The 49,914-nt window shown below is 67.1% G+C and carries 43 protein-coding genes, 4 pseudogenes and 1 riboswitch (1 of these 48 only partly in view); of the genes and pseudogenes, 23 read left to right on the top strand and 24 right to left on the bottom strand.

The genetic code is table 11. From position 1 onward, the window contains the following. The first annotated feature begins 48 nt into the window (after positions 1-48). Positions 49-486 carry a TIR domain-containing protein gene (locus BJF87_RS19850; protein ID WP_084813237.1) on the top strand — a complete coding sequence of 146 codons (438 nt, stop codon included), beginning with the start codon at positions 49-51 and terminating at the stop codon, positions 484-486. Here the strand turns inward: BJF87_RS19850 and BJF87_RS19845 are convergent. From BJF87_RS19845 to BJF87_RS26165, 10 genes are all read right to left on the bottom strand, one after another. Further along, the gene (locus tag BJF87_RS19845; protein ID WP_075863767.1) at positions 483-1,925 is read right to left on the bottom strand and encodes a tyrosine-type recombinase/integrase; all 1,443 of its coding nucleotides are present in this window, start codon (positions 1,923-1,925) and stop codon (positions 483-485) included. The genes BJF87_RS19850 and BJF87_RS19845 overlap by 4 nt on opposite strands. 1 nt (position 1,926) lies before the next feature. Continuing rightward, positions 1,927-2,538: a recombinase family protein gene (locus tag BJF87_RS19840; RefSeq protein ID WP_262339059.1), complete on the bottom strand. Its 612-nt coding sequence runs from the start codon at positions 2,536-2,538 to the stop codon at positions 1,927-1,929. A 227-nt stretch (positions 2,539-2,765) separates the two neighbouring features. After that, positions 2,766-3,557, bottom strand: coding sequence for a hypothetical protein (locus tag BJF87_RS19835; protein WP_075863765.1), 792 nt, complete (start codon positions 3,555-3,557; stop codon positions 2,766-2,768). Positions 3,558-3,841: 284 nt separating this feature from the next. Further along, entirely contained in the window at positions 3,842-4,855 is a 1,014-nt protein-coding gene (locus BJF87_RS19830; protein ID WP_075863764.1) for an AAA family ATPase, read from the bottom strand. Continuing rightward, positions 4,855-5,859: a bifunctional DNA primase/polymerase gene (locus tag BJF87_RS19825; RefSeq protein ID WP_158037551.1), complete on the bottom strand. Its 1,005-nt coding sequence runs from the start codon at positions 5,857-5,859 to the stop codon at positions 4,855-4,857. Before BJF87_RS19825 ends, BJF87_RS19830 begins: the two co-directional genes overlap by 1 nt. 708 nt (positions 5,860-6,567) lie before the next feature. Then, a complete protein-coding gene (locus BJF87_RS19820; protein WP_075863762.1) occupies positions 6,568-7,368 on the bottom strand; it encodes a hypothetical protein in 801 nt (266 codons plus the stop codon). Further along, the gene (locus BJF87_RS19815; protein WP_075863761.1) at positions 7,365-7,670 is read right to left on the bottom strand and encodes a hypothetical protein; all 306 of its coding nucleotides are present in this window, start codon (positions 7,668-7,670) and stop codon (positions 7,365-7,367) included. The genes BJF87_RS19820 and BJF87_RS19815 overlap by 4 nt, the downstream gene beginning before the upstream one ends. Positions 7,671-8,422: 752 nt before the next feature. Beyond that, complete coding sequence (locus BJF87_RS25950; protein ID WP_139319556.1) at positions 8,423-8,782, bottom strand: hypothetical protein; 360 nt, start codon at positions 8,780-8,782, stop codon at positions 8,423-8,425. 202 nt (positions 8,783-8,984) lie between these two features. Next, entirely contained in the window at positions 8,985-10,166 is a 1,182-nt protein-coding gene (locus BJF87_RS19810) for a hypothetical protein (RefSeq protein WP_075863760.1), read from the bottom strand. A 506-nt stretch (positions 10,167-10,672) separates the two neighbouring features. After that, entirely contained in the window at positions 10,673-10,846 is a 174-nt protein-coding gene (locus tag BJF87_RS26165; protein WP_158037549.1) for a hypothetical protein, read from the bottom strand. Between the two features lie 543 nt (positions 10,847-11,389). Between BJF87_RS26165 and BJF87_RS26935 the strand changes: the two genes are divergently transcribed. From BJF87_RS26935 to BJF87_RS19800, 3 genes and pseudogenes are all read left to right on the top strand, one after another. After that, positions 11,390-11,521: a hypothetical protein gene (locus BJF87_RS26935; protein WP_006357179.1), complete on the top strand. Its 132-nt coding sequence runs from the start codon at positions 11,390-11,392 to the stop codon at positions 11,519-11,521. Then, positions 11,518-12,981, top strand: a complete 1,464-nt coding sequence (locus BJF87_RS19805; RefSeq protein ID WP_006357178.1) for a sodium:solute symporter family protein — start codon at positions 11,518-11,520, stop codon at positions 12,979-12,981. The genes BJF87_RS26935 and BJF87_RS19805 overlap by 4 nt, the downstream gene beginning before the upstream one ends. 145 nt (positions 12,982-13,126) lie before the next feature. Continuing rightward, positions 13,127-13,810 (top strand): annotated as a pseudogene (locus BJF87_RS19800) (NADPH-dependent F420 reductase); the annotation flags it as partial. Between the two features lie 15 nt (positions 13,811-13,825). Here the strand turns inward: BJF87_RS19800 and BJF87_RS19795 are convergent. After that, the gene (locus BJF87_RS19795) at positions 13,826-14,608 is read right to left on the bottom strand and encodes a LysR family substrate-binding domain-containing protein (RefSeq protein ID WP_075863758.1); all 783 of its coding nucleotides are present in this window, start codon (positions 14,606-14,608) and stop codon (positions 13,826-13,828) included. 41 nt (positions 14,609-14,649) lie between these two features. Between BJF87_RS19795 and BJF87_RS19790 the strand changes: the two genes are divergently transcribed. After that, positions 14,650-15,036: a DUF5997 family protein gene (locus BJF87_RS19790; protein WP_006357175.1), complete on the top strand. Its 387-nt coding sequence runs from the start codon at positions 14,650-14,652 to the stop codon at positions 15,034-15,036. Between the two features lie 20 nt (positions 15,037-15,056). Here the strand turns inward: BJF87_RS19790 and BJF87_RS19785 are convergent, their stop codons facing one another. Then, entirely contained in the window at positions 15,057-15,737 is a 681-nt protein-coding gene (locus BJF87_RS19785) for a response regulator transcription factor (RefSeq protein WP_006357174.1), read from the bottom strand. Next, the gene (locus BJF87_RS19780; protein ID WP_075863757.1) at positions 15,670-16,959 is read right to left on the bottom strand and encodes a sensor histidine kinase; all 1,290 of its coding nucleotides are present in this window, start codon (positions 16,957-16,959) and stop codon (positions 15,670-15,672) included. The genes BJF87_RS19785 and BJF87_RS19780 overlap by 68 nt, the downstream gene beginning before the upstream one ends. Positions 16,960-17,254: 295 nt before the next feature. Between BJF87_RS19780 and BJF87_RS19775 the strand changes: the two genes are divergently transcribed. The 11 genes and pseudogenes from BJF87_RS19775 to BJF87_RS27130 form a co-directional block, all read left to right on the top strand. Next, positions 17,255-19,159, top strand: coding sequence for a hypothetical protein (locus tag BJF87_RS19775; RefSeq protein WP_262339058.1), 1,905 nt, complete (start codon positions 17,255-17,257; stop codon positions 19,157-19,159). Between the two features lie 294 nt (positions 19,160-19,453). Further along, positions 19,454-21,669: pseudogene (locus tag BJF87_RS19770) on the top strand (MMPL family transporter). A 2-nt stretch (positions 21,670-21,671) separates the two neighbouring features. Next, positions 21,672-22,307, top strand: coding sequence for a TetR family transcriptional regulator (locus tag BJF87_RS19765; RefSeq protein WP_075863755.1), 636 nt, complete (start codon positions 21,672-21,674; stop codon positions 22,305-22,307). 149 nt (positions 22,308-22,456) lie between these two features. After that, on the top strand, positions 22,457-23,743 hold the full coding sequence (locus tag BJF87_RS19760) for a hypothetical protein (RefSeq protein WP_006357169.1): 1,287 nt from the start codon (positions 22,457-22,459) through the stop codon (positions 23,741-23,743). A 130-nt stretch (positions 23,744-23,873) separates the two neighbouring features. Then, a complete protein-coding gene (locus BJF87_RS19755) occupies positions 23,874-25,049 on the top strand; it encodes a phosphatase PAP2 family protein (protein WP_035752963.1) in 1,176 nt (391 codons plus the stop codon). A 343-nt stretch (positions 25,050-25,392) separates the two neighbouring features. Continuing rightward, positions 25,393-26,649, top strand: a pseudogene (locus BJF87_RS19750) (ABC transporter substrate-binding protein); the annotation flags it as partial. A 157-nt stretch (positions 26,650-26,806) separates the two neighbouring features. After that, positions 26,807-28,816: an ABC transporter permease gene (locus BJF87_RS19745; RefSeq protein ID WP_006357166.1), complete on the top strand. Its 2,010-nt coding sequence runs from the start codon at positions 26,807-26,809 to the stop codon at positions 28,814-28,816. Beyond that, the gene (locus tag BJF87_RS19740) at positions 28,809-29,687 is read left to right on the top strand and encodes an ABC transporter ATP-binding protein (protein WP_006357165.1); all 879 of its coding nucleotides are present in this window, start codon (positions 28,809-28,811) and stop codon (positions 29,685-29,687) included. The genes BJF87_RS19745 and BJF87_RS19740 overlap by 8 nt, the downstream gene beginning before the upstream one ends. After that, entirely contained in the window at positions 29,684-30,430 is a 747-nt protein-coding gene (locus tag BJF87_RS19735; protein ID WP_035752968.1) for an ABC transporter ATP-binding protein, read from the top strand. Before BJF87_RS19740 ends, BJF87_RS19735 begins: the two co-directional genes overlap by 4 nt. A gap of 42 nt (positions 30,431-30,472) precedes the next feature. Further along, on the top strand, positions 30,473-31,216 hold the full coding sequence (locus tag BJF87_RS19730) for a TetR/AcrR family transcriptional regulator (protein ID WP_006357163.1): 744 nt from the start codon (positions 30,473-30,475) through the stop codon (positions 31,214-31,216). Positions 31,217-31,379: 163 nt separating this feature from the next. After that, a pseudogene (locus BJF87_RS27130) lies at positions 31,380-32,033 on the top strand (hypothetical protein); the annotation flags it as partial. Here BJF87_RS27130 and BJF87_RS19720 read toward each other — a convergent pair. The 4 genes from BJF87_RS19720 to BJF87_RS19705 all read right to left on the bottom strand — a co-directional run bounded on the left by BJF87_RS19720 (position 31,988) and on the right by BJF87_RS19705 (position 36,532). Next, positions 31,988-33,250 carry an oxygenase MpaB family protein gene (locus BJF87_RS19720; protein WP_035752970.1) on the bottom strand — a complete coding sequence of 421 codons (1,263 nt, stop codon included), beginning with the start codon at positions 33,248-33,250 and terminating at the stop codon, positions 31,988-31,990. The pseudogene BJF87_RS27130 and the gene BJF87_RS19720 sit on opposite strands and share 46 nt — an antisense overlap. Positions 33,251-33,315: 65 nt before the next feature. Next, on the bottom strand, positions 33,316-34,896 hold the full coding sequence (locus BJF87_RS19715) for an MFS transporter (protein ID WP_035752973.1): 1,581 nt from the start codon (positions 34,894-34,896) through the stop codon (positions 33,316-33,318). Positions 34,897-35,006: 110 nt separating this feature from the next. Next, positions 35,007-35,195: a hypothetical protein gene (locus BJF87_RS19710; RefSeq protein WP_006357159.1), complete on the bottom strand. Its 189-nt coding sequence runs from the start codon at positions 35,193-35,195 to the stop codon at positions 35,007-35,009. A gap of 152 nt (positions 35,196-35,347) precedes the next feature. Beyond that, positions 35,348-36,532, bottom strand: a complete 1,185-nt coding sequence (locus tag BJF87_RS19705; RefSeq protein ID WP_075863754.1) for an ATP-grasp domain-containing protein — start codon at positions 36,530-36,532, stop codon at positions 35,348-35,350. Between the two features lie 231 nt (positions 36,533-36,763). On the opposite strand from BJF87_RS19705, the gene BJF87_RS19700 reads away from it, so the two are divergent. From BJF87_RS19700 to BJF87_RS19685, 4 genes are all read left to right on the top strand, one after another. After that, the gene (locus tag BJF87_RS19700; protein WP_035752976.1) at positions 36,764-37,879 is read left to right on the top strand and encodes a DMT family transporter; all 1,116 of its coding nucleotides are present in this window, start codon (positions 36,764-36,766) and stop codon (positions 37,877-37,879) included. Between the two features lie 63 nt (positions 37,880-37,942). Continuing rightward, a complete protein-coding gene (locus BJF87_RS19695) occupies positions 37,943-38,809 on the top strand; it encodes an SCO6745 family protein (RefSeq protein ID WP_035752978.1) in 867 nt (288 codons plus the stop codon). Then, positions 38,806-39,267: a nuclear transport factor 2 family protein gene (locus BJF87_RS19690; RefSeq protein ID WP_006357155.1), complete on the top strand. Its 462-nt coding sequence runs from the start codon at positions 38,806-38,808 to the stop codon at positions 39,265-39,267. Before BJF87_RS19695 ends, BJF87_RS19690 begins: the two co-directional genes overlap by 4 nt. Positions 39,268-39,278: 11 nt before the next feature. Continuing rightward, positions 39,279-39,947 (top strand): phosphoribosyltransferase, encoded by a 669-nt coding sequence (locus BJF87_RS19685; RefSeq protein WP_035752980.1) that lies wholly within the window; start codon positions 39,279-39,281, stop codon positions 39,945-39,947. On the opposite strand, the gene BJF87_RS19680 is transcribed toward BJF87_RS19685, so the two are convergent. The 6 genes from BJF87_RS19680 to thiO all read right to left on the bottom strand — a co-directional run bounded on the left by BJF87_RS19680 (position 39,889) and on the right by thiO (position 46,588). Continuing rightward, positions 39,889-42,528 carry a LuxR C-terminal-related transcriptional regulator gene (locus BJF87_RS19680; RefSeq protein ID WP_035752981.1) on the bottom strand — a complete coding sequence of 880 codons (2,640 nt, stop codon included), beginning with the start codon at positions 42,526-42,528 and terminating at the stop codon, positions 39,889-39,891. The two genes, BJF87_RS19685 and BJF87_RS19680, sit on opposite strands and share 59 nt — an antisense overlap. 129 nt (positions 42,529-42,657) lie before the next feature. Then, positions 42,658-43,416, bottom strand: a complete 759-nt coding sequence (locus BJF87_RS19675; RefSeq protein ID WP_035753818.1) for an ABC transporter permease — start codon at positions 43,414-43,416, stop codon at positions 42,658-42,660. Further along, complete coding sequence (locus tag BJF87_RS19670; RefSeq protein ID WP_035753816.1) at positions 43,413-44,381, bottom strand: ABC transporter ATP-binding protein; 969 nt, start codon at positions 44,379-44,381, stop codon at positions 43,413-43,415. The genes BJF87_RS19675 and BJF87_RS19670 overlap by 4 nt, the downstream gene beginning before the upstream one ends. 131 nt (positions 44,382-44,512) lie before the next feature. Next, complete coding sequence (locus tag BJF87_RS19665; RefSeq protein WP_035753813.1) at positions 44,513-45,334, bottom strand: thiazole synthase; 822 nt, start codon at positions 45,332-45,334, stop codon at positions 44,513-44,515. Next, positions 45,327-45,527 (bottom strand): sulfur carrier protein ThiS, encoded by a 201-nt coding sequence (gene thiS / locus BJF87_RS19660; RefSeq protein WP_035753810.1) that lies wholly within the window; start codon positions 45,525-45,527, stop codon positions 45,327-45,329. Before thiS ends, BJF87_RS19665 begins: the two co-directional genes overlap by 8 nt. Then, positions 45,524-46,588, bottom strand: a complete 1,065-nt coding sequence (thiO, locus tag BJF87_RS19655; protein ID WP_035753808.1) for a glycine oxidase ThiO — start codon at positions 46,586-46,588, stop codon at positions 45,524-45,526. Before thiO ends, thiS begins: the two co-directional genes overlap by 4 nt. Beyond that, a riboswitch (TPP riboswitch) is annotated at positions 46,582-46,691 on the bottom strand. (Overlaps the previous gene by 7 nt.) A 47-nt stretch (positions 46,692-46,738) precedes the next feature. Between thiO and thiE the strand changes: the two genes are divergently transcribed. Both thiE and BJF87_RS19645 read left to right on the top strand, forming a co-directional pair. Then, on the top strand, positions 46,739-47,410 hold the full coding sequence (gene thiE, locus BJF87_RS19650) for a thiamine phosphate synthase (protein WP_042375129.1): 672 nt from the start codon (positions 46,739-46,741) through the stop codon (positions 47,408-47,410). Positions 47,411-47,760: 350 nt separating this feature from the next. Further along, positions 47,761-48,129, top strand: a complete 369-nt coding sequence (locus BJF87_RS19645) for a hypothetical protein (protein WP_006357146.1) — start codon at positions 47,761-47,763, stop codon at positions 48,127-48,129. Here BJF87_RS19645 and BJF87_RS19640 read toward each other — a convergent pair. Further along, complete coding sequence (locus tag BJF87_RS19640; RefSeq protein WP_006357145.1) at positions 48,126-48,608, bottom strand: NUDIX hydrolase; 483 nt, start codon at positions 48,606-48,608, stop codon at positions 48,126-48,128. The two genes, BJF87_RS19645 and BJF87_RS19640, sit on opposite strands and share 4 nt — an antisense overlap. 275 nt (positions 48,609-48,883) lie before the next feature. On the opposite strand from BJF87_RS19640, the gene BJF87_RS19635 reads away from it, so the two are divergent. Continuing rightward, on the top strand, positions 48,884-49,914 hold the 5' portion of the coding sequence (locus tag BJF87_RS19635) for a hypothetical protein (protein WP_006357144.1). The gene runs 415 nt beyond the window's last position; only the first 1,031 of its 1,446 coding nucleotides appear in the window; the start codon lies at positions 48,884-48,886; its stop codon lies beyond the right edge, outside the window.

Here is a 49,914-nt window from a genome sequence, read left to right as displayed (position 1 = left end):
TTCTGGGCGACGCGGACAACGTCGTCGCGGAACTCCTGGGGATAGGGCTTGGGCACAGCTGGCATCCTTCCAGGCCGCCCGGCAGGGCAAGCCAGATCAGATGTCACCTACTCGTGCACCAGCCCCGACTTCGTTCAGGATCGCCTTGGTTTGCAAGTTGACGAGTTCAACCGCGTACCCGTAGCGGGACTGACTAACGTCGCTCGTCTCTCCGAGATGTTGGACAACGCTGCATTCGCGTTACTGATCATGACCGCGGAAGATGAAACATCAGAAGGTAAACACGTTGCACGTGCGAACGTCATCCACGAAGTGGGTCTGTTCCAGGGTCGTTTGGGTTTTGCCAACGCGATCGTGCTTCTTGAGGACGGCTGTGAGGAGTTCTCGAACATCCACGGCCTAGGGCAGATTAGGTACCCGGCAGGCCGAATCAAAGCTGCCTTCGAAGAGATCCGTCAGGTCCTTGAGCGCGCCGAACTGGTCTAGCCCCTTAGCTGCACCACATTCTCGGTGCTGCTTGGCTGACCCATCGCTGCCAAGGCGGACATCGCCTCGGTGTGGTCGTCCTCAAAGAGGTGCGCGTACACGCTGAGCGTGGTGGTGACTTTGGCGTGCCCCATGAACCGCGCGATCTCCAGCGGAGGAATACCTGCCGCCACGCACAGGCTGGCGTAGGTGTGACGCAGCGCGTGGAACTTCAGGCCGGATGGGGCGGTGCCTGCGCGCAGCACCGCCGGACGGAACACCGCCTTGTAGAAGTTCTGGTGTCGTACAGGGCTGCACCAGTCCAGGTCCAGGCGCTGCTCGGCTACGTCCACCGTGAGAGCCGCCAAGGCGTCGGCCTGGCGGGTGGCCTTGGCCTGAGCGGTCTCGGGTTCGTCGGCGGCGCGCACCCCGGTCCGCTTCGGCGGTGTAAGCCGGAACGCCGGGAACAACGGCGCAGTCGATTCGTCAGCGCGGGGGTGCAGGGCCAGGTAGTCGCGCAGCACGTCTACGGTCGCCGGGGTCAGGGGTACTCGTCGCCGGCTCCCTCGCGTCTTGGGGGTGTCGTACCCGCCCGTGGGACGAGGACTCAGGGTGCGGTCCACTCGCAGTGTTCCGGGTTTGGGCCGCGCGTTGGGGTTGACCTGCCGCGCAGGCAGTTCCACGTCGCCCACCTGCAACCCGCCCAGCTCGGCGGCTCTCAGGCCACTCCACGCGGCCACATGTGTAAGTACGTTGTACGGCCAGGGCGTAGCCGCCACGAGTGCCGACACTTGGTCTGCAGTCAAGAACATGTCCGGGTCGTCCACGACGCCTGGCGTCCCGCTGTCGGCTGTGCGCTCGCTCGGCAACCTGACGTGGTCCGCAGGGTTGTCGCGCAGGAGACCGTCCACCACCGCCTGTTCCAGCACCATCTTCACGACGAAGTAGGCGTGCCGCACCGTGCTCGGCTTCTTCCCGGCGTCGATGAGGGCCTGCACCCACTCGGCGATCTGCTGCCGGGTGATACTGCCCACCGCTTTGCCGCCGAACGTCGCGATGATGGACAGGTGACCGGTGCTGTTGCCGTTGGCGTCTTTGCGGGCGCGCTTCTTCGGACTGAGGAGGTTCTCGTACTCACCTCGGGTGCGCGGCTTCAGGTCAGTGCGGCTGGCGAGCCACGCTTCCGCCGCGTGTGCGAACAACTGGTCCCGCGGGACGACCACCCCACCCGGTTGATGCTTGGCTGCGTTCAGCTCATCGCGAAACTGCTCGGCCGCTTCGCGATCCGCGAATGTGCGCTGCCGGTTGGTGCTGCGCTTCCGTCCGGTTGGGTTGGCCTCGCTAGCGGGGATGGGTAGACCCCGCTCGTCTCGCCGCGTCTCCTTCCAGATCACCCGATAGGTCTTCACGGGCTTGCCGCGCTTGCGGTCCTTGGTCTCGTACGTCTTGATCCAAGCCATGTCAGGCCACCTCCTGTGAGAGGCGGGTGAGTACACGCCGCACGGTGCTGTAGCTCCACGTGTCGCCACCTGTGGCTGTCGGTACGCCCTCAGCGGTGAGCCGGGAGGCGATGGCTTTCGCTCCGAGGCCCTGATGCGCGAGCACCTGGATACGGCGCTGTGTGCTGGTGGGGATCAGTCCGGGTTCGCCCTTGCGGCGTTTGGCGTCCAAGGCTTCACGAGTGCGGGTGCCGATCTTGCGGCGCTCCTCGGCTGCCACGGCCAGCCGCACGTCCGCCACGAGGCGCTGGCTCGGGTCGCCGCTGTCGGCACCTTCGGTGTCCAGCAACCGCCATCCATAGTCGTTCGCGCGCTTCATGATCTGGGCGGCGTCCAGCTGATCGCGCGTAACACGGTCTAGTGCGCGCACCAGCAAGCCCTGAGCCACGCCCGATTCCACAGCGGCCACAGCCACCTGCCGCCCGAACATCGCGTCGCTCTTGGCTCCGCTGACCACGTCCGTAGTGACCGTGAGCAGTTCGTGATCGTGCGCGGCGCACCACTGTTCCAGGCTCTCCCGCTGCGCTTCCAGGCCCAGCCCGCTGTCCCCTTGATCCCTCGTGCTGACCCGCACATACCCTATGACTCTCACTTGTCCTGTCCCCCTTGCTAGGTGGTCCGAGGGGTGCGGCCCTGCCCGCGCCCCCTGCACCCCATACTACGCCAGTGTGATGCACGTCACTACACGACTTACGTTGACTCCCTTACGGTTTGACGCCGCTTGTGCCGTTGACGTGTAGTGCGGGGTGCCCGTAGGCGCGCCGGGTGCCGTACCCGCGCCCTGGTGGCTGTGGGGCCGGTCTAATGGCCGGTCCTGCGGCGGGGTGCGGGCTGCTGTGCGGGTGGTGGCGTGTTGTGCAGCCGGTCCAGAGCTTCTTCAAACGGCAGCAGTCCCGATCCGTTTGCCGGGGCTGGTGACTGTGTGGGCCGGGGCGTGGTGGACGGTCTGTGCGACGGAGCCGGCGAATAACCCGCTTCGTCGTCGACGATCTGCGCATCCAGAATCTCGCTGGCGGTCCAGTCGTCGGGGTTGGCGCTGAAGGCGTCGTCGGTGAGTCCTCGGCGCGCGCGACTCTCCGCCCGCGACCCGCCAGTCACCATCGCCTCCAAGACTTGCTCAAATCCCTTGGGGGGACCGACTTCTACCTCTACCGCTGTCTTGGCGCTGAGGCCCGCGCGGTCCAGGGCGTCGCGGATGGCGGCGAGCTTCACGTTGCCGGGCGCGGCGTCACTGACGGCAATCTTCAACAGCTCCTTGGCCATCCGGTCGGCAGCAGACTGAAGACGAGCTCTCGCTTTGGCCTGGATGTGTGGAGCGAGGCCCCCGTGCGCGGGGCAAACGTTGCCGCCCGCAATGGCGATACGCGTACACGGCTGGCCGTTGGTCCTACGCGCGGTGCACACCCGATCCGGACTGGGTCGGCGTCCGTCGCCCCACACCACTTCCTTCGGTTTCCGGTTAGCGTCGAACCCTCTGGTCGCGACGATCGGCTCGGTCTCGACCGTCTGCTCGGTCCCGGTCGTCTGCTCGCTCTCAGTAGAGTCCTGGACCTCGTCCAAACCCTCAGCGTTCGAATCGTTCTCGTTCATCATTTCTTCCTCTTTTCTCCGATCTACCGACTACCCACAGCGCCCAACGGGGCGGACGATGCCCGCCTATATGCATAGGCGGGCGGGCATCGCCCTTGGCCGTTGCTCCGATACCCGGCCCCGTACCTGGTGCGGGTATCGCCCGCTACCTGCAGTTTTGCGTAACCCGGCTGCGGGGGGGGGCATCGCCGGGCATCGTGCCGGGCATCGGAGTACGTCCGATACCCGCGCGGGTAACGTGCTGCCACAACGCTTTTGGCAACCGCCTCCGATGCCCGCTCCTGCGTTCACCGCTGCGCGACAACCCACGTTGCTGGCCTCCCTCCGCCTCCAGAGCCACCTTTCGCACCTGCCGCATAGGTGAACTGTCCCTCTCGGGTGAACCTGTCCAAGCGGCGGCGGATGCGCTTCTTGGCCGGGACGTAGTCCGTGTCGTGTTCTTCCAGCTGGAACACACCGGCCACCGCATCCCTCTCGGTGATGCCAGCCGCCCCGGCTTCCACCGCGAGCTGCATCAGCATCACGTCGGGGTCGTTGGCGCTCGACAAGCCCGACCCATGAGAGTGATTGACGATCAGCGTGCCGACCGGGGCCGCAGGTTGCTTCAAGTGCGACAGCTCGACCGTGGGCGCTCCGGCTTCACCCCACACCAAGAGAACCGATCCCATGCCCGACGTCAGCCATGTGCTGCCGTACACGTCGGTCAGTTTGTCGGGCTTGCGGTTGTCGGCGGTGGCCTTGCGCTGATGGTGCAAGTCAATGAACTCAGTGCCGTTCGCGAGGACGGTCTGCATGGCGGCGTTGATGCCCGACCCCACCGCGTCTTCGCTCAGGCCACCGGCAAGGTCCTTCAGCGAATCCACGATCACCAAACCCGGCTCTCGTCCGTGCATGGCCACCCACTTAGCGAACACTCCCGGCGCTTCGGCGGCGTTGACCGGCGGCGGCCCCTTCCACACGACCAGCTGCCGCTTAAGCACAGCGGCGACGTTTTCGTCGGCGGTGTTCACCATCCGGTTGATAGATCGACGAATCTGCGGTGGGCGGTCCATCGCTAAGTAGAGGACCGGCCGGTCATCCACGACCACCGGCAACCCACAGAACTGCGGGTCGGTCAGGCCCAGTCGCGCCAGCATGAGCTGCTGGACGATAGTCGACTTGCCCACCCCCTGCGGCCCACAAATCATCAAGCCCTCACCAGGAGCCCACAGCACGCGGTCGCCTTCGCCCCACAGAGGGGTTTCGTCAGTCGCCTCGGTGAGAAACGCCAAACCGTCCATGGCACGGTCGGCGTTGACCATCAGTCGGTCTCGGGCCTTCTCCTCGGCATAAGCCGCCTTGGCGCGGTCACGAACCCGCAGCCTGCCGAGTTCGCGCTCACGTCCGCGTCCAGGTCTCCGGTGAGTGTGTCCCGATCCACGCGCGCTCGCGTCTCGTCCGGGTCGGCAAGCTGCGCCTGCGCTGCGGCCCAGACCGCCGTTCGTAGGAACTCGTTGGACGCAGGCCGATCTCGACCGTCAAGGTTGCGACCTATCCACCCAAACGAGTCCAAGAACGCATCCTGCAGCCTGGCAATGACCTCGGTGGCGGGATACAACCCGGCGCGCACCTCGCGGAAGGCCCACGGCAACGCCCTCACCAACGCTTCGTGACTGCTGCCGCCGTCGCACACTTCGTTCTCAAACGCGGTCAGCACACCGTCCAACGCAGCAGGGCGGTCGTTGCGGTTGTGCTCGTGCGCACTGACGAACGCATCGAATTCAGCATCTGTCAGCGGTGGCGCTTCGTGCTCGGACGCTTGCGACAGGCACGCCCGCAACGCGTCAGACAGTTCGGGTACGTCGCCGGTCTGTGTCCAGCGGTAGTGTCCGTCGTCTTCGGCGTGAGGCGTTGGGGCCGCGATGATGACGCCGTTCTTGCCGCGCACGTCTCCGAATGAAGCAAACGCGCCCCGACCGTTTCCGTAGCCGCCGTCATTGAGGAACAAGTAGTGCCCGCGATCCGGACTGTCTCGCCGGCTCAGCTGACACACGCCTTGGCGGAGTCCATTCGCCAGGTCACGCGGAAGGTCGACCAGCGCAGCGTTATCAAGGTCGAAGATCACTGCGCCACTCCGGCCCGCGTGCAGGGCGATTCCGTAGCTGGGGTTGTCGTTCCACCATTCCCGAACCTGAGCAGGATCGCGGCTGGACAGGTGCTGCCACCCGGCACCCACCACGCTGCCGGGGTTCTTGCTTCTGGGTGCGACCGGCAACACGAACCATCCCGCTCGCACATACGCCAGGGCCGCTTCGCGCAAGCTCAACCCAGACACATCAGGTATTCGCGGCGCGAACATCCGCCACACCGTGCAACCGTCACTGTCTAGCGAGTGAGTCACGTGGATTCGTCTGTGGCCCTGTGTTTTACGCGGTGGCTTCGGTTTGGTGGGTGAGGTATTGTGGGTCATAAGAGGCCCTTCCCAAGCTTCTTGTCGATCAGAGGACGCCGGAACCGATCTCCCAGATACTCGGTTCCGGCGTTCTCTTTTGTGCGAGGTAACCCGTTGCGCTGCAACGGTTTAAGGTGAAGTGCGTCAGCTACCGGCTGACGTTGGCAGGAGAGCTCAGCTCACCGCGTGTGGAAAAGAGGGGCGTGTCGGCGGTGTCGGCGCGTCCCTCAACCGTTGTCGACGTAGGCACAGCAGCCGCCACACGCGTTGACGTTGCACCGCCCACGCCAGCGCACCCACTAGGGGCCGCACGTCCGACGTGGCGACGCTCAGGCACCAGCGAATGCCCCTGTAGCGGTTGCACAGCCAGGTACGTCACGCCCGCATGGCAGTTCTGAACCACACGGAACCGCCCCGGCGAGACCAACCGCACGTGCGACCATTCCCACCCGCGCTCGTCGACGACGAACCTGCGGAACCACCGACGACGAGCACGCACCGCGTACCCCAACAACAGATCGCCGGGGAGGCCGTCGGAGCTTTGGGCCAGGATCGCCGAGCCCGGCACAACCTGGCCCCGCATCAGCGGAACCTGTCGTCGGGCCAACCGGTCGCTTGATCCCAGTCGTCACAGGCAAATTCCACGTCAATCGTCAGGTCGTGATGCCCGCCGCGGACGGGATCGAAGCCACGACAGATGCGCGGTTCGCACGCGTAGCACATCGGGAAGACGCGCAGCACCGCACCGCAGTCAACTTTCACGAAGATGGACATCACGCCGACACGCGGACAGAAGAAGCAGTCCGGCACGCGATGGGAACGCGTCGCGAGACGAACCACCCGGGCGGACGTCCATCCCTGCGAGACCAGATACTCCTTGTTGCCGATCCCACGTGGGCTGTAAAGGATCACCGTCTTGATGGGACTGCCGCCATACTCGGCGACCTCGACGGCCATGTCGTAATCACGCTCGTGGCGAGCGAGTTCCAGTCGAGCCTGCGGCCCGTACTCTTCAACCCACTGCTCAATCGTGATGGCTTTCAGGCGGTCGTCGTAAGACAGCGCCGGACCTGCGGGGTTGCGATCCTTCTGGATTCGTCGACCACAGTTCGAATACCAGAACGAGCCCACCACCCCACAGCATTCGGTAGGCAGGTCGCGCGCCCGGTCGATGGCGTCGCTTAGTTCGGGGAGCAACCGCGCATCTGGACTGTAAGGACGTGCAGTGCCATCCAGCAGGAAGCGATCCGCACTCGTTGCCTCGGCAGTCTGTGCCACCATCGGATGCCCCGTGGTCGCGGCCGTCATCGCCGCGTGGTCGTCGTCACGAAGATGACGCAAGGCGGAGAACTGATCGAACTCGTCCCGCCACCGCGCGTTCACGCGGCACCGCCACGACCACCAGAGGCCAACGACTGCAACCAATCCCACAGATCACGGTCAGCGTACCAGTTGTGACCCGCGATGCGGAACTTCCGGAGCGAGGCGTCCTCGCTCGCGGTTCTGATCCGAGTGTCCGTTATGCCGTGGACGCCGATCTCGGCGAAGAACGCCTTGGCTCCGGGACGACCCTTGCGCGTGGGGAGGTTGGACAGCTCGTCCCGATTGATGGGGTGCCGCCGCTGTCCGCGATTCTGCGGAGCGGGAGCGAAGGCTGGCGCGGTTCGCGCTACTGCCTGAGACATACGAGTTCCTCTCTGTGAGAGAGGGGTGGAGCGGAACAGCACTGCGCCGACCGCAAACACACCCCTCGTAAGGGTTGTTGTGTTCACAGGTCGGCCCAGCCAAGGGACGCGGGGCTGGCATGAAAGCAGCGCCTTGCTCGAAGGAGCGCCTTGTCCGCGTCGGTACCGATACATCACGAACCACTTGACCGGTCCGGCAACCTTGCCCAGCTTGCCGCTGTGGCTGTTGCACCACCCACCCTGCCACGGCAGGCCGTTAGTACGCAACCCCTGGCACGTTGGGAGTTGGTGTTAGCCAATGGATTACGTGTCCGACTAGATGAGAATGCTCGTTAACTCAATCGGTGGGTGCCAGAGCGACCCTTTCCGATAGTCTCCCTGGCGCGCTGCATCGTTGGATTCCCACGCCAGTACCGGGCTACCACTCGCCGTGATCCGTTCGTTATCCGCCACCACATAGACCGACCCCGCCGAGCTGGCCAGGGCAGGTCGGCTCGACGGGGGCGGGGATGAGCGAGGCGTCCTCGGGCCAGAGAGTTAGATCCTCGCTCGGCGCTCGCCGGTGCGTCCACCGCGCGAACTTGGAGACGGACACGTCGACGTCTCCTGATTGACGATGGGCTACGGCTGAACCCATCAGGTTTAAGTAATGCGGTTGTTGGTGCAGGCCCAGGACGGCTGTCGCCGGGGTCTGACCTTTGCCAGGGCCGACGGCGCAGTGCCGTAGGGGCACAGGCGACCGGCCTGCCAAGTCAACGGCGCACGCGAGTACCGGCGGCGGCTCGGCGGCTGGCTGTCGCCGTGCCCGCCGCCTTACCGAACTTGTATCCGGCAGCCGTACTCGCGACTGCGTAGGTTGTCGCTCGCGCGGCGGTCACTTTTACCGCTGCGGGTGCAGGTACCACCGCACCGAGGGCGGCTCCGGTCAGCGCGGCTCTGCGGACCGTCTTCCGGCGTTGCCGAGCCTGCGCGCGGCGAGGTGCGGCGAGTTCCTGCACGCCCGCCTCGGCCCGTTGCAACGCGGCCTCAGCCTCGTCGAGCGCGCTGGTTACCTTGCTGCCCGGACTGGCCGAGAACCGACCCTTACGGTCGCGCCGGTACGCCCGGCTCACCGTCGACTCCGATGCCGTTGTTCCAGCTCGTCGGCCAGGGCGCGTAGTCCTTCATTGTCGGCAGCTTTCGGCGTCTTGCCTCGGTAGGTTCCGCCCTCGCTGGGAGGGGCGTCTTCGAGACCGGGCGGGACGTTACCCGGCCCCCACGAGAACTCGCCGGCCTCAGGACCAAAGTCGCGCGGCCCGGTTACTGCACTCACGGCTACGTCCACGCCCATTCAGGAGCTTCATAAGGGCCGCTGGCCTTGACCTGGACGACAGCAGCAGCGCCGCGATAGCGCGTTCCAACACCGAACGACCTCTGCATAAAGCTCGAAACGAGCGGATAGCGAGAATCGCTGCCCGGCAGCAGGCGAAGCCCCTGGTACGCGGGATTCTGATGCTGCCTGAAACCGATCGGATTTATTGTGCTGTTCGGCCCACCGGTCGCAACTACAGCGACGTAGCCGACCGGCAAGTAGCGCGATTCAACCAACCAAGCCGGTCCATACGATCCCGAAATAGGGAGATTCGACCACTCCCCTGGAGCCTGTTCTCCCACGATCTCATTCGGCGTCAAGTAGGCGGGCGCATTCCTCGCAGGAATGAAGTCGAACTGGCTCTCCACCCCGTTAGTCTCCACACCGGCGCGGAAAGAGGCGATGATCTCGCCCTGAAGCGGGTTTGCGAGAATCAACAGCTTGCTGTTTGGTGTCGTCCCGAACCCCTTAGAACGAACCTGCTTGATCAAGTCCGTAATGTCGCCAGGATCAATCCCGTTTGCGTTCCCACTAATCAAGTAATGTGAGCTCGATCCGGAAAATGTCTGTCCTGCGAAACTAGGCGGAACCGTCCCGTCTCCGTTATAGAGGCCGTAGCAACGGTGCCCTACCTCGTTAATTTTCTCGGCCGGGTCGAATAGACGCCGGAGGATTGCGCCCGTAACCAAACGATTATCAGCTTCGAGCGCGCGATCAATTACCGATTTAACCTGTTGCGCCGTTGCAGATCTCAAGAAACGCCATGAAAACCGCGAAGCGAGATCGAAATCGGAAAGCGAATAACCCAGAATAAGCGCATCGGGTTCAGCACGCAGGCCGGTCGGCTCACCGAATTCTGAAGCCTCCTCGAAATGATCACCACCGATGGACTGGGCGATCGCATCTCCGACATTCGTTGTCGGATAGGAGAGGATCGCTGCAAGCGAGGTTCGGCTTTTATTCCAAGCCTGCATCGCGGTGGCCGCTTCATCCCAAATTCGGTTGAGGTCGACGCCGTCAGCTGTTTGATTGACAAGCACATCGCCTTGTGTGCTAGTGCCGACCGCGTTGGGATCGCCGCCGAAGATGAACAACTTCTTGCGCGCCGGAAGCGAGCGGGTCAGGGATGAATGTGTGGTGGTCATTGTGAATTCCAATTCGGGCAGATTGCGGACGGGACGTAGGTTCGCGGGCGCTGCCCAGACGAACGTCGGTCCTCTGAACCGAACTCGGATATTCACTTAGACACCAGGCACAACCCGATAGAGAACTGGGGACTGCTGGTCGCCCGCTGAGCGACTGCACACCGGCTGCGGGCGCTGCCCTGCGGTGCACGGTACAGCCGCCAGCGTATGCCCAATCCGAAGCCGCGCCAAGGCGTACCGCCGCCGTCCCACCTCGGTCAGCGAATCGCTACCGTGCCACCCCCGTGCTACCCACCGGCGCTGACTTGGCGGTGGTCAGCCGGTGGCCGCTAGTGCGCAGTAGGTGGCGAAAGTACGCCTCTCACCTGGTCTTATGACAGGCGTGACTTCACGTTGCCGCAGGTAGCTCGCACGCCCGTTCGGACGCCGAAACACCTTCCCAAGCTGAATACGCGGGTTCGATTCCCGTCATCGGCTCCACGAAAACCGCAGGTGAGAGTCGGTTCCTACCAACTCCCCAGAACGAAGACGAGCCACGTCACGATGCCGGCCACTACTCCGGTCGCCAGGTTCGCCGCGAACACTGCGCAGAACACTCCCCACGCAGTGAGTCCGTTCTCGACGGTGACGATGCCAGCGGCACGCTTGTAGTCCAGGCCGGCCAGCTCCGCGTCGATCATTTCTTTCGTGATCTGAGTTATTGCCACGGTTGCCGGGCCACATCGGCCCCCGAGTTCCGCTGTTTCCCGTTGGCGCTCGTCGGACTATCGGTTCAGGTCATGGAGCATTCTCAGTGAATCCCACTGGCGCCCTTTGGGCCTGAGTTTCGACTACCGAAACCGATTACGCGGGTTCGATTCCCGTCATCGGCTCCGCCATAACGTCGACCCGCTCCGCGCGCACTAGACGCGGCACAACACCCCAACAGTCCAGCACGCCGCCGTTCTGAATCTCTCGCCGTTCCCGTTCATTGGAACACCGTTGGACCGCTTGGCGAATCGCCTCCAACCGTTGCAGGAATGTATACAACCCGCTACGGTTAACTCGTCAGAGTGTTGCGCGTCACATGACCGTTACATAAGCTAACTATGCTCACACCTCGTGAAACCGGGCTTCCCCGTACGGCTTAGCGTTGAATTGCGAAGTCGCCAGCTGGGAATCCTTCCTTGCATAAATCTGCACGTGTACACAATCATCCCAACATCTAGGAAGAAGGCCTCCGGATGGATTCAGTATCCGTTCCCGCAGTCGCCGCTTCGATCGCCGTAATGGTGCTCGGCGGCGGTGCGCCGCTGGCGGCAGCGCTCATCCTCAACTGGCGCGACCGGGTCAAGGCGAAGGGTGTCGACCAGTGAGTCTGCAGACAGCCTTCACCATTCTGGTCGCGATCTACTTCGTTCTGATCCTCATCGTGGGGCTCCGCAGCAACAAGAAGATCACCACGTCGTCGGATTACAGTGTCGCCGGACGCAACATGGGTCCGGTACTGGGCACGATGACCTTCACCGCCACATACGTTTCGGCCCTGACGGTGATCGGTCTGGTCGGCTCCGCGAACGGCATGGGCCTCGCCCTCGTCCCGTACACATTCCTCGGCCTCGGCTGCGGACTGTTGTTCCTCGTCCTCATGTCCAGTCGCGTTCACCGGGCCGGCCGCACCTCGGAGAGCGTTCCCGAACTCCTCGGAAAACGCTACGGCGACAGCTCAGTTCGCGTCACTTCCGCAGGCACCATCGTGATCGCCTACTTCGTCTACCTCATCGCTCAGCTCTTCGCGGTCGGCATCCTGCTCTCCACCACGATCGGCTTCGAGGTGTGGGCGGTGATCCTGGTGGTCGGCACCATCTTCGTGCTGTACACCCTCACCGGTGGTATGCAAGCAGTCGCCCGCACCGACGCCTACCAACTCGTGGTACTCGTGGCGGCGGTTCTGATCACGCTCGTCCTGGTCATCACCAAAGTCGGAAGCGACGGCCTGAGTTGGAGCGATGGCCCCGGGTTGTCGCAGTTCCTCGGCGGCCCGGTGCCGACCTGGATGCTCGCCTTCGGTTGGGGCCTCTCGTGGGGACTCGGCGTCGCGTGCATGCCGAACTATCTGCAGCGCATCCTGTCCTGCCCGGATGTCCGGACCACCCGACTCGTGCTCGGCTGGGGATCGGCGATCTCCTTCTGGCTCGTGAACGCACCCATCCTCGTCATCGGTATCGGCATCGCGATCATCGACCCGTCCATGACGGGCGACTCGGCACTGCCGTCATTCCTGCTCACCCACGGCGGCACCATCATCGCGGCTATTGCGCTGACAGGTCTGATCTCCGCGGTGATGTCGACGACCGACTCACTTCTCCACGTGATGGGTGTGTACTTCGGTCGCGACATCGTGTGCACGCTGCGCAAGACCGCGGACGACGCGACAGCGTTGAAGCTCTCGCGAATCTCGACCGGCGTCATCGGTGCACTGGCGGTGGCCACCGCCACGTTCATGTCGTTCAGCCCGCTACCGCTGATCCTCACGTTCGCCTCGTACGCGGTCTCACTCCTCGCCGCAGGCCTGTTCGTGCCGCTGTTCATCGGACTGCTCTGGCAGGGGGCATCGAAGACCGGTGCGGTGGCGTCGATGGTTGTCGGCGTGATCGTGCTGATCGTGTTCGAGGTCCTGCGCAAGCAGGGGGTGATCGAACTCCACGGCATCGTCCCCACGCTGGTGTGCGCGATCATCGCGATGGTGGTCGGATCCTGGTGGGACGGTCGACGGGTGGAAGCGACAGCCACCGAGCCCACCACTGCTGAACAGCCGGTGGCTTCCACAGTGTGACCACCACGCGACCGGGCGCTTCGCAGAGATGCGAAAGGCCGCCCCGTCGGGCCGCACGGCCCAGGCACTTTCTGATCCCCAGATCACATAAACCCGGCCCGGGGAATGCCCCCACCCCGACCACCGTTGCGCGAAGAGTCAACGACATCGTCGGAAGAGGTACAGCATGAAGATCGGGATCATCGGAGCAGGATTCATCGGCGGAACGCTGACTCGTCGACTCACCGAACTGGGACATGACGTTCGCGTGTCGAATTCGCGCGCGCCCGAGACGCTTTCAGACCTGGCAGAAGAAACCGGCGCAACGGCGGTATGGGCGAAGGACGCGGCCCGGGACGCCGACCTCGTCATCGTGTCCATCCCGCAGAAGAACACGCCTGACCTGGCCCCGGGCATCCTCGACGCTCGTAAGCCGGGCGCCCCGGTGATCGAGACCAACAACTACTACCCGCAGCAGCGTGACGGGAAGATCGCGGCCATCGAGAACGGCACACCGGAAAGCGTGTGGGTGTCCGAGCAGCTCGGTGTGCCGGTGTACAAGGTGTTCAACGGAATCTATTGGAAGCACCTGCTCAAGAAGTGTCTTCCGGACGGCGCCGAGGGTCGGATCGCGTTGCCGATCGCCGGTGACGACGCGGACGGCAAGACGATCGTGTTCAGCATCGTCGACGAGCTCGGTTTCGACCCGGTCGACGCCGGACCGCTCGCCGAGTCGTGGCGTCAACAGCCCGGAACACCCGTGTACGGCAAGGACTTCGGCGTCGACGACACGCTCGCGGCACTCAAGGAAGCCTCGCCGGAACGCACCCCGGAGTGGCGCGCCGCCTGAGCCTTCCGGCCGACGTCACCGTCGCTTCGGACGCACCCCGGGCTTTTTTCGGCCACTCTTTCCCGGGACCTTGCCCGCGGCCTCTCGCGCGGCCCGCTTCGCGGCGGCCTTCTCCTTGGCTGACCGTTTCGGCACCGGCTCGGAGTGTCCACGCGACGACGTCGCCTTGCGGCCGCGGACGATCCCGATGAACTCCTCGGCCAGCTCGGTGGTCGGGGCCGGCCACAGCAGGCCGACGGTGCCGGTCGGAGCGTCGGTCACCGGACGGTAGACGAGGTCTTTGCGGTGATGTAGCCGCGCCAATGACTGAGGCACGAGAAGGGCACCGATGCCGGCGGCCACGAGTTCGATTGCGTCGCCGGTCGTTTCCGGACGGTGCTCGACGGCGGTGCCGGGACGGCCGGCTGGATCGTCAAAGCCTGTCGCCGGCTCGTCGAGCGGCCACAGGATCTGCTCGTCGGCGAGGTCGGCGAGGGTCAGTTCGTCACCCGCGGTGAGCACATGATCCTTGGGAACCACGACGACAGTGGTCTCCTCATACAGTTCGATCGTGTGGTGTGGCCCGGCATCGCCGTGCCGCAGAGCGTCGGGCAGACGGGTGATCGCCATCTGCACACTTCCCTGGGCGATGGCCCCCGCACACTCGGCGACCTCGAGGGCCACGAGCTGCAGCGGGACGTCGGGTTGCCGTTCCTCCCAGATGCGGACCCACTTGCCGGGGGTCACGCCGGGGACGTATGCCAGTCGGAACGTCGAAGCCCCAGAATCGCCTGCCCGGTCGGGTGTGGTCACGACCAAAGGCTACCGCCCGATACCCTGGGGGAATGAGTTCGCAGTCGATGAAGCCGGCCACCGCCGCCAAGAAGCTGGACGTGTACCTGCCGGCGACCCCCGCGGAGTTCCGCGAGGGTTCCATCACACGCGCCGAGCTCGCCGCCCTGCAGGCCGACCCGCCGGAGTGGCTCAAGACCCTCCGGGCCGAGGGACCGCACCCGAAGAACCTGGTCGCGGCCAAGCTCGGGGTCTCCAACTCCGCCCTGGTCCGCAACGGGATCGCCGAGGCGCTGACCACCGCACAGATCAACGACCTGCTCGCCGAGATGCCCGAGTGGCTCGCCGCCGAACGCGCCACGCAGGTGGAGGTCCGCCGCGAGGAACGACGCGTCAAGTCACTCCACGAGGACCGTCGCCGGGACCGCGAGGAAGCCGAGAACGCCGACAACTGACCGGCGGATTCCCGCCCCGGTCATCGCACCGAGCGTCGCCCCGGCACCACGAGTCCGCATTCGTATGCCGCCACCACCAACTGCGCCCGATCCCGCGCGCCGAACTTCGTCATCGACCTGTTCACATGGGTTTTCGCGGTCAGCACGCTGATCTGCAGGCGGTCGGCGATCTCCGCGTTGCCAAACCCCTCGGCCACCAGCACCACCACCTCCCGCTCGCGCGGGGTCAACGTCCCGACGACCGCGGACTCCGCGGCCGATCCGGCCGCCGGGCGAGACAGGAAGTGACTCACCAGCATCTGGGTGGCGGTGGGAGACATCAGCGTGTCACCCTGCGCCACCGCGCGTATCGCGTCCAGGAGCTCCTGCGGTGAGGCGTCCTTGCCGATGAAACCGCTTGCGCCCGCGCGTAATGCGGCGGCGACGTTGTCGTCGTATTCGAAGGTGGTCAGCACCATCACCCGGGTCCCGCGCAGCAGCGGGTCCGAGGTGATCGAGCGGGTGGCCGCGATGCCGTCGATGCCGGGCATCTGTATGTCGGCGACCACGACATCCGGGTGGAAGCGTCGGGCCGCACGAACGGCCTCGCCGCCGTTGGTCGCCTCGGCGACGACCTCGAGGTCGGGTTCGGTGTCAACGAGTAGGCGCAGGGTGCTGCGGAACAGACCCTGATCGTCGGCCAGGACGATCCGGATGGTCATCGACATCTCCTCTCACGGTGGCCTCGCGGTCAGCCGATCCACCACCGGCCGGCAGGGCGGCGTCGACGACGAACAGGTCGTCCACCCACCGCACGTCGAGCGTCCCACCGACCGCGACGACCCGTTCACGCATGCCGATCATCCCGAGCCCGGGCAGGTCACGGGCGTCCCGACCCCCCTCGCCTACACGGGCGTCGTCGGGGCGCAACCGATTCTCGACGACGATCGCGACGGCATCGTCGTCGTATCGGCAGCGCACCGCGACCGGCATCCCGGGCGCGTGGCGGACCGCGTTGGTGAGCGACTCCTGGATCACCCGGTAGGCGACCTGATCCACGTCGTCGGGCAGCGGCCGCACCTCGCCCGACACGGTCACCACGACCGACGCTCCGGCATTGCGGTACACCTCGACCATGCCCGGCATGCTCGACATCCCGGCACCCGGCTCGGGGACCGTCAGCGAATCCCGACGGAGCATCCCCACCGTCGCCTTGACCTCGCTCAGCGCGGCACCGGCGATGTCGTGCATCTGCGCGAGCATCTGTTCGGCCACCTCCGGGCGGGCGTGCACGAGTCGCCGCGCCGTTCCGATCTGCAGGTTGATGGCGGTCAGATGGTGCGCGACCGCGTCGTGGATGTCGCGGGCGATACGCATCCGCTCGGCGAGCACCGCCTGCGCGGCCTCCACCTCCCGCTGTGACTCGGCCGCCTCCGCGCGTGCCTTCATGGCCTCGAGGTACCCGTTGCGAGCACGGCCCAGCGCCCCGACGCACATGCCGAGGAACAGCCAGCCGACGGCGCCGATCCGTTCGACCGGTAACCAGTCGTCACCCCAGATGAACGATGCCGCGAGGAGCGCACCGGCTGCGGCCGCGGTCACGGTCATCGCCCGACGCATCGGATATCGGGAGGCGATGGTGTACAACGCGATTGCCGGAGGCAGGCTCATCGCCGAGTTGAACGAGCCGGTCGCCACGATGTAGATCACCGCTCCGGCGGTCGTTCCCGCCACCGACACCAGTGGCGCGCGATTCTTCGCCACCAGGAACGCCGACGCCGCGACGCCCAGCAACGCCGCCTCGAGACTCGTGTCACCCGGGCCGCCCCGCTGGACCACCCGCAACGCCAGCACCGTGCCGACGGCGACCAGCCCGGCGACGACCACCGACGAGATGAGCGGACGACGACGGGCGAATCGCACCCACCGTTCGTCGAGGTCCACGCGCAGCAGATTACCGCTGATCAGGGCTACGCACCTGTGGTCTGATCACCCGCGGCGATCCGTCTCCATCTCCGTCTCCTACGGTCCCCCTAGCCGCAATCGCGGCAAATGCGACATACGCGGTATGGATCGTCTACTACGTCCGCAGTACGCGAGGGCCGTTACCAGTCCGAATGGTTGGGGCGTCCGGGAACCCTGCACGACGACGCACCGCCGGGCCACCGATCCTCGGTACGCTCCGGAACGTTCCCGGCTCGCGACCTCGGCGGGTCAGCGCGTGCTGCGAGGAGTTCCCGTGCGACTTCCAAGAATTCCGGTCACCCTACTGGCGACGATGGGTGCGATCGCCTCGTTGTGCATCGTCGGCGTCTCGGATGCGTCAGCTGCACCCGGTGATGTGGCCGGAACCGTGGTCGCCGACGGTCCGGCACGGGCGTGGGAGGTGCGCGCCTGGATCACCGGGACGGATTCGTCGCCGGTGCGCAGCGCCGGTGTCGCGCGGTCGGATCGGTCCGGTCGTTTCACTCTCCGACCCACCGCACAGCCCGGCACGGACGAGGCCTTCTACGTGACCGCCACCCCGGCGGGACAACCGAACTCCTTCACCGCCCTCGCCACGATCTCCCCGACCCTGCCCTCCCGCCTGACCGTGAACGAGCTGACCACCGTGGCAACGGGTTACGCGATGGCACAGTTCGTCGACGGCACTCGCATCAGCGGCCTGGCACCGGGCGTGCGCAACGCGGCGTCGATGGCGGGCAACCTCGCCGATCCGACCAGCGGCCGGATCGGTTCCACCCTCGCCTCAGCACCGAACGGTGCACAGACGTCGACGCAGGCCGCGTTCCTCTCGCTGTCCAATGCGCTCGCCGCCTGCACCTCGTCACCCGAGGGTTGCGCTGCTCTGCGGTCCGCGACGACGACCCCGCTGAGCGGCCGGCCGTCGAACATGGTCGAGGCGATGGCGAACATGGCGAGAAGCCCGGAACACAACCCCGCCGGACTGTTCGGGGTCGCACTGCGGAGACCCGCTCGCGCCGGGGCACTTCCGCTTCCGCCCGCCGCCTGGACGCTGGCCCTCCGATTCGACGGTGGCGGTGGACTTCTCGCCGGCCCGGGCAACTTCGTCATCGGCGAGGGCGGCGACATCTGGGTCAACGCGAACTACGAGTACAACGCCGACCCGCGAACTGCGGTGTGCGGCAGCAAGTACCTGTTCCGTTTCGGGCCCGACGGAAAGCTCGTCGGCGGACGCCCGATCACCGGCGGCGGCCTCAGCGGCGCCGGTTACGGCATCACCCGGGACCACTCCGGCGACATCTGGGTGAGCAACTACGGCTTCGCCGCACCGGAACCGGGCTGCCCCGCCGACCGCCAGCCGCCACACAACTCGCTGTCGAAGTTCAGCGCGCAGGGTGAAGTTCTCTCTCCGCCCGCCGGTTTCACGCAGGGATCGATCAGCTGGCCGCAGGGCATGACCACCGACCGCACCGGATCGGTGTGGACCACCAACTGCGCCACCAACTCACTGACCGTCTTCCCCGACGGCGACCCGAGCCGCGCCCGCAACATCAAGGTCGGCGTGAAGCAGCCCTTCCATCTCGTCGACAACGGCCGGGCCCTCTTCGTCAGCGGCCTACAGAGCAGCTCGATCGCGATGCTGGACCGCTCCGGACGACCGTTGCGAACCCCGATCACCGGACCCCACGTCGACAATCCGCTGGGCCTGGCCACCGATGCCCGCGGCAACGTGTGGATCGCGAACTCCGGGGCCATCACGCTGCCGTGTCCCGACCGTCCCACCGGCACAGGATCGTTCGGTTCCGTGTCCGCTCTGGGCCCGACGGGCAAGACCCTCGTCGGGCCGCTGCGCGGCGGTGGCATCACGATCCCGTGGGGCATCACCACCGACGGCGACGGCAATGTCTGGGTCGGCAATTTCGCCGGCAAGCGCGTCTCGAAGTTCTGCGGCGCGAACGCCGCCACCTGCCCGCCCGGCAAAAGCACCGGCGACGCCATCTCCCCGGACGTGACCGGTTACTTCTTCGACGGGCTCGCGCGCAGCACCGGCATCATCGTCGACCCCGCGGGCAATGTCTGGACCACCAACAACTGGAAAGAGGTCCCGCTCCAGACCAACCCGGGCGGACTCCACATCGTCGCCCTGGTCGGTGCTGCGGCACCGGTACCGGTGCGCTGACCGGGCACCCTTCGCAGACGCAGAGCACCTCACATCGGGGACGCAGGTGTGACCGACATCGCGTCTTCGTGTCCGATTTGCGGAACTTTGTCACAGAATTCGCGCTAATTCGCGTGACTAACGGAAGCGTGCAGGTCACGCTTGTCTCTCGCGCCGGAATCGGGGACCAGTGCAAAAGTGGTACTCAGTAACTAGTGTTAGTCACTAACACATGTGACGCGACCGTCGCATGTCGCACCACCGGTCGGCGCCGACGCCGACCCTGCGCTCGAAAACCGAAAGGGTTCACACGCCATGGCGTCGCTTCTGTTCAGGCTGGGGAGTTTCTCCTTCCGGCACAAATGGGCCGTGATCGCGGCCTGGCTGGCCGCGATGATCGCGGTCGTCTCGCTCGTCGGCGTCCTACAGCCGAAGTTCGCCCAGGACTTCAGCCTCCCCGGAACCGACTCCGGCACCGCGACCGAGCAGGTCGAGGAGTACTTCCCGCAGGTCATGAAGGAGCAGGAGCGCGCCTCCACGAGCATCCTCGTGGCCGCCGACGACGGCCTGCAGAACCACACCGAGCAGATCAACAAGCTGGCCGAGGATCTGCGCACGCTGCCCGATGTCATCGCGCCGGAAACCGTGGTGAACCCGGTCGTGGCCGCTGCCGTCGACCCGGCGATCGCGCCCTCGGTCCTCGGTGACAACGGTCGCGTCGGCCTCATCCAGGTCCGTCAGAACATCACGGTCATGGACCTGACGACCGAGAACAAGGAAGAGCTCGTCAAGATCCTCGACGAGAACCGCGGCAACGGCCTGCAGGTCGAGGCCACCGGCGCCTGATGCAGGTGATGGAACAGGGTGGCGCCGCCGAGCTGATCGGTTTCGCCATCGCTTTCGTGGTCATGATCGTCGCCTTCGGCGCCCTGATCGCCGCGTTCATCCCGCTGGTGACCGCCATCGTCGGCGTCGCGATCACCATCATGCTGCTCACGCTGTCGGCGGAGCTGCTCTCGATCAACCAGTCCGCGACCGCAATCGTCACGATGCTCGGCATCGCGGTGTCCATCGACTACGCGCTGTTCATCGTGTCCCGGTACCGGGCCGAACTGAACCGGGGTGGTGATGCGGCCGATGCCGCCGGCCGCGCGGTCGGAACGGCCGGATCAGCGGTCGTGTTCGCCGGTCTCACGGTCATCATCGCGGTCGTCGCCCTCGTGGTCATCGGCATCCCGATCATCACCCAGATGGGTGCCGGCGCCGCGGTGGCGGTCTTCATCGCCGTCTCCGCCGCACTCACGCTCATCCCCGCTCTCCTCGGCGCGTTCGGCCGCTTCGCCTTCCGCCCGAAGATCCCGTGGATCAAGCACGCCGAGCAGACCGAGGACGGCGACACCCTGGGTGTCCGTCTGGGCCGCACCGTAGTCAAGGCCCCGATCCCGTTCATCGTCATCGGCCTGCTCGCTCTCGCCGCCGCGGCCATCCCCGCCACCAAGATGGAGCTGGGTCTGTCGCTGTCGACCGAGGACGAGGCACCGGCACAGGCATTGCTGAGCAAGGGTTTCGGTGAGGGCATCAACGGCCCGCTGCTCGTCGTCCTGCACGATGACGACGCCCCGATCGCGCCCGTCGCGAACGAGGCCGTCAAGCACATCGCCGGGCTGAAGGACGTCGTCAACCCCGGCTCCCTCACCTGGATCGGCAACGAGGGCGGGCAGAACGGCAGCACCGCACTCATCACCGTGACACCGAAGAGCGCACCCTCGTCCGAGGCGACGCACACGCTGATGGAGAACATCCGTGCGTACTCACCGGTCGTCGACAAGCAGGGCGCCGAACTGCATGTCGGTGGACAGACCGCGATCATGTCGGACCTCTCGCAGAAGCTCAACGACGCGCTGATCCCCTACCTGATCGTCGTCGTCGGGCTCGCGTTCCTGATCATGATCGGCGTCTTCCGCTCCCTGTGGGTGCCGCTGATCGGCACGGTCGGCTTCATCTTCTCGGTCCTCGCGACCTTCGGCATCACCGTCGCGATCTTCCAGGAGGGCTGGTTCGGCATCATCACGAACACCCAGCCGATCATCTCGTTCCTGCCGATCTTCCTGATCGGAGTGGTCTTCGGCCTGGCGATGGACTACCAGGTGTTCCTGGTGACCCGAATGCGCGAGGAGTACATCCACGGCATGACCGCGAAGGAGGCCATCGTCGCGGGTTACCGTCACGGCGCTCGTGTGGTGACCTCCGCCGCGATCATCATGATCAGCGTCTTCGCCGCGTTCATGCTCTCGCCGGAGACGACGGCCAAGATGATGGGCTTCGCCCTCGCCTCGGCAGTCCTGTTCGACGCCTTCGTGATCCGCATGCTGGTCGTCCCGGCCGTCATCGCGATGCTCGGCGACCGCGCCTGGGGTCTGCCCAAGTGGCTCGACAAGCTCGTCATCAACTTCGACATCGAAGGCGAGTCGGTCCGTCACCGCGGACTCACCGATCCCGACGAGACGAAGACGCCGGTACCGGCGAGCTGACCGTGTCCAGCGCTCCATCCACCACCGACGCCCCGGGCAACAGCCCGGGGCGTCGGCCCGGGTTACGTGAGCAGCAGAAGGCGCGGACCCGCAACACGATTCGCGAAGCGGCGCTTCGCCTCATCTCCGAACACGGCTATGCGAAGACGACCGTCGAGCAGATCGCCGAGGCCGCGGGCGTCTCCCACACGACCTTCTTCCGCTACTTCCCCACCAAGGAACAGGTGGTGATCGGCGGAGAACACTTCGAGACCGAGGCCCGAGCGATCGTCGAGTCGATGCCGCCCGGACTCGGCCACTTCGACCTCATCCGGCGTCTGTTCACCGAACTCCACCGCCTCACGGTCGACGACCCGTGGGTCGGCAATCCGCTTCGGATGCAGCTGATCCGGTCGGAACCCCTGCTGCAGAAAACCTTCCAGGCCGAGTCCGAGCGGATGATGACCGGGATGCGGCAACTCATCGCCGACTACCTCGGTCGCGACGCCGACGACTTCGCCCTCGGCGTGTTCCTCGACGCGGTGGCCGGGGTGACCTTCCGACTCGCGACCGAAGGCGACGACAACCCCGCGGATCTGCAGATCGAGACGACCCTGCGGGCGATCGATCTTCTCGAACAGGGGCTTCCGCTCGACTGACTACGTCGCCGGTCCAACTGTGGACGGCGTATTTCGAGGGCGTTGTCAGGGGCGCATCTTCGTGACGGCTTCCGATGCAGTTCCCGAAAGCCACAGTGCACGGGCATGACCCAACCTACGATGAGCTGATCCTTGCAGGAGGGATCAGCATGCGCCCCACCCGACACCTCCAGATCAGGCTCTGGCCACGTACTCTCGCGGTCTCCGCGCTGACACTGGTCTTGGCCGCGACGTCGTTGATCGTGGCATCACCGCCGACGGCCCGGGGTTTCGCCGAGGACATCTGCTACACGCCGGGAGCACCACCTCACAACTGCGCACCGTTGCCGTTCGCCTGCCCGCCGAACAACGGCGACGATCCGTTGTGCGGCATCCGCGGCGCCATCCGTTACGGCTACACGCTGCAGCAACCGCTCGGCGGACGCAGTCTGGTGCACACCGATTCGACGTACATCATGGCGCGTAAGGTGGGCTTCTCGCTGCAGGACGCCTATTGGATCGCCGCCTACAGCGAGGCCACCGACCTCGGTACCTTCGCGCCCCGTGACATGCGCAGCAACAAGGTCCCGAACGCAGCCGCGTTGACCACCAAGGACATCAGCGGTCTCGTGCGCACTCACTTCAACACCGGCGGGTTCCTCTTCCACGTGCTGCCGACGATGCGTGGTCCGCGATCGCCGGTACCGAACGGGTTGCGACCCAACGTGAACGATCCGCGGCACGAGGTGATGCTCACCCACATCCGGCGCTGGGCCATGGAAGGCCCCGGCAGCGACGCACCCCTGTGCACCGGCGGTTTCACCGACCGGACCGCGCGCGGCGACTTTGCCACCGGAACAACGTGTTACGGCGGGCGCAACAACCCGGCCCAGATCACCGGGCAGTACAGCGTCGCCTATCCGGTCACGCTCCCCTTCCAGAACGTGACCGGCCGCCAGGTCATCACCGACGGGGTGACCTCGGAGCGATTCGACTCCTACGTCGGTAAGCAGTCGGCAAACGCGCGTATCGGCATCTACATCCACGCCCTCGGCGACCGGATCTCGCACCATACGTGCACCGACCGGGCCACGATGACCCCACCGACGCCGCGACACCGTGCCTTCGACATCGACCTGCTCGATCGCGCCTGCAATCAGGGACCGCATGCGGTGCGCCACGAATACGAGACCGGCGTGGACTTCCACGATCTCGCTGCGGAGGACCGCACCACCGAGGCAGCCCTCTCGATGGTCTACGACGAGCTGGTGAACTTCGCCCGCGAGCGCGGGGTGCTGAACCCGGCGGCCACGAGCCCGGCAGCGAAGACCACGGTGGTCACCAACGGCCTGATCCCCGCACTCGAGCGGCGCAATCCCGAGGCCCGAATCCGCGCGGTGACCGCGGTCGGTTGCGGTCTCGGCGTGCCGGCGTTCCCGGGTAGCCCGGCCTGCTGAATCCGACCACTGACGGTCACGGCCGTTCGTCCGGCGAAGGAACATCTAGGATCGTGGGGTGATCTCGGACAGCGTCGCCCGACCCCGCAGGACCGCCGCACCTCGCCCACGCCGGCGGACCCTCACGCGGATGTTCGCGCCTGTCATCGCGACCGCGGCCGCAGTCGCCGCCACCGTCGCGCTGGTCGCCCCCACACAGGCCGCCCCCGCGAAGCCCACACCGGTGCCGTTCCCGACCGGAGATCTCGTCCGGCTCTATCCGTCGGACGTCTCGTCGTTCCCCGGCGGCGTCTACCTGCAGCCCATCGAGACGTTCAGCGCGCTGCGACGGGACCACCCCGAGATCATGGCGCAGAACCTCGACAAGGTCGTGGCCATCAACCAGGCCGCGGCCGACGACCCCGCCCTGCAGCGGCGCGCACTCACCGACGCCCACGACGATCCGCTCGTGACGATGTCCGACGCGTTCGGACAGAAACTCGGAAGCCACTTCCGGAACGCACTGGCTGCCGGTCGCCTGCCCAAGACCAAGTCGATCTTCAGCGACTACCTGGCCCGCGGTGGCGGCATCGCCAACACGACGCTGGTCGAGAAGTACGTCTTCGGCAACGACCGCCCGTTCGTCGTCGCCCCCAAGCGAATCCGGAAGTACACGCGCACCGACGAAAACGAGTACGACGCCCTCGGGGCCAACCCGTCCTTCCCCTCCGGACACGCGGGCATGTTCTTCTGGCGCGGAACGCTTCTCGCGCTGATGCTTCCCGAGTTCGCCCCGCAGTTCCTCACCCGTGCTTCCGAGGGCGGTTACCACCGCGTCGTACTCGGCGTGCACTACCCGCTCGACGTGATCGGCGGCGCCATGGTCGGCCAAGCCGCGGCCGCCGACCGGTGGAACGACCCGGAATTCAAGCGTTTGCTCCGCGCCTCCGCGACCGAGATCCGTCGTGAACTCGAATGGCGTTGCGGTGCTCCGTTGTCCACCTGCATTAACCAGGACACCCCGTATCTGACCGACGACGAGGCGAAGCGTATCTACACCGACCGCCTCACGTACGGCTTCGGCCGGGTCGCCTCGCCCACGCATCGAATGGTGGTGCCACAGCAGGCCGTCGACATGATCTCACCCGCCTTCCCGTCACTGTCCGACGCGCAGCGTCGCCAGATCCTCGTTGCGACCGCGCATCCCGCCGGCTACCCGCTCGACGACCAGCGACCGGGACGCGCCTCCTGGCAGCGCCTCGATCTCGTTCGGGCTTACACCGCCCGGGTGACCGTCGACGACAACGGCGGCGTCACCGTTCACTGACGGCGCTTTCCGCTTTCCCTTACTGAATCGTTTGTCCCACTGCGCGTTGCGAACTCACCCGCACGCGCCATCTCGTCGTGTCGTGGGCGTCAGTGTGTGTCCAGTTTGCCCGAACAGCTTGACACCAGAGTAAGGATACGGCTAATTTTCGGGTGGTCCACGTCACACCCGAGGTGGACTCACCGCCCGTGAACTGGGCGGACGGTGCCGAATCTCGCATCCAGTCCGACGACTGGGTTAACGAACTCACTCACCTTCAAGCCCCGCCGGGGCGATGTCGCCGTGCCCGCTTCCCGGGCTGCTTCGTCGTGCCCGGAGACCATCGCCGAAAGGCAGTCGAAACATGCGTTTGTCGAACTCTCGAGGAGCCGGACGGCTGGCGGCGGTCGCCGTGGCCGCGGCGTGCATCTTCTCCGTCGTGTCATGTAGCAGCGACGACGGCGGATCGGATGGCTCCGCCGCGGATTCCAGCGGTACCAAGGCCTCCGGCGAAGCCATCAAGGTCGGATTGTTCAACCCCTCCAAGGGCCCGGCCACCCAGCCCGGTGTCACCACCGGCAAGCAGGCGGCCGTGGACTACATCAACAACCAGATCGGCGGCATCAACGGCCGCCCCATCGAGATCATCGACTGCGGTATCGACCAGACCGCACCCGAGTCGACGGTGTCGTGCGCCAACCAGTTCGTCGAAGCCGGCGTGGTCGCCGCGATCGACGGATTCAACGCCGAATCCGCTGCCGCCGTGCCGATCCTGACCGCCGCGAAGATCCCGCTGGTCGGCCAGATCCCGTTCAGCACCATCACCGGCGCATCGGCGGACAACCGTGTGTACTTCGGACCGCCGCCGGCCGCGTTCCTCGTCGGCTTCATGCAGCAGCTGAAGGCCGACGGCAAGAACTCACTCACGCTCGCGAATGCCGATCTGCCGCAGGCACATCAGGTCTTCGACGGCCTCATGAAGCCGCTCGGCGCGCAGCTCGGCATCGAGGTCAAGTCGGTGTACTACCCGCCGGCCGGACCCAACTTCACGCAGCTGGCGAGCCAGCTCGCCGAGGGCAGTCCCGACGCGGCCGGTCTCATGACCGCACCCAACGACAACGTCTGCACCAAGCTCGCCCAGTCGCTGCGCTCGGTGAAGTTCGAGGGCACCATCTTCCTGGCCGCCTGCACCGACTTCATCGACACCCTCGGCCAGCAGGCCGTCGGCGCGCAGACGTATTCACCGTTCTGGCAGACGCCGGCGCTCGACTCCACCCCGGCCGAGGTCAAGGGCAACCTGGAGACCGCCCAGAAGTTCATCGACGACCAGAGCGGCACCGCCGGCTTCTACGCCTACGGCACCTTCTCGATCCTCGCCGACTTCGCGACCACCGTCGGCAACGCCGAGCTCAGCGACTACACCGGCCCGAGCATCCTCGGCGCACTGAAGGCGGTCAAGGACTACCAGTCCTTCATCGGACCGAAGCTCAACTGCGGCAAGCCGACGAGCCCGAACTGCACCACCGAGATGCTGCTGTTCAACGTCGTCGCCGACAAGAAGACCGAGCCCGCCACCGGGGGATTCATCACCCCGCTCCCGGCCGCGCTCGCGCTCATCCCGGCGCCGCGTAACCGAGCACGACACGGTGGGGATGGGCCCCGCACCCGGGGCCCATCCCCACCACCCGCTCCCCGACCGTTCTCCCGGGTGACCCACCCACCCGTCCGCGCAATCCGTCCGCGTGAGATGCACACGCGCCGAACGAATGAGTACGCACATGGGCCAGTTCCTCCAGTTCGCCTTCCTCGGGCTAGCCGCGGGTGCCATCTACTCGGTACTCGCCTCGTCTCTGGTCGGCATCTACGCCGCCACCGGAATCATCAACTTCGCCCAGGGTGCCATCGGTCTCTACTCGGTCTATCTCGTCGCCGCGCTGCGCACCGACGGCAGTCTCGTCCTGCCCATCGGCACCCTGAGTATCGGCAGTGAGGACAACCCCACGTCGATGGAACTCGCTCTGGCCCTCGGCGTGGTCAGCGCGGTGGTCTGGGCCCTGCTCGCCCACGTCCTCGTCTTCCGTCCCCTACGACACGCGCCCGTGCTCGCACAAGTCGTCGCGTCGGTCGGCCTCATGCTCTTCCTCCAGGCCCTCGTCCAGCTGCGTTTCGACACGGAAAATCTGTTCGCCCAGTCGATCCTGCCCGAGGACACCGTCGACATCGCCGGTGCCGTCGTCAACGTCTCCGACCTGATCCTGGCCGGTGTCGCCATCGCGGTGTCCCTGCTGCTGTGGGCCTACTTCCGTCTCACCACGCTCGGGGTCGCGACGCGCGCCGGATCCGAGGACGAACTGGCCGCCCGCCTGTCCGGCTACTCCCCCGACCGCCTCGCCGCCATCGTGTGGGTCATCACCGGCGCGGCCACCGGCCTCATCGTCGTGCTGGCCTCGTTCACCATCGGCCTGACGGTCACCAGCTACACCTTCTTCGTCATCCCGGCGCTGGCGGTCGCACTCGTCGGACGGCTCACCTCCTTCGGGGTCGCCTGCGCGGCAGGACTAGTGCTCGGCGCCTTCCAGTCGGTGATTTCGTGGCTCGCCACCAAGGCCTGGTGGCCGGAGTGGGCGCAGGCCGGTCTCGGCGACGCCGTGCCCTTCGTCATCGTGGTGATCGCGTTGTTCCTCCTCGGCGGACGAATCCCGTCGCGCGGCTCGCTCGGCGAGGTACGCATGCCTGCGGTGCGCATCCCCCGCATCCGGGTCATCCCGACCGTGGCGATCGTCGCGGCCGTCGTCCTCGCCATCCTGCTCACCTCCGGCACCTGGCGGTTCGGCGTGGTCACCTCGGTGATCCTCTCGCTCATCGCGCTCTCGCTGGTCCTGCTGACCGGTTACCTCGGCCAGATCTCGTTGGCGTCCATGGCCTTTGCCGGCGCCGCCGGATTCGCCCTGTCGAAGCTGACCACCAACTGGAATGTGCCGTTCCCGTTCAGCATGCTGTTCGCCGCACTGATCGCGACGGGACTCGGCGTGCTGGTCGGCGTGCCGGCCCTCCGTATCCGCGGCGCGCAGCTCGCAGTGGTGACCCTGGCCGCGGCACTGGCGATCCAGAGCTTCGTGTTCAACAACCCGGCCATCACCGCGTTCGAGGGCAACATGATCGCCGACCCGACACTCTTCGGCATCGACCTCGGTGTGCGCGACGGCACCAACCTCGTCACCCTGCGGTTCGCGCTGATGGTTCTCGTCGTCGTCGCGATCGCCACCCTCGTGGTCCTTCGGTTCATGGGCGGCTCCACCGGCCGCGCCTTCCTCGCGGTTCGCTCCAACGAACGCGCGGCGGCATCGGTCGGAATCAACGTCGCCGCAACCAAACTCCTCGGCTTCGCCCTGTCGGCCTTCCTGGCCGGCATCGGTGGCTGCCTGATCGGCTACAGCCGCGGCCAGCTCTCGGCCGGCTCGTTCACCGTGATGATCGGCCTGACGCTGCTCGCGATGACCTACGTCGGCGGAATCACCTCGTTCGCCGGCGCCGTCATCGCCGGCATCATCGGCCCGCTCGGCGTCGGTTATGTGTTCCTCACCCAGACACTGAGTTTCGGCGAGTACTACGAACTGATCGCCGCGGGCAGCCTTCTGCTGATGGCGGTGATGAACCCCGTCGGCGTGGCCGGCGCGGCGTCCGAACTCGGCGACAAGATCCGGGCCCTACGGCACCGCCGAGAACCGGATCCAAAACCCGAGGCGCCCGGTGCGGCGCAGAGCGCGGAGGCAGGTGTCCATGTCTGAGTCGACCGTCCTGGAACGGACCACCCTGCTCCAGACCGGCGGGCTCTCCGTCCGCTACGGCGGTGTCAGCGCCAACACCGACGTCGACATCACCGTCGGCTCCGGCGAGATCGTCGGCCTGATCGGCCCCAACGGCGCGGGAAAGACCACCTTCGTCGACGCCGTCACCGGGTTCACCAAGGCCACCGGCACCGTCTCGCTGGCCGGTGAACGCCTCGAGAAGGCCTCGCCGCATCGTCGGCGTAGAGCCGGAATGGCACGCACCTGGCAGGCCGGCGAGCTGTTCACCGACCTCACCGTCTCCCAGAACCTGGCCGTCGCCGTGCAGCCCGTCGGCCTGCGCGCGATGGTGTCGGACGTGCTCAACGGTTCGCGGCCACCCGCCGAGACCATCGACCACGCACTCGATCTCGTCGGTCTGCGCGACGCCGCCGATCAGCGTCCCGGCGAACTCACGCTGGGACAACAGAAGTTGGTGGGCGTCGCCCGGGCCCTGGTCGGCGGGACCCGACTCGTCCTGCTCGACGAGCCGGCGGCGGGCCTCGACACCCACGAGAGCCGCGACTTCGGTGCCGAGCTGCGGCGCATCGCTGCCACCGGCATCGGAATCCTCCTCATCGACCACGACATGTCGCTGGTCCTCGACGTCTGCGACCGCCTCTACGTGCTCGACTTCGGGAAGGTCATCGCCAGCGGCACACCCGCGGCCATCCAGGACGATCCGGCGGTGATCTCCGCTTACCTGGGAAGCCCGGAGGTGGACCCGGATGCGGTGGCCGAGCTCGATGCGGCCGGGTCATCCGGTGGGCCAACCGATCTCGCGGCCGGAACCGAACCGACCACGACCGCCGCGCCCGAGGAGAACCGATGAGCACGCCGAACGACGCCTCCTCGGCGTCCCCCGTCCTCGAACTCGACGACATCACCGTCGGCTATGGCGGTGTGCCGGCCGTGCGCGGTCTGAGCGCCTCGGTCCGCGCCGGGGAGATCCTGGCCCTGCTCGGCCCCAACGGTGCAGGCAAGACGACCACTCTGCTCGCCACCGTCGGCGCCCTGCCGTTGATGTCGGGCAGCGTGACCGCGCTGGGCGAACCGATAGACCATCACATCGAACGCAACGCCCGCCGCGGCGTGACCCTGGTCCCCGACACCCGCGGCCTCTTCCACAAGCTGTCGGTATCGGACAATCTGCGACTCGCGAAGCGCAAGAACGGAACCGATCTCGACACAGTCTTCGGGTACTTCCCGAAACTGAAGACCATGCGCTCGCGGCAGTGCGGCAATCTCTCCGGCGGCGAACAGCAGATGCTCGCCCTGGCCAAGGCACTCCTCGCGCGTCCGCGCGTTCTGCTCATCGACGAGATGAGTCTCGGCCTGTCTCCGGTCGCCGTGCAGGATCTGCTCCCGCGGCTCCGCGCCTTCGCCGACGAGCACCAGATGGCGGTCGTCCTCGTCGAGCAGCACATCGACCTCGCCCTCGGGATCGCGGACTCGGCGATCGTCCTCCATCACGGCCGGGTCGCACTGTCGGCGAGTGCCGCCGACCTGCGCAGCCGTCGGGACATGGTGGAGGCCGCATACTTCGGTCGCACCATAGAGGAACAGGCCTCCTGAGACCGGCCGAAGAACGCCACCACCGACGAATCCGGGGACGCCGTGGTCACGGTCGACGATCCGAACACCCAAGATCCGAACACCCACGATCCGAACGGGCACGATCCCAACGGGCGAGGGCCCGGCCGGTCCGCTCGGCGCCGCACCGGCCAGGACCGTCCGGCACGCAGCACCCGGAATCGTCCGACCGACGAACAACTGCTCGATGCCGCCTGCGAGGTGATCGCCGAGGTGGGCGCCGACCGGGCGACGATGACCGCGATCGCCGAACGCGGTGGCACCACACGGGTGACGCTCTATGCACACTTCGGGTCCCGCGATGAGCTCGTCGCCCGCGTGATCAACCGCGAGCTCGACATCTTCACCTCGTTCATGTTCCGCGTCTACGACGAGAGCGAGGACATGCCCTACGGGGCGCGGGCCCGCCATTCGGTGCAGTGCCTGTTCGACTACGCCCGGAACCATCCCGCCGGCCTGCGGGTGCTCATGGGACACAGTGGGGGCGGCGGTAGCAACCGGCGCCTGTATGCCGCACTCGAACCGAGGATCTCCGCGCGGTTGCGGAAGAACTACGCCGAGCGCGGTGCCGACATCTCCGCGGGCGCGGACACGCTCGCGTCTCTGCTGCTGGGCATGAGTCTCGACGTCGCGCATCGTGCGCTCATCGTCGACGGCGCCGGCATCGACGAGGCCTGCGACCTCGCGATCACCGCCACCATGGCCGTGCTCCGCGACGTCCGGCCGGAGCAGCTCCAGGCGCTCGACGCGTCGCTCGACCAGCGCTGACACCCCATTCGAGAACTCTGTCCAAGACGGTCCAAGGTCCGGACAAGTCGACCCCAAGTTCCCCACAAGCGGACCGGGCGATTCTTTCTCCTGTCACACGAACCCCCGCGGTCGAACCGCCTCCGGGCACCCCGGACGACGACCGCCCAGGAGAGGAAACCCCATGTCCCGCCCGCAGAACACCCAGCCCGACACCGACCACCTCGCGACCGAGCAGATCGACACCCTGCACAACACGGAGATCGGCCCCGTCTCCGGCCCCCGCCGGCCGCTGTGGCAGATCGGTCGCCGCGCCACCGTCATCGTCGCCTGTCTGGGCTTCACCGCCCTGACGGCCTGCAGCTTCAGCATCGGCTCCCAGACCGTCGAGGAGGCCTCCGACATCGACGTCGGCGAGTGCCTGCAGATCGGTGACGAGGCCGGCGAGGGCAAGGTGGAGGCCACCAAGGAGGACTGCGAGGGCACCGAGGGCCTCACCTTCTTCGCCGCCGACAAGGTGGCGTCCGACGCGGAATGCACCGCCGACTACACCTCGACCCTCACCTTCTCCGGCGGAGACCAGAAACTGTGCATGACACCGAACTTCGCGACCGACACCTGCTATCAGATCCCGCTCAACGGCGGAAAGCTCGCCGACTACCGCGAGGTCGAATGCGGCGCATCCCCGGTGGACAACACGGTCATCGCCAAGACTGTCAGCCGCGGCGACGGATCGATCGGCTGCCCCGATGACCAGACGAAGTGGACCTTCACACAGCCCACCTCGATCGGCTACTGCCTGACCGAGGACGTCACCGCCGCAGGCGCATTCGGCGGCAGAGCGGTCGGCCCGGCAACCGGCGGCTGGCCCGACGATGCGGAGTTCGCGGCCGCATCGACCAGACCATGGGTGACCCGGTAGTCGTCGCGCATCCGGGCCATCTCGGCATCGCGCACGCGGTAGGCCTTCTCGATCCGTGCACGAGCGCGCCGTGAGCCGCCCAGACGCTGTGCCGAGCCGGCCAGCGCGAGGGACGGACCGACCCGGCCGAGAAGGTGCTTGATCTTCCCGTCCGGGATGCCCAGGGCATCGGCGTCGTCATCGCCGATGAACACCCGCTGCAACCCGTACATGAGGTTGGTGGCCAATCGATCTCGCAGGATGCGCGGGCCGGGCAGTACGTTGGCGAGCTCAGGGACGAGGTAGTCCTCGGTGAGCGCGACCACGAAGTCGTGATCGTCGGGCCCGGGTCCCGGTGACGTCAGGCGGTACAGCTCTTCGATGCGGACATGATCGGCCTCGCACGTCGGGCCGAGTTCGGGACTCATCCCGACGACATGGCCGACGTAACGCCAGAGGTGGTAGATGTCCTCGAGCTCACGGTCGGTGAACCGGACCCCGAGGGTGTGCATCGCGTCGATCGCGATGTGGCCGAACTCGGCGATCGTGAACGCCATGTACGGCTGCGGAATCGGTACACCCCAAGCATTTTCGTTCCAGTCGCCGCGCTTCCACAGCATCTGCCGGACGTGCGCGTGGATCATGCGGACGCGCACGGTGTAGGCGAAACCGTCTCCGTCGCGTCGCATCCCGCCCGGGGTGATGACCTGACTCAGCCACTCCCCCACCTCCACCGACCGCATCGCCGGCTGCGACACATAGCGTCCGGTGATCGCAAGGGGTTTGGCGGCGATCGTGTTTCCCGCGCCGCGCACCAGCGAAGCCGCGCCCAGCACGATGCCGAGCGGCGCGGTGTTGACGATGAGCGCGTCCGCGGCCCGGGCCATCCGATCGTGGTCGACCCAGTCCGGCTCGTCGTCGAGAAAAGCGAACAGCGCCCGCATCGACTCGGTGGACTCGTCGAGCGATCCGATCCCGTGGGCGAGCGCTCTCCGGAGCACGGTGGTCGTGGACCCGCCCGGATGCGAGTCGGCCGCCACCGCGTCGGCGAGGGGATCGGCGAGCCACATCTGGTCGAGCCAGACTCGTCCGGCCTCCCCGTATCGCTGTACGGCCAGGTCGGCGTTCACCAGATCAGTGGGTATCCGCTCCATGACTCAATGAGAACACGTGCGTGCTCACTTTCCATTCGTTTTTCCCGCGCCGGCCGAGAGCGACCTCAGAGACTGCGCTGCTCCGCGTACTCGGCCATGGCCGCGCGCTCGCCGTCGTGATCCGGATAGAAGAAGAAGACGATGGCGGCGCCCACCAGCACGATCGCCGCGGCGGCACCGTAGGCGCGGTTGTCCCCGTGCACGAAGGCGTCCCGGGCGGCGCCGATGATCTGATCGGCGTACTGCGGATACCGCTCGGCGAGCACCTCGGCGCTCGAGAAGGACTTGGTGAGCGCCGCCTCGGTCTGGTCGGTGACCTGATCCGCCTGCGGGGAGTTCGCGATCGTCTCCCGCAACTGGTTGGCGTAACCGGCCGTCAGGATCGCGCCGAGCGTCGACTGCAGGATGGCTCCGCCGAGGTCGCGCTGCAGATCCGACATGCTCGACGCCATGCCCGCCCGCTGGACGGGCACCGATCCGGTGAGCGACTGCGACGCCGGGGTGCCGGCCAGGCCCACGCCGATGCCGACGAGGACGTAGACGAGCCCGACGTGCCAGAAGTGGGCGTGTTGATCCCAGGTGAGCATCGCGAACACCAGCCCGAGCACGATGAAGGCGTACCCGGACAGCAGGGTGAACCGTGATCCCATGCTCTGCACGAGTTTGGCCGACCGCGGTGCGACGACGACCATCGCGCCGGCAGCGGGCAGGATCGTCGCGCCCGCGGCGAGAGTCGAGTAGCCGAGCACGTTCTGCATGTACTGCTGGCCGATGAACATCGCGCCCATGAGCGTGCCGAAGACGATGAGCCCGCCGAGCGCCGCGACCCAGAAGGTGCGTCGGGATGCGATGCGGAGGTCGAAGAGCGGAACACGCACGCGCAGTTGCCGCCACACGAATCCGGCACCGGCGACGATCGCGATCGCGGCGAGGATGTAGACCTGCAGCCGCTGATCGCTGTTGGGGGCGAAATTGATGGCGAGGACCAGCGCCCCGACCATCACGATCGAGACGATGCCGCCGAGGTTGTCGACGACCGCCGCCTCGTCGCCGGTGTCGTCGGGCACCAGCCTCCATGCCGCCGCCAGCGCGAGGACCGCCAGCGGCAGGGTCACCAGGAACACCGAATGCCAGTCGAACACCTCCAGCAGACCACCCGACATCACCGGTCCGAGAGCGGAGATCGCTCCGCCGAACGCCGACCAGGCGGCGATCGCCCGGGTGCGTTTGGGACCCGACCACAGCGCGGTGATCACCGCGAGGGTCGTCGGGAAGGCCAGGCCGGCCGCGATGCCGCCGACCAGACGGGCACCGAACAAGACCTCGACGTTCGGCGCGAAGCCGGCCACGAGCGACGCCGGGATCGACAGAGCCATGCCGAACACGAGCATCCGCTTGCGGCCGTGGCGATCTCCCAGCGCACCGAAGTACAGCACCGACGCCGCGAGACCCAGCGAGTACCCGACCGCGATGAGGTTCAGCTGCGTCGAACTGGCGTCGAGATCCTTGCCGATGTCGGGCAGCGCGACGTTGGCCACCGCGAGGTTGATGTTGGCCACGCCCGCGACGAGGATCAGCGCGACGAGGATCGCACGCGCGCGTGCCGGTGCCGTACCGGTGTCAACCTCGGGCGTCGTCGACGTCATCGGTGAATCGTACGTGCGGAATCACTGCCCGAGCAGGACTTCCGCGCGTCAGCGGCACGGAATTGTCACGTCCCGGGGACCATCGGCCCCGGGACGGGAGAGTCGTGCCGTCAGATGCAGATGTTGAACGACAGCGAACCCAGCGGGACTCCGAAGCAGAGCGCCACGGACCCCACGACGGGTTGCGCCTCGACCGGCGCCGCTGCGGCGGTGGGCGCACCGGCGAGTGCGAGTGCGCCGGCCGCGGCGACAGTCGTGATCCCGACAGTCAGACGACGAGTGATCTTGGATGTGTACATAGCGAGCCCCCTCGAGCACGTTTCCCCCGCACCGAACCCGCTCACGTGACCCATCGCCGCAGGTGGTGCTAGGTTTCGAGTCTACGCCGACAGGGCCGGAGATCGTGTCGCACATCTGGGGGACACGGGTGGAACCGGTCCGTGGACCGGGCTCAGAGGCTGATCCGCAGACCGTCCCACTCGTGGTCGTGCATGAACCCCTCGGCGAGCCCGACCCGGTACTTCAGACAGCTGCGGAGGATGCCCGCGTAGGCGAACGGGAGCAGGACCGCCGGCTTCTGGTCGCCGGACCGGGTGATCACATCCGACGCGCCGCGGAAGTCGCGTGCGAACTGACGGAACGACCGGCCGTTGCGAGAGGGCGCACGCCATCCGTAGAGCATCATGCCGACACCGATCATCTTGTCGACACCGGGTGCGGGAGTGATGATCTCGGTGTCGGGGTCGGAGGTGCCGAGGAAGGCGCGGTCTACGCCGTCCTCCGGAGAGAACATCATGATGCCGCTCGTCGCGCGCGGATTGCACTCGATGCAGAACAGGTCCTCGTCCGGTCCGTCCTCGATGAAGTCGAAGCCGATCTGCCCGGTGAAGTTGACGCGCTCGACGATGTCGGCGACCCACGCCTGGATGCGCGGGTGGTCGACGGACCGGAAGTTCAGGCATGAGCTGCCGTCGATGGCGTAGTCGACCGGATAGGTGGCGTGCGCGTAGATCCGGCCCTCGTGGCACACCGAGTAGGTGCAGTACTTGTCGCCCGAGACCCATTCCTGTGCAACCCACGGGTTCTGTTCGTCGTGCTCGAGCCAGGTGAGCGGGTCCCCCGGCTGCACCTTGTGCACCTTCTGCGAACCGCGCGAGTAACACCGCTTGAGCGCGAAGGGCTTGTCGAAGTCGAGTGAACCCGCGTCCTCGGGGCCGGCGACCCGCGCGAATGTGCGGGTGGGGATTCCGAGTTCGACGAGCAGTTCCTGGAATTCGTACTTGTGGTGCAGCCGGTTCTCGATGTCGAAGTCGGAGAGGAAGAGCCGACACGTCGGCGGGAACAGTTCGGCGAGCATCGCGATGATGTCGGTTTCCTCGTGCACCGGGATCACCATGTCGACGTCGTTCTCCTCGACGATCCGGGCGAGGGCACGACAGTATTCGAGGGGCTCGAACTTCGGCGGCGGAACACGGTGGAATTCGCCTACCGCGTTGGAGAATCTGCTGATGGCGACGGGAATAGAGTCGACGGTCGTCACGCGATGGCCACCCGCAGCCATGAGTCGTGCGAGTTCCAGGGAGAGGAACGACCGACCGAAGGTGATCAGTACATGAGCTCGTCCGGCGCTGTCCACCCGACAGAGTCTAGGGGGTACTCCGGACCCTGACGCGCCACGTCGGCCCTACGCCTGTTGAATGGAATCGGACACTACGGGATTATTCGGTATCTATCTGTCGGTTCGTCCTGTTAGTTTCCGCACGACCGGGCTTTTGTGCCGGTCGAGCCTGTGGTGGCAGGCAGTCGGATTGGGCGACGGACCGGATGACCTCGAGAACCCGGGGTTCCGGACCGAGTTGGAGGAGGCATGCAACTGTTCGTGGTCGGCGTCATCGCCGCATGCCTTGCCGCTGTCGCCTACGGGATGTCGACGGTGCTCCGCGCGCTCGGCGCGCGTCGTGTCGCCGCGGCAGCCGCCGAAGAGGGTAAGGGCATCACCACCGAGACGGGTGCTCCCACCATCTCCTCGACGATGTCGACCTTCGTCGATCCCGCCTTCATCCTCGGCACCACGATGGTCGTCTTCGGCTTCGCCGGCGGGGCACTCGCCGCGCGGTTCCTCCCGCTCTTCCTGTCGCAGACCATCGTGTCGGCGAACCTCGTCGTCACCGCACTCCTCGGCACGATCATCCTCAACATCGCCCTGCACACCCGCGAATGGGTCGCCATCTGGCTCGTCGTCATGTCGCTGTGCCTGCTCGGTGTCTCCTCGTCGCATCACACCGGCGGCGGCGAAGAGGTCGGTTTCCACTGGGGTCTGTTCCTCGCCACCGTCGCGCTGTGCGCCTTCGCGCTCGTCGCCGTCTACAACCTCGGTTCGGCCGCCGGCGCCATCGTCGGCGGCGCCGCCGCGGGTCTGTTGTTCGGCATCATCGCCATCGCGGTCCGCATCCTCGACGGCGTCCAGCCGTTCGATCCCGTTGCGTTCCTGACCGACCCGGCGGCGTGGACCATCGCCGCAGCGGGCGCGGTCGGCTTCTACATCCAGACCGTCGCGCTCCAGCTCGGCGCGGTCAACGGCGTCACCGCCGTGCTGGTGGTCGGCGAGACCGCCGGACCCAGCCTGGTGGGTGTGGTGTTCCTCGAGGACACGGCCAAGCCCGGACTCGGCTGGCTTGCGATCCTCGGCTTCGTCGGCGCCGTCATCGGTGCCGTGCTGGTGGCGTGGTACGGCTCGGTCGACCCCGACCACCTCGGTGAGGCTCCGCCGATGAAGGGCGGCTGGCGTCGCGGCCGCGAGGAGCCGGAGTATTCCGACCCAGAGAAGTCCGAACCCGGCGCGTTCGAGGCGGAGGCCTTCGAGGCGGAGTTCCGAAGTGGACCGGGTGATCCCGACTCGCGCGACGACGACGCAGGGTTGCGTCCGGACGGCTCCGCGTCCGGCGATCGATCCGTCGGCAGCCGGGACTCGCGGCACAACTGATCGCGAGCGTCCATCGCCGCGAAAGTGGTTGACACCCGTTCCGCCGGTGGAGAAGGTGGGGTGATGACGCCCACAGCGACCACGTCGCTCTCCCGCCTCGCCTACGAGACCCTCGAGCCCTTCCACATTCTCGCGTACTTCAACCCGGGACTCGGCCCCGCACAAGAGGACACCGGTCTCGACGGCCACGCCTTCTACGTGGGCGCACGCGGAGCTCCCCTCGGCCCCTGCGCCGCCCCGGTCGTCTCCGCCGCGTTCTACAACTTCAACCCCGACCTGGTCGCCAAGTCCTGGCACGCCGCGGTCGACGCAGGCCTCGACCGAGTCCACGAACGTCGCAACGCGATGCTGGATGACTCCCTGCGGCAGATCCTCGGCGATTCCGCCGACGACGCCCTCCTCGACGAACTCGCCTCCGGGTACACCCGGCTCGCCGCGGACCTTCCGCTCGGCGGTCGTCCCCTCGCTGCGGCGTGGGCGTCGGCGCCGATCCCGGAGACACCGCGCCTGAGGTTGTGGCAGGCGACCGCTGTACTGCGGGAGTGGCGGGGCGACAACCACATCGCCGCCCTCGTCCTGCACGGACTCAACGGCTTCGATGCGGCGGTCTTCCACGAGGCCCAGCTGCCCGACCCGACGGTCAAACGCAAGGTCATGGGCAAGCGCGTCGTGCTGCTCACGCGTGGCTACACCGAACAGGACTGGGAGGACAGCATCGACCGACTGGCGGAGGCGGGCCTGGCCGAACGGACCGAGGACGGCCATCGACTCACGGCACAGGGTGCCGCGGTGTACGACGACATCGAGGCGACCACCGACGCCGCGGGCGAGTCGCTGTGGTCGGGCAACTCCGAGTTGCTCGAACGGACCCGTCCGATCGTGAAGGCCGTGCTCGATGCCGGCGTCCTGCCCGGAACGAGGCGCAAGTGAGCAATCACAACGAAGACGTCCGCGAGATCGAGAACCTCAAGTACCGCTACCTGAGGGCACTCGACACCAAGGACTGGAAGACGTTCGCGTCGACGCTCACCGAGGATGTGACCGGCAACTACGGTGCGAGCCTGTCCTTCGCCAACCGGGACGAGCTCGTGGGGTACATGGAGGCCAACGTCGGTCCGGCGGTCATCACCGAGCACCGCGTGAACCACCCCGAGATCGAGGTCTCCGGCGACACCGCCCGCGGCCGTTGGTATCTGCAGGACCGCGTGATCGTCGCCGAGTTCTCGTTCATGCTGATCGGAGCCGCCTTCTACGAGGACACCTACCGCCGGACCGAGGACGGCTGGCGCATCAGCGCCACCGGTTACGACCGCACCTACGAGGCCACCATCGGACTGGCCGATCTGCCGAGCTTCAAGCTCGAGGTCGGTCCCGCGGTGCACCTCTGAGGACACCCGACATGTCCGGCCGCGTCTTCCCCGACCGAATCGCGGCGGGACGTGCCCTCGGCGCCCGGGTCGCGGAGGTCCTGCGGTCCCGGGAGGACACCCACGCGGCCAGGCCGGTGGTCATCGGCCTGGCGCGCGGCGGGGTGCCCGTGGCCCGTGAGGTCGCCGATGCGACGGGCGGCGACCTCGACGCCCTCGTCGTACGCAAGATCGGCGCACCGGGACACGAGGAGTTCGCGATGGGCGCCCTGACCGCCGGCCATCTCGTGGTCAACGACGACATACCCCGCCGGTTGGGCGTCTCGCGTGCCGAGTTCGACGCGGTAGCCGACCGGGAACGTCGCATCCTGCACAACCGCGAGGAGCTCTATCGCGGCGGACGGCCACCGGTCGAGGTCGAGGACCGGGTCGTGGTGTTGGTCGACGACGGTCTCGCCACCGGCTCGACGATGGCGGTGGCCATCGACGCGATGGATGCCGCCGGTGCCGCACGGTTGATCGTGGCCGTACCCACGGCACCGTCGGATTCGGTCGGCCGCCTCATCGATCGGGGCGTCGACGACGTCGTCGTACTGACCACCCCGGAACCGTTCGAGGCGGTCGGACTCTCCTACGACGACTTCAGTCAGGTCGACGACGAAGAGGTGATCGAGTGCCTGGAGCGCGATCACCGTCCTTGAGCAACAGCTTGGCGATGCCCTCACGGTCGGTGACGTCGAGTTTGGTGGACGCACGGTAGATGTGCCCCTCGACGGTGCGCACCGAAACGGTGAGCCGCTCCGCGATCTCCTTGTTGGACAGGCCTGCCGCAACGAGATTCGCGATCTCGCGTTCACGTGAGGTCAACGGGAGCGGTTGTGCGGCGGTGATGAGCGCGGGCGTGCGCAGACCGCCGCATTCCGAGGCGAGTCGGTTGGCCACCGCCGCCGAGGCAACGGTCGCCGACCTGCTGCCCGCCGAATCATGCAGCACACTCGCCTGCGCGGCGGCGTCGGCCGCCGACAACCGAACGCCCAGTGACTCGAAATCGGCTGAGCACAGGTCGAGTTCGACGGCGTCACCGGCAGCGAGCGCGATGGCGTGCCGGGCGTACAGCGGTGCCAGTGGGCCGTCGACGAGTCCGGCGAGTTCGGTGAGTCGCTGGGCGACGGTGGCGTCACCGAACCTGGCCGCCGAGTGCAGCGCCTCCGCCTCGATGGCAAGTTGTTCTGTCTCCCTTGTCTCTTCGGCGGTTCGACGGAGAAGCGCGACGGCCGGCGTGATGGTGCCGGCGGCCGCCGACTGCCAGGCCTGCGCAATGGCCAGCATCGGACCGAAGATCGCGACGTGCCTGCCGTACCGGGCCCCCGCCTTCTCCAGCACCTCGGCGGCACGGTCGACCTGACCGAGTGCACTCAGTGCCTGGATCAAGAAGATGTGGGCCGGGAAGTTCCAGGACTCCGAGAACTCACCGCTGTCGAGGGTGGCGAGGGTCTGCTCCATCCGCCGGGTCACCGAGACGCATGCGCCGCGCGAGAGTTCCACGGCGGCAACGAGAATCTCCGACATGGCCCAACCCAGGTACTGCGCGGTCTGGGCGGCCGTCAGGAAGCGCCCGGCGGCAGTGTCCGCGTCGTCGAGCCGGCCGGTCAGCGTGAGGGCGAGGATCTCGCCGAAACCCGTCGGGAACCGGAGGAGTCCGTCGACCTCCACCTCACGCGAGTGCGCGGCCAGGGCCTCCACCTCGTTCCCGCGGCCTGCGACTGCTCGCGCGAGAGAACCACCGAACACGGCCCACTCGATCGCCCACGGAAGTTTGCGCTTCTCGGCGAAGACACTGTCCGACAACGCGATCGCCTCACCGATCCGGTTCTCGAACAGCGCGCAGGCCGAGGCGATGCCGGTGACGATGGGCACGAGCGCGGGCTGCATGTCCCGCTTGCGCAGCATCTGCAGGATCTCACCGGCACGGTCGGCGTCGCCCAGGGCCCAGAACGCGTTGCCGATCCGCAGATTCCCCCAGAGCAGGAGTTGCGCCTCGTCCAGATCGTCCGGGGAGAACCGCGACAGGATCTCCTCGGCCTCGTCGGGATGGCCCTGCCACATCCGGGCGCGTGCGAGCAGTTCGGCGACGTCGACCCCGGCGCCCTCGTCGAGGGCCGCCCGCGCGAACCGTTCACCGAGTGAGGTCTGCGCGAGTTTGAGGGCGTCGCTCGCCGCGGTGCGAACGAGCGACAGATCGATCTCGACGTCGCTCTCGATCGCGAGGTCGGCGAGCCTGATCCGCTCGGCGGGCGTGTCGGTGGGGCGGGATCGCAGCGCCTCGACGAGGTTGCCGCGGAGTCGGCGGGACGACACCATCCCGAGTCTGCGGCGGATCACCTCGCCGAACAGCGGGTGGTGGAAGGCGACATTCAACCGGCGGCCGTCGCGCGTGATGCGGACGAGGCCGGCGATCTCGGCCTCCTCCACGGCCTCCTCGCCGGCGAGTTCGGCGAGCACGTCGATGTCGAGCGGTTCACACAGGCTCAGGTACTTGAGCGCGCTGAGGACCGACGCATCGAGTTGTTCGATCCGCCCCTCGAGCAGCGATGCGAGTTCGGAGGTGATGGCCGCGCGGCCGCGCAACTGCCAGACCCCGTTGACCTGTCGCAAGGTGTTCGCTTGGCGGGCGCCGTCCACGAGATGCCGCAGGAACAGGGCGTTTCCACCCGATGCCTCCCACATCAGGGAGGCCGAATGCTCTTCGAGCTGCCCACCGAGGACGGATTCGATCAGCTCGACGCTCTGCTCTTTGGTGAACGGCGACAGCGTGATCCGGGTGAGGTGATTGTCCTTCCACAGGGAGGTGACGGCGTCCGGCACCGCCTCCCCGCTCCGGACGGTCGCCACGATGTGCACCGCACGGTCGATCGCGAGCTGATGCAGCAGGGTGGCCGACAACTCGTCGAGCAGATGCGCGTCGTCGACTCCGATGACGACATCACCGTCGGCGAGCAGAGATTCCCGGGCGGCCGCCAGATAAGTGACCGGATCGCTCGACGTCGCCGGACCGACCAGGTGGGCGAAGACCCCCAACGGAATCGATCGTGCCGACTCGGTCCCGGCCACCCAGCGCACGCCGGTCGGCAGTTCGGCGGTGACATGCCGGGCGAGGGTCGTCTTGCCCACCCCCGAATCGCCGGTGAGCACGACCCCGCATCCGTTCGTCTTTCCACTGAGTGCGGCGAGGATCGTGCGGAACTCACGCTCACGCTCGACCATCGGCCAATTTGTGGACATGCCACTGAATTTTAGTCCGCGGCGGCCTTCGGCGGGCTGCGCGAAGGATCGTCAATCGTCATTCGGCCGCCGAATCGCACCTCTCTCGGCGGCGTTCCGGGTCACAGGACGTATGAGCAGATCCGCAAACTACGCATCCCGGGCACTGGTCACGACAATTGCGATCGTCAAGAGGATCGCGGTGACCACCGCGAAGTACGCCAAAGAGCCGTAGGCGTTCCAGTGGAAGGTGGGGTCGCCGCCGGACAAGAAGTTCCAGCCGTTGAGGAACGGCAGGAACGGCGTGATGTTCTCGCCGATACGCGGGAGCACCGACAGGATGCGTTCGAGCGCGAACATCCATCCCAGCACGATCGCCACCGCTCCGGCGGAATGCCGTACGAGAGCACCCACCGAGAGCCCGATCAGTGCGCACAGCATCGCGAAAACCGGCGTGCCCCAGAGCTGTCGTATCGTGTCCGGACCACCGAGCGCGATGCCGTTACCGGTGAGCGCCTGCCCCAGAACGACACCGAGGAGCCCCACGATCGCGGCCACCACGAAGGTGAGTCCACCGAACACGACGGTCTTCGCGAGGATCACGAGGGGCCGTCGGGGTACTGCGGCGAAGGTCGGCCGGATGGTGCCGAACCGGTATTCGGTGGTCACGCCCAGGACGGCCATGATCGCGAAGACCGCGGCCCCGAACTGGTTGACGCCGACCAGGTAGTCGATGGTCCGGGTGTCTACCGACGCCGAGTCGGCGTAACCGCCCGACAGCAGCCAACCGAGCAGGACCGCAACGCCGATGCCGAACAGGACCACCATCGCGAGGCACCAGTACGGGGCACGGGTGCTCGACAGCTTGATGCGTTCGGCGTCAACCGCCGCGAGCGCCTGGCCGATCATCGCCGGCTCCCTTCCGGGGTGCCCGGACCGGATTCGACGGACCGGAAGCCGTCGCCACCGTGATAGTCGACGGCGTGGGCGGTCATCGACATGAACACCTCCTCCAGCGAGGCCGATTCGGCGGCGAGCTCGTGCAGCGTCACGCCGGCCGCGGCGGCGATGTCCCCGACGCGGTCGGTCGTCGTGTCGGGTACCCGCATCACCGGCCGCCCGTGGGCGTCGGGTGCACCGGGCGCCGGCGCGAGGCCGGCCTTCGCCAGTGCGGTGTGCAGCTTCTCGAGTTCGGGTCCGCGCACCCGCACCGATTGCCGGGCCCGGCCGGTGAACTCACCGACCGAGCAGTCGGCGATGAGACGCCCACGACCGATGACGACGAGATGGTCTGCCGTCAGCGACATCTCGGTCAGCAGATGGCTGGAGACGAGTACGGTGCGGCCTTCGGCGGCCAACTGCCGCATGAAGCCCCGAATCCACACGATGCCCTCGGGATCGAGCCCGTTGACCGGTTCGTCGAACAACAGGGTGTGCGGGTCGCCGAGCAGCGCACCCGCGAGTCCGAGCCGCTGCGACATACCGAGCGAGAACCCACCGGCACGCTTCCGGGCCACCGACGCCAGGCCGACGATCTCGAGCACCTCGTCCACCCGGGACTTCGGAATCCGATTGCTCGCGGCGAGCCAACGCAGATGCGAACGCGCACTCCGATTGGGGTGGACCCAGTGTGCGTCGAGCAGCGCACCGACCTGGCGCAGCGGATGGTCGAGATCGCGGTACGGCACGTCGTCGATGGTCGCGGTCCCCGACGTCGGACGGTCGAGTCCGAGCATCATGCGCATCGTCGTCGACTTACCAGCACCGTTGGGCCCCAGGAAGCCGGTGACCCGCCCCGGCCCCACCTCGAAGGTGAGGTTGTCGACGGCGCGCTGACTCCCGAAGTCCTTCGTCAGATTCGTTACCCGCAACACGAGTCGACCATAGCCGCCGACCGGGGGTGCGCCGGGTGGTTGCGACACACCGGGCCCTCGAGGCTCGTCGCTTGCGCTCCCCGCACCTCAGGCAGCAAAGGGCGGGTCGGGCAGCAGGCAGTTGCGTGGGATCAGCCCTTCTCCGGCGTCGGCGACGATGCCCGCGCCCAGAACCGTTTCGGGATGCGACCCGCCCGTGCGGCGAGTCGTCCGGCGATCACCGCATGCCGCATCGCGGTCGCCATTCGCTCCGGATTCTCCGCACGGGTGACGGCGGTCGCGAGAAGCACTCCGTCGCAACCGAGTTCCATCGCACAAGCGGCGTCGCTGGCGGTGCCGATACCGGCGTCGAGGATCACCGGGAGGGGATCGTCGAAGGCCGTGGAACAGTGGTCGATGATCATCTCGATGTTGTGCGGGTTGAGGATTCCGAGTCCGGTCCCGATCGGTGAGCCGAGTGGCATGACCGCGGCGACGCCGAGGTCGGCGAGTCGCGCAGCGAGGACCGGGTCGTCGTTGGTGTAGGCGAGCACGACGAATCCGTCCGCCACCAATGCGGCTGCGGCGTCGACGAGTTCGACGGCATCCGGCATCAGGGTGCGTTCGTCGGCCACCACCTCGAGCTTCACCCAGTTCGTCTCGAACGCCTCGCGGGCCAACTGCGCGGTGAGCACCGCCTCGGCGGTGGTGTGGCATCCGGCGGTGTTGGGCAGGACCGCGATGTCCAGGCGGCGCAGCAGGTCGAACACCCCCGTCCCCGACGCGGCGTCGACGCGACGCACGGCGACGGTCGTGAGTTCGGTACCCGACGCGACGAGTGCACGCTCGAGGGACGCGAGATTCGTCGCGCCACCGGTTCCGGTGATGAGGCGGGAGGAGAACTCGCGGCCGGCGATCCGAAGCGGGTCCGCCTCGGAAACGTCTGCGCCGTCGATGATGCCGGACTCAGCCACCTTGCACCGCCGTCACGATCTCCACTACGGCTCCCGAGGTCATCGTGTGTTCCGACCATCGTCCTCGCGGTACGACTGCGCCGTCGACGGCCACCGCGATCCCGCGGTAAGGCAGTCCGAGGCGGGTGACGACATCCTTCACCGACTCGTCGTCGCCCACGTCGAGGTTCTCTCCGTTCACGGTGATGGTCACGCGGATGCTCCTTCCAGAATCCCGAGCACCCTGTCCGCCGTGCCCGGTGCGAGAACGATGCCGTTGCGGCCGTGGCCGGTCGCGACCACTGTACGGTCGTCGATCCGCTCCACGATCGGCAGTCCGTCGGCGGTGCACGGCCGTAGTCCGGCGCCCGCCTCGGTCAGTTCGTAGGTGCGCAGTCCCGGCATGACCTCGATCGCGTCGGCGAGCAGATCGGCGACGCCACCTGCCTGCGGAGTGCGGTCGCCGAAGTCACCGGCCTCGTATTGCGTTGCGCCGACCACGATCCCGTCCTCGCGCGGGACCAGGTAGACCGCCCGGCCGTGGAGCCGGGCCCGGACCACGTGCCCGGGCGGCGGAACCGACCACCGTGTCCGACGCAAGCGGAGGATCTCCCCCTTGGCCGCGTGGAGGGGCACCTCGGGAAGCAGTGCCGCCGTGGCGAGTCCGGCGGCGAGGAGGATCTGATCTCGCGGGCCGGCCTGTTCGCGGACGTCGGCGATGCTCTCCACCCGTGCATCCATGAACCGCACCCCGACCGCGGCCCCGGCGCTGCGCAGGGTCGCCAGCAGCCGTCGGTTGTCGATCGACCACTCCCCGACCGCCCGGTAGCCGCCGACGAGCCGCGAACTCAACGACGGCTCCAGGGAACGGATCTCACGACCCGTCACCGTGCTGAGCGTGGCGTCGGTGCGCGGCTGATTGGCCCAGACGAAATCGGCGAGATGGCGCAGGTACTCGGCGTCGGCTGCCGAACCGGCGACGAACAGGGAGTCGGTGGCCGTCACGATCGCGGGGTCGTCGAGCCGCTTCACCAGCGTCGGCCAGCGCCGCACCGATTCGACCGACAGCGCGAGCGCGGCCTCCTCCCCCGGATGTCCCTCGCCCAGCGAGCCGAGCATCCCGCCCGCAACCCATGAGGCCCGCTCGTCGTGACCGGCGTCGACGACGAACACCTGCCAGCCGGCGTCGGCGGCGGCGAGCGCACAGGTCAGACCGATCACGCCACCGCCGACGACGGTGAGCGCACGGTCGAGTCGTGCTGGGGTGTTGCTCAAGCCAGATCACCTTCCTTCGCCGGAATGACCCGGATCAGGTTCGACGGTCTGCGGAGGGGTCCGCACTCTCAGCCCGCCTGCCCGGGCTCCCGTGTGTTCTCGCGGTCCACCCTACGCCCGGCCGGTCGACGCAGGGCTAGCCTGGTCGCCGTGACGACTGCTTCCGAATCGCGCCGCCGCCTTGATTCCGCCCGGCTCTATCTGTGCACCGACGCGCGACGCGAGCGCGGCGACCTGCTCGACTTCGTCGGCTCCGCCCTCGCCGGCGGCGTCGACATCGTGCAGCTACGCGACAAGGGGTCGGCGGGCGAGAAGAAGTTCGGCACGCTCGAGGCCCGTGAGGAGCTCGAGATCCTCGCCGCGCTGCGGGGCGTCGTCGACGCCCATGGCGCGTTGCTGGCGGTCAACGACCGCGCGGACATCGCCGCTCTCTCGGGCGCCGACGTCCTCCACGTCGGACAGGGCGACCTGCCGCCGGAGGTGGCGCGCCGGATCGTCGGCCCCGACACGATCATCGGGGCGTCCACCCACGACCGCGAGCAGGCCGCGGCCGCAACCGCCGACCCCGACGTCGACTACTTCTGCGTCGGCCCGTGCTGGACCACGCCCACCAAGCCTGGTCGCAGTGCTGCCGGCCTCGACCTGGTGACGACGACCGCCGGCGCCGCGCCCGGCAAGCCGTGGTTCGCCATCGGCGGCATCGACGCCCCGCGGGTGCCGGAGGTGACCGCCGCAGGTGCCCGCCGGATCGTCGTGGTGCGGGCGATCACCGCCGCCACCGATCCCGCTGCCGCGGCCGCCGACCTCCTCGGCCGGTGGTAGCCCAGGGGTGGTCCTCAGGGTCGGTTGTCAGAGTGGACTGCCGAGGCGGAATCCGTTTGCCTGATCCGGACACCGCGGTCTAGCCTGGACCGATCATGATGTGCATCAAGAGCGCGCTCGTAACCCGCCGCAGCGGGGTCTGATTCTGACCGACCCCCCGCTGCGGGTCGGTTGCACGCTCTTGTCGGTCATCCGTTCTTCGACCGAAATCGGCTTTCGAGATGCACCTTCTTCATCTGCCTCACCCATCCTTCTCACGACACGGGCACACGACCGCGCCGTCGGGAGATCCCATCACCGAACACTTCGGCCGTCCGCTGCCCGCGGGTATGCGCGAGGAGGCCATCGGGATGAGCTGGCAACACTTCACCGACGAGTACGCGGGCAACGGAGCCATCCGGCTCGGATCGTGGTCGGTCGCACCGGCGCGGCAGGACCTCGTCGAATGCCGCGCGACCATCGCGATCGCCGATCGCCTCATGTCGTGCAGCGCTGTCGCCGCCGGACCGCTCGGCGCGATGACGTCGATCCTGTACGACCTCGGCGCACCCGTTCAGATCCTGCGGCTGCACCAGCGCGAGGTCGACGGGGCGATCGCCACGTTCCTGCTGTGTGAGAACAACGGTCGGCAGGCGTGGGCCTTCGGCGAGGGCAGGACCGGGGACGAGGCGAACATCGCCGCGCTGATCTCCGGCGCCAACCGGCTGCTCAGCCCCTAACCCTGCGGGTCGAGTGCGGCGATCCGCTCGCGCAGGGTGGGCCAGGCCCGGCCGAACGCCGGATGCAGCGGGAGCTGATCGACGTGCTGTTCTTCGACCCAGCGCAGTTCCGTCGACTCGAAGTTGGCGACCGTGCGGACCGGCGCATCGGTCTCGGCGATGACCGTCGTGTAGGTCCAGCCGCCCGGTGACTCGTGGGTGACGACGGCGGCGACGACACGAAGGTCGGCGCTGTCGATGCCGGCTTCCTCCTCGGCTTCCCGCATCGCGGTGTCGATGGCGCCCTCGTGGGAGTCGCGCGCACCGCCGGGCAGGGCCCAGGTGCCGCCCTGGTGCGACCACGCGGCGCGATGCTGGAGCAGAACGCCGGTCGCGCCGTCGGTCAGCGGCGCCCGGAGCAGCAGACCCGCCGCGCCGTGAACACCCCAATACCGTGAACCGTCGGGATCGATCAGCCAGCCGTCGCCGTCTCCGCGCACCACGCCTCCTTGCCGCCCGACGAGCCGATCGCCGGATTTCCTCCACCGTAAGTGAGACACGCGCGACCTGCCAGGGCGATCACGAACCCGTCGGCGTGGCGACGGCGATGCCCGGAGGAACCCTCCCCGATGGCATAGGCTGAAACACGCACGACCCGGTGAGCGATGACCCCGATGAGTCATTTCTTCTTATAGGTCGCGGGAGCCGGAACGGGGACCGGCGACCGAGCGGCCACACCGGAGACGATCCAGCGTTCGAGAAGGGGATCAGCTAGGTGACCGGCGATGCGTCCTCCGTGCGGACGGCACTCACCCGTGGCGGTCGCATGATCCGTCCCGCCCAGTCGTCGCCGCCGATCCGCCAGGTCCTCGCCGATCGTCGAGAGCTCGTCGCCACGGCCCGCGAGCGTGCGCAGTCACCGTTCCAAACGCTGCGGCATTACTCGGTCACCACGCCGGGCAAGCTGATCATCATCTGCGTCATCCTCTTCCTCGGCTGCGTGACCACCGGCCTGTACGCCTCGACCGTGCTCGAAGACCGCACCCAGACCCTGCAGCGCCTGATCGATCGCACCGAACCGCTCGCCGAGGCCGCGCAGGTTCTCTACAGCTCCCTGTCGATCGCCGACGCGTCCGCGAACGCCGCGTTCATCTCGGGCGGCCTGGAGACGCCGGAGCTGCGGCAACGCTACTCCGACGCGCTGGCGACGGCAGCGTCGTCGTTGATTCTCGCGACCGGAACCTCGAGCGAACCGGGACCGGGGATGACGGAGGACGCCACCGAGCGGGCCCTGTCGTCGGACCTCGACACCCTGTCGACGTCGATCCCGGTCTACAGCGGGCTCATCGAGACGGCCCGTACCAACAACCGGTTGGGCAATCCAGTCGGGTCGGCGTACCTGGGCCAGGCGTCGTCGTTGATGCAGGACAAGATCCTGCCGGCCGCCCAGCGCCTCTACGAGCGACGTTCGATGGCGATCGCCGATCCGCAGCATTCGCTGACCCGCCCGCCGTGGACGGTCTACATCCCCCTGCTGCTGCTGCTCACGGCCATGGTGCTGACGTCCCGCTACCTGGCACGCAGGACCCGCCGCCGATTCAACATCGGACTGGTCGCCGCGATCGGCGCGCTCTTCCTGGGGACGGTGTGGCTGCTCGCGTCCGGCCTGATGTCGGTCGCCGCGACCAGCAACGCCCGGACCGACGGCGCCGACCCGCTCCGCGAACTCACCGCCGCGCGCATCCTGACCCAGCAGGCGCGATCGGCCGAGACCCTGTCCCTCATCCGCCGCGGCGATCAGGGTGG

Origin of the sequence: Gordonia sp. CNJ-863, from assembly GCF_001942325.1 — a bacterium.
In the GTDB taxonomy this organism is placed as follows: domain Bacteria; phylum Actinomycetota; class Actinomycetes; order Mycobacteriales; family Mycobacteriaceae; genus Gordonia; species Gordonia alkanivorans.
The sequence above is the reverse complement of the archived record's forward strand: the minus strand, read 5'-3'. Positions and strand labels throughout refer to the sequence as shown.

Bases quoted from the DNA above. Each gene is read 5' to 3' on its own strand.
- BJF87_RS26165 (WP_158037549.1), bottom strand. From the start codon at position 10,846: ATGATCGACGCGGAGCTGGCCGGCCTGGACTACAAGCGTGCCGCTGGC.
- BJF87_RS19695 (WP_035752978.1), top strand. From the start codon at position 37,943: ATGACGCCCACAGCGACCACGTCGCTCTCCCGCCTCGCCTACGAGACC.
- BJF87_RS19835 (WP_075863765.1), bottom strand. From the start codon at position 3,557: ATGATGAACGAGAACGATTCGAACGCTGAGGGTTTGGACGAGGTCCAG.
- BJF87_RS19810 (WP_075863760.1), bottom strand. From the start codon at position 10,166: ATGACCACCACACATTCATCCCTGACCCGCTCGCTTCCGGCGCGCAAG.
- BJF87_RS19785 (WP_006357174.1), bottom strand. From the start codon at position 15,737: ATGACCATCCGGATCGTCCTGGCCGACGATCAGGGTCTGTTCCGCAGC.
- BJF87_RS19685 (WP_035752980.1), top strand. From the start codon at position 39,279: ATGTCCGGCCGCGTCTTCCCCGACCGAATCGCGGCGGGACGTGCCCTC.
- BJF87_RS19740 (WP_006357165.1), top strand. From the start codon at position 28,809: ATGTCTGAGTCGACCGTCCTGGAACGGACCACCCTGCTCCAGACCGGC.
- BJF87_RS26935 (WP_006357179.1), top strand. From the start codon at position 11,390: ATGGATTCAGTATCCGTTCCCGCAGTCGCCGCTTCGATCGCCGTAATG.
- BJF87_RS19720 (WP_035752970.1), bottom strand. From the start codon at position 33,250: ATGGAGCGGATACCCACTGATCTGGTGAACGCCGACCTGGCCGTACAG.
- BJF87_RS19830 (WP_075863764.1), bottom strand. From the start codon at position 4,855: ATGGTCAACGCCGACCGTGCCATGGACGGTTTGGCGTTTCTCACCGAG.
- BJF87_RS19760 (WP_006357169.1), top strand. From the start codon at position 22,457: ATGCGCCCCACCCGACACCTCCAGATCAGGCTCTGGCCACGTACTCTC.
- BJF87_RS19710 (WP_006357159.1), bottom strand. From the start codon at position 35,195: ATGTACACATCCAAGATCACTCGTCGTCTGACTGTCGGGATCACGACT.
- BJF87_RS19845 (WP_075863767.1), bottom strand. From the start codon at position 1,925: ATGGCTTGGATCAAGACGTACGAGACCAAGGACCGCAAGCGCGGCAAG.
- BJF87_RS19745 (WP_006357166.1), top strand. From the start codon at position 26,807: ATGGGCCAGTTCCTCCAGTTCGCCTTCCTCGGGCTAGCCGCGGGTGCC.
- BJF87_RS19815 (WP_075863761.1), bottom strand. From the start codon at position 7,670: ATGTCTCAGGCAGTAGCGCGAACCGCGCCAGCCTTCGCTCCCGCTCCG.
- BJF87_RS19715 (WP_035752973.1), bottom strand. From the start codon at position 34,896: ATGACGTCGACGACGCCCGAGGTTGACACCGGTACGGCACCGGCACGC.
- BJF87_RS19645 (WP_006357146.1), top strand. From the start codon at position 47,761: ATGAGCTGGCAACACTTCACCGACGAGTACGCGGGCAACGGAGCCATC.
- BJF87_RS19680 (WP_035752981.1), bottom strand. From the start codon at position 42,528: ATGTCCACAAATTGGCCGATGGTCGAGCGTGAGCGTGAGTTCCGCACG.
- BJF87_RS19700 (WP_035752976.1), top strand. From the start codon at position 36,764: ATGCAACTGTTCGTGGTCGGCGTCATCGCCGCATGCCTTGCCGCTGTC.
- BJF87_RS19675 (WP_035753818.1), bottom strand. From the start codon at position 43,416: ATGATCGGCCAGGCGCTCGCGGCGGTTGACGCCGAACGCATCAAGCTG.
- BJF87_RS19790 (WP_006357175.1), top strand. From the start codon at position 14,650: ATGAAGCCGGCCACCGCCGCCAAGAAGCTGGACGTGTACCTGCCGGCG.
- BJF87_RS19755 (WP_035752963.1), top strand. From the start codon at position 23,874: ATGTTCGCGCCTGTCATCGCGACCGCGGCCGCAGTCGCCGCCACCGTC.
- BJF87_RS19735 (WP_035752968.1), top strand. From the start codon at position 29,684: ATGAGCACGCCGAACGACGCCTCCTCGGCGTCCCCCGTCCTCGAACTC.